Origin of the sequence: Thermogemmatispora aurantia (assembly GCF_008974285.1) — a bacterium.
In the GTDB taxonomy this organism is placed as follows: Bacteria; Chloroflexota; Ktedonobacteria; order Ktedonobacterales; family Ktedonobacteraceae; genus Thermogemmatispora; species Thermogemmatispora aurantia.
In genome coordinates this window covers 1,267,885-1,325,555 of sequence record NZ_BKZV01000001.1, presented here as the reverse complement: position 1 = coordinate 1,325,555, position 57,671 = coordinate 1,267,885, and the positions used below count along the sequence as shown (strand labels likewise).

General features: G+C 58.7%; 46 protein-coding genes, 2 tRNA genes and 1 pseudogene (1 of these 49 running past the window's edge). 33 read left to right on the top strand and 16 right to left on the bottom strand.

What is annotated here, in order from left to right; genetic code table 11:
- The 4 genes from KTAU_RS05160 to KTAU_RS05150 all read left to right on the top strand — a co-directional run.
- A protein-coding gene (locus tag KTAU_RS05160) for a tRNA uridine-5-carboxymethylaminomethyl modification enzyme MnmG/GidA (protein ID WP_151727329.1) crosses the window boundary here: on the top strand, window positions 1–106 show its 3' end. The gene continues 1,943 nt to the left of window position 1, outside the view; only the last 106 of its 2,049 coding nucleotides appear in the window; its start codon lies off the left edge, out of view; the stop codon is at window positions 104–106.
- A 152-nt stretch (window positions 107–258) separates the two neighbouring features.
- Window positions 259–399, top strand: coding sequence for a hypothetical protein (locus tag KTAU_RS21480; RefSeq protein ID WP_170293073.1), 141 nt, complete (start codon window positions 259–261; stop codon window positions 397–399).
- Window positions 400–427: 28 nt separating this feature from the next.
- Complete coding sequence (locus KTAU_RS05155; protein ID WP_170293072.1) at window positions 428–1,111, top strand: response regulator transcription factor; 684 nt, start codon at window positions 428–430, stop codon at window positions 1,109–1,111.
- Window positions 1,112–1,173: 62 nt separating this feature from the next.
- The gene (locus tag KTAU_RS05150) at window positions 1,174–2,436 is read left to right on the top strand and encodes an ATP-binding protein (protein WP_151727327.1); all 1,263 of its coding nucleotides are present in this window, start codon (window positions 1,174–1,176) and stop codon (window positions 2,434–2,436) included.
- A 78-nt stretch (window positions 2,437–2,514) separates the two neighbouring features.
- Here KTAU_RS05150 and nfi read toward each other — a convergent pair whose 3' ends face one another.
- The 5 genes from nfi to KTAU_RS05125 all read right to left on the bottom strand — a co-directional run bounded on the left by nfi (window position 2,515) and on the right by KTAU_RS05125 (window position 8,915).
- Complete coding sequence (gene nfi, locus KTAU_RS05145) at window positions 2,515–3,267, bottom strand: deoxyribonuclease V (protein WP_151727326.1); 753 nt, start codon at window positions 3,265–3,267, stop codon at window positions 2,515–2,517.
- 4 nt (window positions 3,268–3,271) lie between these two features.
- A complete protein-coding gene (locus tag KTAU_RS05140) occupies window positions 3,272–4,051 on the bottom strand; it encodes a class I SAM-dependent methyltransferase (RefSeq protein WP_151727325.1) in 780 nt (259 codons plus the stop codon).
- 209 nt (window positions 4,052–4,260) lie between these two features.
- On the bottom strand, window positions 4,261–4,956 hold the full coding sequence (locus KTAU_RS05135) for a hypothetical protein (RefSeq protein ID WP_151727324.1): 696 nt from the start codon (window positions 4,954–4,956) through the stop codon (window positions 4,261–4,263).
- Window positions 4,957–5,314: 358 nt separating this feature from the next.
- A complete protein-coding gene (ppdK, locus tag KTAU_RS05130; RefSeq protein ID WP_170293124.1) occupies window positions 5,315–8,062 on the bottom strand; it encodes a pyruvate, phosphate dikinase in 2,748 nt (915 codons plus the stop codon).
- A gap of 226 nt (window positions 8,063–8,288) precedes the next feature.
- Window positions 8,289–8,915: a HEPN domain-containing protein gene (locus KTAU_RS05125; RefSeq protein ID WP_151727323.1), complete on the bottom strand. Its 627-nt coding sequence runs from the start codon at window positions 8,913–8,915 to the stop codon at window positions 8,289–8,291.
- Window positions 8,916–9,493: 578 nt separating this feature from the next.
- Here KTAU_RS05125 and KTAU_RS05120 point away from each other — a divergent pair.
- The 12 genes from KTAU_RS05120 to KTAU_RS05065 all read left to right on the top strand — a co-directional run bounded on the left by KTAU_RS05120 (window position 9,494) and on the right by KTAU_RS05065 (window position 26,015).
- Window positions 9,494–10,120, top strand: coding sequence for an RNA polymerase sigma factor (locus KTAU_RS05120; protein WP_151727322.1), 627 nt, complete (start codon window positions 9,494–9,496; stop codon window positions 10,118–10,120).
- On the top strand, window positions 10,117–11,160 hold the full coding sequence (locus KTAU_RS05115; RefSeq protein WP_151727321.1) for a hypothetical protein: 1,044 nt from the start codon (window positions 10,117–10,119) through the stop codon (window positions 11,158–11,160). Before KTAU_RS05120 ends, KTAU_RS05115 begins: the two co-directional genes overlap by 4 nt.
- 145 nt (window positions 11,161–11,305) lie before the next feature.
- Window positions 11,306–12,493 carry an acetyl-CoA C-acetyltransferase gene (locus KTAU_RS05110; RefSeq protein WP_151727320.1) on the top strand — a complete coding sequence of 396 codons (1,188 nt, stop codon included), beginning with the start codon at window positions 11,306–11,308 and terminating at the stop codon, window positions 12,491–12,493.
- A gap of 121 nt (window positions 12,494–12,614) precedes the next feature.
- On the top strand, window positions 12,615–13,850 hold the full coding sequence (locus KTAU_RS05105; RefSeq protein ID WP_151727319.1) for a glycosyltransferase family 2 protein: 1,236 nt from the start codon (window positions 12,615–12,617) through the stop codon (window positions 13,848–13,850).
- Window positions 13,851–13,935: 85 nt separating this feature from the next.
- Window positions 13,936–15,231 carry a glycosyltransferase gene (locus KTAU_RS05100; RefSeq protein WP_151727318.1) on the top strand — a complete coding sequence of 432 codons (1,296 nt, stop codon included), beginning with the start codon at window positions 13,936–13,938 and terminating at the stop codon, window positions 15,229–15,231.
- The gene (locus tag KTAU_RS05095) at window positions 15,228–16,022 is read left to right on the top strand and encodes a class I SAM-dependent methyltransferase (protein WP_151727317.1); all 795 of its coding nucleotides are present in this window, start codon (window positions 15,228–15,230) and stop codon (window positions 16,020–16,022) included. The genes KTAU_RS05100 and KTAU_RS05095 overlap by 4 nt, the downstream gene beginning before the upstream one ends.
- A gap of 138 nt (window positions 16,023–16,160) precedes the next feature.
- Window positions 16,161–17,186: an NAD-dependent epimerase/dehydratase family protein gene (locus tag KTAU_RS05090; protein ID WP_151727316.1), complete on the top strand. Its 1,026-nt coding sequence runs from the start codon at window positions 16,161–16,163 to the stop codon at window positions 17,184–17,186.
- Window positions 17,176–18,414 (top strand): lysylphosphatidylglycerol synthase domain-containing protein, encoded by a 1,239-nt coding sequence (locus KTAU_RS05085; protein WP_151727315.1) that lies wholly within the window; start codon window positions 17,176–17,178, stop codon window positions 18,412–18,414. The genes KTAU_RS05090 and KTAU_RS05085 overlap by 11 nt, the downstream gene beginning before the upstream one ends.
- Before the next feature lie 324 nt (window positions 18,415–18,738).
- On the top strand, window positions 18,739–19,746 hold the full coding sequence (locus KTAU_RS05080) for an efflux RND transporter periplasmic adaptor subunit (protein WP_170293069.1): 1,008 nt from the start codon (window positions 18,739–18,741) through the stop codon (window positions 19,744–19,746).
- Between the two features lie 44 nt (window positions 19,747–19,790).
- Entirely contained in the window at window positions 19,791–21,209 is a 1,419-nt protein-coding gene (locus tag KTAU_RS05075) for a tetratricopeptide repeat protein (RefSeq protein ID WP_151727313.1), read from the top strand.
- Window positions 21,210–21,454: 245 nt separating this feature from the next.
- A complete protein-coding gene (locus KTAU_RS05070) occupies window positions 21,455–24,634 on the top strand; it encodes a glycosyltransferase family protein (RefSeq protein ID WP_170293068.1) in 3,180 nt (1,059 codons plus the stop codon).
- A 46-nt stretch (window positions 24,635–24,680) separates the two neighbouring features.
- Entirely contained in the window at window positions 24,681–26,015 is a 1,335-nt protein-coding gene (locus KTAU_RS05065) for an AGE family epimerase/isomerase (protein ID WP_151727311.1), read from the top strand.
- A gap of 75 nt (window positions 26,016–26,090) precedes the next feature.
- Here the strand turns inward: KTAU_RS05065 and KTAU_RS05060 are convergent, their stop codons facing one another.
- Complete coding sequence (locus tag KTAU_RS05060; protein WP_151727310.1) at window positions 26,091–27,404, bottom strand: MFS transporter; 1,314 nt, start codon at window positions 27,402–27,404, stop codon at window positions 26,091–26,093.
- Between the two features lie 195 nt (window positions 27,405–27,599).
- Between KTAU_RS05060 and KTAU_RS05055 the strand changes: the two genes are divergently transcribed.
- From KTAU_RS05055 to KTAU_RS04985, 15 genes are all read left to right on the top strand, one after another.
- The gene (locus KTAU_RS05055) at window positions 27,600–29,333 is read left to right on the top strand and encodes an acyl-CoA mutase large subunit family protein (RefSeq protein WP_151727309.1); all 1,734 of its coding nucleotides are present in this window, start codon (window positions 27,600–27,602) and stop codon (window positions 29,331–29,333) included.
- 290 nt (window positions 29,334–29,623) lie between these two features.
- Window positions 29,624–30,544 carry a 50S ribosomal protein L11 methyltransferase gene (gene prmA, locus KTAU_RS05050; RefSeq protein WP_151727308.1) on the top strand — a complete coding sequence of 307 codons (921 nt, stop codon included), beginning with the start codon at window positions 29,624–29,626 and terminating at the stop codon, window positions 30,542–30,544.
- Window positions 30,545–30,558: 14 nt separating this feature from the next.
- Complete coding sequence (locus tag KTAU_RS05045; protein WP_151727307.1) at window positions 30,559–31,365, top strand: 16S rRNA (uracil(1498)-N(3))-methyltransferase; 807 nt, start codon at window positions 30,559–30,561, stop codon at window positions 31,363–31,365.
- Window positions 31,366–31,632: 267 nt separating this feature from the next.
- Window positions 31,633–31,707, top strand: a tRNA-Gly gene (locus KTAU_RS05040).
- Between the two features lie 5 nt (window positions 31,708–31,712).
- Window positions 31,713–31,783, top strand: a tRNA-Cys gene (locus tag KTAU_RS05035).
- A 71-nt stretch (window positions 31,784–31,854) separates the two neighbouring features.
- Window positions 31,855–32,703 carry a DNA repair protein RecO gene (gene recO, locus KTAU_RS05030; RefSeq protein ID WP_151727306.1) on the top strand — a complete coding sequence of 283 codons (849 nt, stop codon included), beginning with the start codon at window positions 31,855–31,857 and terminating at the stop codon, window positions 32,701–32,703.
- Between the two features lie 76 nt (window positions 32,704–32,779).
- Entirely contained in the window at window positions 32,780–34,540 is a 1,761-nt protein-coding gene (locus tag KTAU_RS05025; protein ID WP_151727305.1) for an MFS transporter, read from the top strand.
- A gap of 88 nt (window positions 34,541–34,628) precedes the next feature.
- A complete protein-coding gene (hisD, locus tag KTAU_RS05020; protein ID WP_151727304.1) occupies window positions 34,629–35,960 on the top strand; it encodes a histidinol dehydrogenase in 1,332 nt (443 codons plus the stop codon).
- Window positions 35,961–36,366: 406 nt separating this feature from the next.
- Complete coding sequence (locus KTAU_RS05015) at window positions 36,367–38,166, top strand: serine/threonine-protein kinase (protein WP_151727303.1); 1,800 nt, start codon at window positions 36,367–36,369, stop codon at window positions 38,164–38,166.
- 59 nt (window positions 38,167–38,225) lie between these two features.
- Window positions 38,226–40,928, top strand: a complete 2,703-nt coding sequence (locus KTAU_RS05010) for a protein phosphatase 2C domain-containing protein (RefSeq protein ID WP_170293067.1) — start codon at window positions 38,226–38,228, stop codon at window positions 40,926–40,928.
- Between the two features lie 217 nt (window positions 40,929–41,145).
- The gene (locus KTAU_RS05005; RefSeq protein WP_228026318.1) at window positions 41,146–41,514 is read left to right on the top strand and encodes an NADH-quinone oxidoreductase subunit A; all 369 of its coding nucleotides are present in this window, start codon (window positions 41,146–41,148) and stop codon (window positions 41,512–41,514) included.
- Window positions 41,505–42,230 carry an NADH-quinone oxidoreductase subunit C gene (locus tag KTAU_RS05000; protein WP_151727301.1) on the top strand — a complete coding sequence of 242 codons (726 nt, stop codon included), beginning with the start codon at window positions 41,505–41,507 and terminating at the stop codon, window positions 42,228–42,230. Before KTAU_RS05005 ends, KTAU_RS05000 begins: the two co-directional genes overlap by 10 nt.
- Entirely contained in the window at window positions 42,230–42,553 is a 324-nt protein-coding gene (locus tag KTAU_RS04995) for a hypothetical protein (RefSeq protein ID WP_151727300.1), read from the top strand. Before KTAU_RS05000 ends, KTAU_RS04995 begins: the two co-directional genes overlap by 1 nt.
- 271 nt (window positions 42,554–42,824) lie before the next feature.
- Window positions 42,825–43,976 (top strand): NADH-quinone oxidoreductase subunit D, encoded by a 1,152-nt coding sequence (locus tag KTAU_RS04990; RefSeq protein WP_151727299.1) that lies wholly within the window; start codon window positions 42,825–42,827, stop codon window positions 43,974–43,976.
- A gap of 236 nt (window positions 43,977–44,212) precedes the next feature.
- On the top strand, window positions 44,213–45,610 hold the full coding sequence (locus KTAU_RS04985; protein WP_151727298.1) for a complex I subunit 1/NuoH family protein: 1,398 nt from the start codon (window positions 44,213–44,215) through the stop codon (window positions 45,608–45,610).
- Window positions 45,611–45,935: 325 nt separating this feature from the next.
- Here KTAU_RS04985 and KTAU_RS04980 read toward each other — a convergent pair whose 3' ends face one another.
- From KTAU_RS04980 to KTAU_RS22505, 4 genes and pseudogenes are all read right to left on the bottom strand, one after another.
- The gene (locus KTAU_RS04980; protein WP_151727297.1) at window positions 45,936–46,604 is read right to left on the bottom strand and encodes a phosphatase PAP2 family protein; all 669 of its coding nucleotides are present in this window, start codon (window positions 46,602–46,604) and stop codon (window positions 45,936–45,938) included.
- A 5-nt stretch (window positions 46,605–46,609) separates the two neighbouring features.
- Window positions 46,610–47,602: a glutamate racemase gene (gene murI, locus KTAU_RS04975; RefSeq protein ID WP_151727296.1), complete on the bottom strand. Its 993-nt coding sequence runs from the start codon at window positions 47,600–47,602 to the stop codon at window positions 46,610–46,612.
- Between the two features lie 4 nt (window positions 47,603–47,606).
- Window positions 47,607–47,867: a hypothetical protein gene (locus KTAU_RS04970; RefSeq protein ID WP_151727295.1), complete on the bottom strand. Its 261-nt coding sequence runs from the start codon at window positions 47,865–47,867 to the stop codon at window positions 47,607–47,609.
- Window positions 47,868–48,261: 394 nt separating this feature from the next.
- A pseudogene (locus tag KTAU_RS22505) lies at window positions 48,262–48,378 on the bottom strand (hypothetical protein); the annotation flags it as partial.
- Window positions 48,379–49,207: 829 nt separating this feature from the next.
- On the opposite strand from KTAU_RS22505, the gene groES reads away from it, so the two are divergent.
- Complete coding sequence (gene groES / locus KTAU_RS04960) at window positions 49,208–49,498, top strand: co-chaperone GroES (protein ID WP_052887780.1); 291 nt, start codon at window positions 49,208–49,210, stop codon at window positions 49,496–49,498.
- Window positions 49,499–49,613: 115 nt separating this feature from the next.
- Window positions 49,614–51,242 carry a chaperonin GroEL gene (gene groL / locus KTAU_RS04955; RefSeq protein ID WP_112429457.1) on the top strand — a complete coding sequence of 543 codons (1,629 nt, stop codon included), beginning with the start codon at window positions 49,614–49,616 and terminating at the stop codon, window positions 51,240–51,242.
- A 146-nt stretch (window positions 51,243–51,388) separates the two neighbouring features.
- Here groL and KTAU_RS04950 read toward each other — a convergent pair whose 3' ends face one another.
- From KTAU_RS04950 to KTAU_RS04925, 6 genes are all read right to left on the bottom strand, one after another.
- Complete coding sequence (locus KTAU_RS04950; RefSeq protein ID WP_151727294.1) at window positions 51,389–52,324, bottom strand: hypothetical protein; 936 nt, start codon at window positions 52,322–52,324, stop codon at window positions 51,389–51,391.
- Between the two features lie 320 nt (window positions 52,325–52,644).
- A complete protein-coding gene (locus KTAU_RS04945; protein ID WP_151727293.1) occupies window positions 52,645–52,932 on the bottom strand; it encodes a hypothetical protein in 288 nt (95 codons plus the stop codon).
- A 209-nt stretch (window positions 52,933–53,141) separates the two neighbouring features.
- Window positions 53,142–54,137 carry a 2-hydroxyacid dehydrogenase gene (locus KTAU_RS04940; protein ID WP_151727292.1) on the bottom strand — a complete coding sequence of 332 codons (996 nt, stop codon included), beginning with the start codon at window positions 54,135–54,137 and terminating at the stop codon, window positions 53,142–53,144.
- A 178-nt stretch (window positions 54,138–54,315) separates the two neighbouring features.
- Window positions 54,316–55,089 carry a glycosyltransferase family 2 protein gene (locus KTAU_RS04935; protein WP_151727291.1) on the bottom strand — a complete coding sequence of 258 codons (774 nt, stop codon included), beginning with the start codon at window positions 55,087–55,089 and terminating at the stop codon, window positions 54,316–54,318.
- Window positions 55,090–55,268: 179 nt separating this feature from the next.
- Window positions 55,269–56,696 carry a DnaJ domain-containing protein gene (locus KTAU_RS22255; protein WP_170293066.1) on the bottom strand — a complete coding sequence of 476 codons (1,428 nt, stop codon included), beginning with the start codon at window positions 56,694–56,696 and terminating at the stop codon, window positions 55,269–55,271.
- 38 nt (window positions 56,697–56,734) lie between these two features.
- Window positions 56,735–57,400 carry a DNA-3-methyladenine glycosylase family protein gene (locus KTAU_RS04925; protein ID WP_151727290.1) on the bottom strand — a complete coding sequence of 222 codons (666 nt, stop codon included), beginning with the start codon at window positions 57,398–57,400 and terminating at the stop codon, window positions 56,735–56,737.
- Window positions 57,401–57,671: the final 271 nt, after the last annotated feature.

Here is a 57,671-nt window from a genome sequence, read left to right as displayed (position 1 = left end):
TACGGTTGGACAGGCCTCACGCATTGAGGGAGTCACGCCGGCGGATATCGCTATTCTGATGGTCTATGTGGAGAAACTACGCGCGGCGGCGAAGGCCGTCTCGTAGTATTTTGCCCCCGGTCAGCCAAGCAGGGGGCAGAGGCACAGCACAGAGGGAGGAGAACGGTGATCAACCTCTGGCGCGTTGTTGATGGGCCGTGGTAAGTAGAGACGACCGTCGGTTGTCCTGGCCTGGAGAGGGATGCAAGGAGGCATGGCATGCGGCTAACGCTTAGGCTACTACGCTCCTTTGCTTCTATAGCGATGTGTCCGAACAGCATGCTCATCCTGCCGGGCCGTGAGGCAGAACGCAGCCCAAAGCTGGATGGACTGCGGACCTTCCCCATTCCCGGCGGCTGAGCACTACGTGCTGAAGAGGGGAAGAACTGTGTATATCCTTGTGGTTGATGATAGCCAGTTTACAACTGCGCTGGTGCAGTTTGCCTTGAAACAGGAAGGCTACGAAGTTGAAGTCACGGATAACCCTCGCGGGGCCATGCAGATGATCCAGAAGCGCGAGCCTGACCTGTTGATTCTCGACATTGCCATGCCCTATCAAAGCGGTTTCGAGTTTACAGCCAGGTTGCGAGCTGAGGGCTACGATATCCCTCTGATCTTCATGACCGCCCAGGATAGCATGGAGTCTAAGCTCAAAGGCTTTCATATTGGGGCTGACGACTATATTTGTAAGCCTTTCGATCACCAGGAGCTGGTCGCGCGCGTCCAGGCTGTGCTCCGCCGCATCAAGCGCAGCAAGCGCAGTGAGAGTCAAAGTATCCGCGTTGGCTCGATCGAGCTATTCCCGGCTGAGCTGCAGGTCGTCATCAATGAGCGCATCAAGGTACCCTTGACCCGCACCGAGATGCAGGTTCTGCGCATCCTGATGAGTTGCCCCGATCAAGTGGTCAGCCGCGATCAGCTTCTCTCTTCAGTCTGGAACGATAATGAGAATAATAGTAATATTGTTGATGTTTACATTGGCCGTCTGCGCAAAAAATTGGAGCCAGATGCTGCCCATCCACGGCATATTATTTCTGTGCGTCGTATCGGATATAAGTTCGTCAGTAAGTAAAAGGGGGGAATGTGGTGAAATCGGTCTCTCGCCGCTCTCGGGTGAAGGAGCGTGCTCCTGTCGTGGCTGAGGCTCTGCAGCTGAACGGTGCCGACAGCGTTGATCAGTCCTCATCTGAGGATCGAGGGCGCACGCAGGGAAGAGCGGAAGGCAGAAAGAAGGTAGTGCGTGAGCGGCATCCACCGGAGCGGGACGTCCGGGCCAATATGGAGCTGCTGGCAGATTGTGCCGGGAAGGCGCTGGCTGCCACTACTGATGTGGCCTTCCTGCTAGACAGCTGCTTTCGCCTCCGAGCCTTTAATCCCGCAGCGGCGGCTATCTTAAAGTGGGAGGCGGCTACTACCATTGGTCAGGGCTGTGCCCAGGTACTCAGGTGTCGCAACCTGGACCATATGCAGCTCTGTGGGACCTCCAGCTGTCCACTGGTGCGCGTTTTGCAGGGAGGGCAGGCATTGGCCAACGAGGAAATCATACTCGGTCCCGAGGCTATCCAGGGTTGGGAAGCCTCAGTTAGTGTCACCCCTGTCGATGCTGCCGAAGAACCCTATGTCTTCTTCCTTGCGCGTGATGTCTCTGCCCTCAAAATGGCCAATCGCATGCGAGAACACTTTGTATCGATGGTCTCGCATGAGCTACGCACGCCGCTCAACTCTGTACATGGCTTTATTGAGCTACTCTTGCGCGGTCAGATGGGGCCTTTGAACGATACCCAGCGTGAGTACCTGGGCTATGCCAGCGAGGCTTTGCAACAACTGCTCTCGCTCGCAGAGGATGTCCTCTTCATGGCGCGCTCCGATGCCGGACACTTTGAGATCCGGCTCCAGCAGGTGAACGTGGAAGTCCTGGCGCAGCAGGTGCTCGAGAGCTTGTTACCGCTGGCGCGCAAGGCTGAGATCGTCATGAGCAAGGAGATTGAGCTGCCCGCTCCGCTGCTGCACGCTGATCCGCAGCGGATTAAGCAGGTGCTTGCCAACCTAGTGGGGAGCGCCATTAAGTTTACCCCACCAGGTGGGACCGTAATCTTACGGGCCTGTCCCGATCCTGATGATCCTCAGATGGCGTTACTCTCCGTGAAAGACACCGGCTTTGGTATTGCGCCCGAGGATCAGCCTCATGTTTTTGAGCGCTTCTATCAGGCCACCCATAGCATGCAGTCGCGCATGGGGGGCTATGGACTGGGGCTGACCATTGCCCGTCTCATCATTGAACAGCATGGAGGTCGCATTTGGTTTGAGACGGTCCCTAATCGGGGCACAACCTTCTATTTCACCCTTCCTCTCTATCGCGAACCAGCGCTAGGAGAAGAGAGAGGCGAAGGCGGCTAGCCGGGCCTGGAGACCCACCGTACTGCTCGCTTCTCTAGATGAGGCGGGGAGAGGTGCAGGTGGCTGGCCAGAGCACGCTTACTGCCAGAGCGAATCCTGAACGGCTCCGTTCGCTGTATCCTGTCCCTCCTTGGGTCTGTTGGCTGGCTCTCGATAGGCGTTATTCTTTGAGAGCCGATCGGCCAGGCGCGTCGGCTCGGGCAGGCGATAACCGCGACAGCAGGAGAGAGCGTAGCGGATACTTGTCTCCAGGCTGATCCGGTGGCCGATGGATATGATCATTGGCTTGACGTGCTCGCGCGTACGCACGGCGGCCCCGATGATCTCTCCATGATCGAGCAGAGGAACCCAAGAACCGACTGTTTCGCCTAGCTCCTGCTCGTTGTAGTGGCCGCGCAGGACCGATTTGGCGCATCCAATTGTGGGGAGATCCAGCCAGAGGCCCAGGTGTGAAGCGATGCCCAGCCGACGCGGGTGAGCAATCCCCTGGCCGTCGACCATGATCAGGTCCGGCTCCTGCCGCAGCAGATTGAGCGCTCCCAGCACGCAAGGCAGCTCGCGAAATGAGAGCAGGCCCGGGATATACTCCATGCGTACTGGCTCTTCGTAGACATGTTGCTCCTCCAGCTGCAGGGAGGGATAGGAAAGAAGAACAGCGGCAGCGCGTGCCAGGCCATTATTTTCATTAATCGCCAGATCGACGCCAGCAATGTGCTGAACCTGGGGCGGCAGGCGATCCTCGCGAATCACTCGGCGGGCCAGCTCTTTCTGCAGAGCGACGGCCTGCTCGGGCTGCAGATTCCACTCATGCAGGGGGCGTACTGCTCTCATGGACTTATCGTGCCTCCGCAATGAAGATCATGCGCGGGCTTTGCAGCTCGTAGGGGGCCATCTCATAATTGCCGTAGACGTCCTTGACGACAAAACCCGCCTGCTCCAGCATCAATTCCAGCTCACTGCGCTCAAAGAGATAAAAAGTGGTGCGCGTCACCGTGCGTCGCACCGTTTCTCCCTGGCAGTACTGATCATAGAAGTGGACAAGCTCCAGTACGTGGCGGGTGTTCGAAGCGGCAGGAGAAACAAAATGGGTCAAAAGGCTGCCGTCGTCGCACGTCCAGGTCCCCTGGTGCAGAAGCTGCCCGCTCAGATTTTCCATCGCGCGAGCATCGGCGTTGCTGAGATCGAGGATGAGCGTGGCGCCGGTCACCAGGTGAGCACGTAACAGGGCCAGTGCTTGCTGCTGGTCTTTACGCGTGGTCAAATGGGCGAAGGAGCCGAGCGCGATAAATGCCAGCCGAAAGCGCTGCTCCAGATGTAAAGCCCGCATATCCTGCTGTACCAGCGTCACTCGTGACAGAAGGCCCTCCTGAGTCAGCCGCTGGCGTGCGCGTTCCAGCATATTCGCCGAGATATCGACCCCGGTCAGCTCATAGCCTTCGCGGGCCAGTGGTAGCAGAAGACGACCACTGCCACAGGCCACCTCCAGCAAAGGACCGTAAGGGCCGCATAGCTCGGCGAAGTCCCGATAGAGGTCCAGGTCTTCCAGGAAGTGTGCGTGTTCGATGTCGTAAAAGGCTGCTATGGTATCGTAATCGTTTACTCTCTCTCGTTGCATAGAAAGATCCGCTCCGCGTGGCTCGGCGATGGGCGCTTTCCTATGGAATACTCTCCCGATGATAGCACGGTGGCAAAAGAGCCGCAAGAGGGGAAAAAGAGGAGGGGAAACAAGCTCCGGCAGGGGCGAGCTGGCTGAAGCAGCCTGAAGAAGTCATGACCTCCTCCCTCGCTTACTGGTAAGACCAGCCGACTGCTGAGGTAGAGAGGCTAAATCCCATCCACCGAACTGATACCATCGGAGGTAAGCAAGGTCTGCGTGGCGAAGGTCAGGTTGACCTCGTAGATCGCCTGATCGCGCCAGACTGTGACAGTGAAGTGGTAAGGGTCCTGCTCTATGATGGAGAAGTCAGAGACCTTGCCGAAGCGCTGATCTTGCGTGTGCGCGAGCCGAAGATAGCCATTCAGGTCCAGATGTTGGCCTTTCACGGTAGCATCGCTTGCCAGATCGGCATAGGCTAGCTGATACTCCTGCTGCTGGATAGCGGTGTAGTAATTCTGCACCAGTGTGCGGTGGGCCGTTTCAAGCGTGGCTGGAGAGACGCTCTGGCTGAGGCCCTGACTGAGGCTCTGGCTGGCCTGCTGGAAAGCCAGAAAGGCAGTAAGGCCGCAACTGGCCAGACTGGCTACTATGAAGAAGGTGATGGCCAGCGGCAGCCACCACGGTTGCTGAAGTGTCGGGTGCGGCGCGGGAGAAGCTGGTAGCGGAGCAGGACCGCTGTAAGGTGGAAACGGCCCCATACCCATGCCAGAAGGAAAAGCCGTTGATGGTGGCGCAGGGAACCATGTTGGAGGTACCATGTTCGGTGCAGCGGGCCAAGGCTGCAGGCCTGGTGCTGCAGGAGGCCACGGTGAAACAAGTGGCGGCTGCTCAGGTTGATTCTGTTGCTGAGGATCTGATTGCATCAAGCCTTATCCTTCTGCTCCAGATGAGCCAGCGAGCTGGTAGCAAAACTTCGATCAAACTCCTCCTTGTAGAGCAAGATAAGTATAATAAACCAGAGCACGTTTGGCAAGGCTGTAACAGCCCATGTGTGAGCCACGAGAGCTGGCCCTGGCCTACAAGAGCACCTGCTTCATCTTGAGGGAAAGGTCAGCTTTCCCAGCAGCCAGCGCCGCCCTGGCAGATCAAGAAAAGCGGGCAAATCCTCCTACTACCCTGTTACTGGGGGAGGATTTGCCCGCAGTCTGAAGCTTCGCGCGCTCAAAAGCAGCCAGCGGGCCAGCGTAACAGTGCTCATTGACTGACCCGCGTCTGCTGTATTTACTTATCCTTCTCGGACTTGCTCAAAGCGGCCTGGGCGGCGGCCAGGCGAGCCACTGGTACGCGGAAAGGCGAGCAGCTCACGTAATCGAGCCCAACCTCGTGGAAGAACTCGATGCTGCTCGGATCGCCTCCGTGCTCGCCGCAGATCCCCAGCTCGATCTGTGGATTCGCAGCGCGTCCCTTCTCAGCCGCCATGCGTACCAGCTGACCCACGCCGTCGCGGTCGATCGTCTGGAAGGGGTTCACTGGCAGAATCTTCACCTTTTCGGGCAGGCCCGGGGCATCCAGACCGTCGACGTACTTCATCAGGAACTTGCCTTCAGCATCGTCGCGGCTGAAGCCAAAGGTTGTCTGCGTCAGATCGTTGGTACCGAAGCTGAAGAAGTCGGCCACTGTTGCAATCTGATCAGCGGTCAGTGCAGCGCGTGGCAGCTCGATCATCGTGCCAAACTTATACTCGACCGCAGAACCGGCCTCTGCCGTGATCTCCTTGGCCACAGCCTCAAGCTGGCGGCGTACCTCGCGCAGCTCGTTCACGTGTCCGACCAGCGGGATCATGATCTTCACCTGTGGCTTCTTCCCTGTCTTTTGCGCCACCTCCAGCGCGGCCTCCAGGATCGCCCGTGTCTGCATAATGGTAATCTCCGGGAAGAGCAAGCCCAGGCGGCAGCCACGCAGGCCGAGCATCGGGTTCATCTCGCGCATCGCGGCCACAGCATCGAGTAGGGCCTTCTTCTCCTTGAGCGCCTCTGGATCGGTGCCAGTGGCCTCCAGGCGAGTCACCTCGACCAGCAGCTCCTCGTAGTTCGGCAGGAACTCATGGAGCGGTGGATCGATCAGGCGGATCACCACCGGATAACACTCCCCGGTGCGCGGATTGACCATTGTCTCAAAGATCCCGATGAAGTCGCTGCGCTGGAAAGGCAGCAGTTGGTCGAGAGCGGCCTGGCGCTCCTCGGCGGTCTTCGCCAGGATCATCTTCTGCACGATGGGCAGACGCTCCTGCTCCATGAACATATGCTCGGTGCGGCAGAGGCCGATGCCCTCGGCGCCGAACGTGACTGCGCGCTGAGCATCGCGCGGGTAGTCTGCGTTGGCCCATACACCCAGCTTGCGGATGCGATCTGCCCAACTCAGCAGCTTCTGCAGCTCTGTCTCCTTCTCGAAGTCTGGTTCCACCGTTGGGATCACGCCTGCAAAGACCTCGCCGGTGTCCCCATCGATAGAGATCTCGTCACCCTCGCGGATCACCACATCGCTGCCGACCACGCGGAAAAGCTTCTCTTCCTCGTAGACGCGAATGCCCTCGCAGCCGGCCACGCACGGGAGGCCAAGGCCGCGGGCCACCACCGCGGCGTGGCTGGTAGCGCCGCCGCGGGCCGTCAAGATACCCTTAGAAACGAGCATCCCGTGGACATCATCGGGGCTGGTTTCTGGGCGGACCAGGACCACGGGCACGCCGGCCTTCCCCAGCTCCTCAGCGCGATCCGCATCGAAGACCGCCTTACCCGCGGCGGCACCGGGCGAAGCATTCAAGCCGCGGGCCAGGAAACGCCCCTCCTTATGAGCGCGCGCCTTCGCCTCCTCATCAAAGCGTGGCAGCAACAGCTGATAGATCTGTGTTGGATCGGAGCGGCGGATGGCCTCCTCCTCGCTGATCAGCCCCTCCTCGACCATGTCGACAGCGATCTTGACGGCGGCCCTGGCCGAGCGCTTGCCCGAGCGCGTCTGCAGCATATAGAGCCGGCCACGCTCCACCGTAAACTCCATATCCTGCATATCGCGATAGTGTCGCTCCAGACGGCGGGCGATCTCCTGGAACTGCTCGTAGACCTGGGGCAGCTCCTCCTTCAGGCGGCTGATCTTCGAGGGAGTGCGGATGCCAGCCACCACATCCTCACCCTGTGCGTTGAGCAGATACTCACCGTACAGCTCCTTCTCGCCGGTGCTGGGGTTGCGCGTAAAGGCCACGCCAGTCCCGCTGTCATTGCCCATATTGCCAAAGACCATGCTCTGCACGTTGACAGCGGTACCCAGATTGTGAGGGATCTTGTTAAAGTTGCGGTAGTCGATGGCGCGCTTGTTATTCCAGGAGGCGAAGACCGCCTCGATAGCGCGTTTGAGCTGCTCGTAGACGTCGGTAGGGAAGGGTTGACCGGACTGGCGCTCAGCGATCTGCTTAAACTCGGCTACCAGCTCCTTGAGAGCCGAAGCCGGTAGCTCAGCGTCGCTGCTGGCTCCGGTACGCTCCTTGTACTCATCAAGCTTCTGCTCAAACTCGCGGGGATCAGCGTCGAGCACAATCTTACTGAACATCTGGATGAAGCGCCGATAGGCATCGTAGGCGAAGCGCTCATCGCCGGTCTGCTCTACCAGCCCCTGGACCGTCTCATCGTTGAGGCCCAGGTTCAGCACCGTGTCCATCATGCCCGGCATGGAGAACTTCGCGCCCGAGCGCACAGAGACGAGCAAGGGATTGTGGCGATCGCCAAAAGTCTTCCCGGTCTGCTGCTCGACGATGCGCAGAGCGGCCAGAGCCTGCTCCCACATACCCGGCGGGAACTGCTTGCCTGCCTCGTAGTAGGCATTACAGGCTTCAGTCGTGATGGTAAAGCCTGGAGGAACCGGCAAGCCAGCCTTCGTCATCTCGGCGACGCCTGCCCCCTTGCCGCCGAGCAAATCGCGCATGCTGGCGCTGCCTTCGGTGAACAAATAGACCCACTTGCGCGGCGATTGCTTGACCACCTCTTCAAAGGGCGTTCCCTGGGGCTGCCCTCCTGTGATTGCTTGCGTCACGAAATACTCCTCCCAGTTGATAGAATACTCAGGATCTATAGAAGCCGATTCACGACGCCAGGGGAATCCTCCTCATAGAGGATGGGTAGGACGTAGCGCTGCAAGCAACCGGGTCGGCGCTGACCCGCGCCGCTGGATTGCGCTGGAGAAGGTGCGTGCTCAGTCGGTCGATCAATCAGACGCTGGTAAAGATCCTTCCCCTGGCCCAGCGCAAGACACGGCGGGCACGCTGTACATGGTCGTTGGCCTCGGAGGCGCTAATGACCTCATCGGCCTCCTCGGGGGGCGTATCAGCGTAAAAGATTTCGGGATGGAAAGGAGTGAGAGCCTCCATATCGTGCAAGATCTCAGCCGGTGCGCCGACACGCTCGCCCAAGGCTCGCAGATCATGGTTATAGGGGGAACGACGTCCGAAAAGGAGCAGGCTCACCGCCTGGGCGGCCTTCTCGGCCACCTGATTACAGTAATCGACGCAGGCGAAATGCCGACCGAGGTTCAGCTCCAAGCCTGCCGTGGCCATGTCCTGGGCGGCCTCGGCAAACAGGGCCAGCGCCCCCTGCAAGTCACCTTCTCCAGGCTGAGTGGTCTCTGTCTCCTCCTCGTCCTCTGCCTCCGCTCCATCTCTTTCGCTCGTACGCCCCGTTTCTCCGCCAGCTGGCGTTGAGCTGCCCTCTTCCCTGGGGGAGGAGGGAGGAGCCTGCTCCGGCTGCTGCGAGCTGACGCCTTCCAGCAGCAGCCGCTCCAGATCCTCCTCGGACTCATGTGGTTGAGGGGCGTCACCCGCTGTGTGGCGCTCTGACATCTGAGTAAGCTCTCCCCAGTGCCCGCCCAAGGGCCAGCTACAGCTACAGCCAGCTAGCTAGTGCCCTGGGCGGCTATTCTCTTGGCTCAAACGACCTGTCCCCTGCCCGTAACGTACCAGGCTTTCCGCTTATTGATACCTCTGTGTGTTTCTCCTCTATATTAGTCCTGTCAGCGCGTGGTGTCAATGCAGGTTCTCCGATCATTGACAGAGGGCAGCGAGGGTGACCTCTGCTGACCTCTGCAGGGCCACCACCGCTGGATGGATGGGTAGATCTGAGGAAACTGCCTGAAAAAGCTGACCTGTTGGCTCGTGAGAGGGAGAGGGAGGGAGCAAGGCAGTGGCCTCCTGGAGAGCGCTGAGGCAAGGGTATTGGCCTTGTGAGCGGAGAGCATCTCCTCAGTACCCACTGGCATGTTCTATTCACCGGGCGTTCCTGCTATACTAGGTATGCATATGCATGCTTTTAGCAAGGTCGGTGAAGATGGCGAGGGTGCAGGTAACTGCTGGCTGGTAACGCCAGTAACGCTGGTGCCGCCGCTGTCGCAGAGGCCCGGAGAGAAAGAGTACATGTCAGCATGACAGAGAGAACGCCTGCGCATTCGCAGAGAGCCGGCTCTGAATCTTTTGCTGATTCCGAGAGTGCCCTGGCCTTAAGCAGGCTCTATGAGCGGTTCAGTCGGCCAATTCACTCCTATATTTATCATCTGCTGGGGAACCGTGAGGACGCCGATGATATGACGCAGGAGGTCTTTATCCGTGCCTGCCTGGCCTGGGATCATCTGCGTGACCGAGAGAATCTCGGCGCCTGGCTCTATCGTATTGCAACCAATCTCTGCGTAGATCTCTTGCGCAGGCGGAAGCGTATTGCCTGGTGGCCTCTCTCCCTGAGTAGTCATCAGGGCGAACACGATGAAGGCTCGATCTCTGAGGAGTTTGCTCTGTTGCTGGCTGATAGCGGAGGCATTCCCGAAATCGTGGAGCGTGAACATATCCGTGCCGCGCTGGCGGCGATGCCCCTGGATTACGCTATCGTGCTCCTGCTAAGCGCCGTTCAGGGCCTGCCCTATCAGGAGATTGCTACCATCATCGGAATCTCCCCCAACGCTGCCGCAACACGCATATCTCGGGCGAAGAAGATGTTTATCGAACGTTATATACGAATCGAGCGAGAACATCTGAAGGGGGAGGAGCGCCGGCGATGAGTGAGGCGATGCATGAACCTGGTTTGCCGCCACTGCCATCGGCTCGTGAGCGCGGGCTGCAGGTCTGCGAAACCATCCAGCTCTACCTGGCCATTCTCGATGACTTGAGCTTTGAGCAGGCGCAGACGGTGCTGGAGCATGTCTACGATTGTCCTTCCTGTCTGCGGACCTATCGTCTCTTGAGCCAGGTTACTCAGCTGCTGCATAAGCTCGAGCAGACAGGTCCCTCGGCACGTGTGGACCGGGCTGTCTATCAGGCCATCGCGGCCCGCTGGGGGCCACCGGTCACTACCACTCGGGAGGTGAAGGCAGGAGAGTTCCGCGAGCAGGCCGACGTGTCTCGCTCCCAGCCGCGCTTGACGGCTCTACCTTCTCCAGTCCGCCGCTCTGGCGTTCGCCGTCGCTTCTTTCTCTTGCCAGCGGTGGCGGCCCTGGTTCTGCTTGTCCTCGGGGCCTCCGTAGGGCTGAGCACTGTCTGGCATCCCTCGCAGGCGTTCGCCTTGCCAGCTGGACTCTCCTGGAGTGGCTATGTGCTCTACCATCGTCAGACCAGGATAAGTGATGAAGGGCTGCCTTATCGCGTCGAAACCTATCACAACCTGGGAACCGGCGAGCTGCATGTGGAGGCCACTATGCCAGGTCACCTGGATGTGGTGCTGATCAGCGATGGGAAAACAGTGCTTGGACTGGACATGATGCATCACGTGATGCAGTGGAATCCTGCCCAGTGGAATGTCCAGGACACAGCCTTTGATCTTGGGCTGTTGCGTCGCGATCTTCAGCAGGGTAGTGCCCACTATCTTGGGCGAAGCCGCTTTCAAGGGCAAACAGTCTACCGGATCTGGTTGCCCAGCAACTACATTTTACTGCTGGATCAGCGCTACCGTCCGGTTAATCTCCTGTATGCTGATGGTGCTCAACAGGGTCAGCCGGTGTACGACAGTCTGCGTCTGCTGGCGGAAGACCAGGTCTCTGAACGCCTCTGGGACATGCGCCCACCCGCGGACTTTCTGCCGGGCCGGCTTCCCGCCGAGCCGTAGCAGCGCGCTGATTCGCGCTTGCTTGCATTGGTTTGGAAGTGGAGGCTACAATGGGAGGACGAAGGAGCAGCAGGGCCTGGCGAAGGGCAGCTGTTCCGGCAATGAAGCAATCTGAGAGGCTGCACTGGCAGCAGGAGCACCCATCATGACAACAGAACCAGTGCCTGTGATTGTTGGCGCGGCGCGCACCCCGACGGGGAAATTCTTAGGGACGCTTGCGAGCTTTACGGCCCCGCAGCTGGGGGCTATTGCGATCAAGGAGGCGGTGCGCCGTTCTGGCATTGCCATCGAAACCATCGATGAAGTGATTATGGGTAATGTAGTCTCGGCGGGCCTGGGGCAGGCTCCAGCGCGTCAGGCGGCGATCGGGGCAGGCTTGCCCGTCGAGATTCCTGCCTTCACCGTCAACAAAGTTTGTGGGTCGGGCCTCAAGGCGGTGATGCTAGCAGCTCAGGCCATTCGGGCGGGCGACGGGCATGCCTTTGTCGCCGGCGGCATGGAGAGCATGTCGAATGCCCCTTATCTCTTACCGAAGGCGCGCACTGGCTACCGCATGGGCCACGCTGAGCTGGTGGACGGAGTGATTCATGATGGCCTCTGGTGTGCCTTCGAGCATGTGCATATGGGGAACGAGGCAGAAATTATTGCCGAAGCCTTTGGGATCTCTCGCGAGGAGCAGGATCGGTTCTCTCTCGCCAGCCACCAGAAGGCCGCAGCGGCGACAGCCGCTGGCCGCTTTAAGGAAGAGATCGTCCCGATCGAGGTCAAGCAGAAGGGGGCCAGTGTCTTCGTTGAAAGTGATGAACCGATTCGCCCTGATACTTCGCTGGAGGCCCTGGCCAAGCTCAAGCCGGCTTTCCAGGAGCAGGGAACGGTCACGGCAGGTAATGCTCCTGGACTCAGTGATGGGGCCTCGGCGACGGTGGTCGTGGAGCAAACACTTGCTCGTGAGCAGGGGTTGCCGGTGCTCGCCCGTATTATCGGCTATGCCTCGGCTGCCATTACACCCCGCTATATCTTCGCGGCCCCAACACGTGCTGTCAAGCGGCTGCTGGAGCTGACTGGCTTGCAGCTGAGCGACTTCGATTTGATCGAGGTGAACGAGGCTTTTGCCGCTCAGACGCTGGCTAACGGGAAAGAGCTGGGTTGGGACTGGAGCCGGGTCAATGTGAACGGAGGCGCGATTGCCCTCGGCCATCCTATTGGCTCCAGCGGTTCGCGTATCTTGATTACCCTCATCTATGAGCTACGACGCCGTGGTGGCGGGCGGGGCTTAGCGACGCTCTGTTTGGGCGGCGGCGGTGCCGTGGCCCTGGCCGTTGAGGTCTCGTGAACAGCAAGAGCCTGCATTGACTTGCTCTCCGCTCCTCGTCTGTCCTGTCCGCTGCTGAGACCAGGACCGGTGAGGAGCGGGAGTAGCCGGCATCCTTAATTCTGCTTCCGCTCTTCGCTGGATGCGGCAGTCTCTGCCGATCTGTGAGGACTCCCCTTTTTGCTCTCCCCTTTTCATCACCATAATGCTTAATTTCTTATTACACTTTTCCCTTCCCTTTGGAATTTCATTTTCTGATAATTGCGTTGGCTATTCATTTAAAATGATCAATTTAAATAAATCTCAGAGAAGGAGTTACCTCTGTCAAAATGAATCGTTGAAACATATGCACGGGGAAATCAAAAAAGCTGGAAGGTTGTATGATATAAACATGGTTAAACAAGCTACCTCTTTATCAGTGGTTATTCCTGTCTACAATGAGCTAGGTAACCTGTCGCTTTTACATCAAAGATTAAGCGATGTCATGTCCAGTATGAATGTTGAGTATGAGGTCGTTTATGTTGATGATGGTAGTACTGACGGTAGTTTCCCCTTGCTAGAGCAATTGGCGGCGACGGATCTCCATGTGAAGGTGGTGGGGTTAAGCCGCAATTTTGGGCAGACGGCTGCTCTGGCAGCTGGAGTGGCTCACAGCAGTGGCGAGGTGCTGATCCTGCTCGATGCCGATCTGCAGAACGATCCGGCGGATATTCCGCGGTTGCTAGCCAGGCTAGAGGAGGGATATGATCTGGTCAGTGGCTGGCGGAGAAGGCGGTGGGGAGACGGCTGGCTACGTTGTCTGCTCTCGCGTCTGGCTAATCTCCTCGTCTCCAGAATCGCTGGTATTGCCATCCATGATCTCGGTTGCACGCTGAAGGTCTATCGACGTGCGGTCTTTGCCCATGTCCCCCTTTATGGAGAGATGCATCGCTTGCTAGCGGCCTATGCAGCGCTGGCTGGTGCGCGCATTGCTGAGGTCGAGGTGACTCACCATCCGCGTTATGCTGGGCGCTCGCACTATGGCCTGAGTCGGACACTGAAAGTACTTCTCGATCTCTTGATCTTGAAGTTCTATAGGAGCTTTGCTACTCGTCCTCAGCAGCTATTGGGCCTGCCTGGGCTGCTGGCGCTCGCTCTTGGCGTGGCCTTTCTGCCGTTTGCCCTGGTTCTTTCCTTGCTGGCTCGCAGGCCGCGAGTAGGCTCCTGGTCTGGACCCGTGCTCTTGGGTGGGGCTGGCTGTTGCTGCTTCAGTCTCCTCTCGCTCCAGCTCAGTGTGTTGGCGGAGATGCTGATGCGCACCTACCACGAGTCTCAAAACAAACGACCTTATATTGTGCGCTGTTTCGTCTCGGGCGCAGAACGCTGTGAGTGTTGGTAGAATCTAGAATGTCTTGATCACTGAGAATCTCCTCCATCTAATGCTTGTGGAAACGTTGCTTGAGGGAAGAAGTAGGTAGCACGAGATGAAAATATTGGTAATTGCTCCTCAACCCTTTTTTGCCCCCCGTGGAGTGCCGTTCAGTGTTTATGCCCAGCTACGCGCTCTGAGTGAGTTGGGCTATCAAACGGACCTGGTGACCTATCCCCTTGGAGAGCCAGTAGCATTGGCTGGGGTGCGCATCTGGCGCATTCCTGGCCTGCCCTTCATCCGCGAGGTGCCTGTTGGCCCCTCTCCCGCCAAACTACTCTTTGATCTACTGCTCTTTCTTTGGGCCTGCTGGCGGCTGTGTTGTCAGCGCTATGACTGCCTCTGTACGCATGAAGAGGCCGGGGCCTTTGGCGTCGTGCTCGCGGCCCTCTTCCGCTGTCAGCATGTCTATTATATGCATTCTCATCTTGCTCAGCAGGCGGCTTGTCTGGGCCATGAGCATCAGCGCTGGTTGCTCTGGGGGTTGCATCGCCTGCAAGTCTGGATACTCCGCCATGCCAAGGCGGTGGTGGCGATTTGCCCGGCTCTAGAGCGGGAGGCCTGGCAGATGGGTGCTCGCAAGACCTATGTCATAGAGAGCGTGGCCTTGCCAGAGGGGCTGCTGCCAGCCTCCGAAGATGGCGGGGAAGGAGTTGGCCAGCAGCCGGTTGCTGCAGCTGCAACAGCGACTGAGTCGAGTGATCCGGCTGCTCTCACTCTGGTGCAGAGGAGGGCCAGGATTGCCATAGATCGACCTGACCTCGGGTCTGCCTCTCAGGGGGTGGGACCCGTACTACTCTACACTGGCACCCTGGAGCGCTACCAGGGGCTCGAGCTGCTGCTAGAGAGCGCTGTCATGGTACGACAACGCTGCCCTGCCGTCCGTTACCAGATCATTGGTGGACGACCGGATCAGATCGCCGCTTTGCGGGCGCTCTGTTGTCGCCTTGGGGTCGAGGAGTGCGTGGAGTTCCTTGGTCAGCGTCCGCCCTCTGAGATGGCCGCATATATGAAGCAAGCTACCATCCTGGTCAGCCCACGTTGTGCAGGGACAAATATGCCGCTGAAGCTGGCGAGCTACTTGCACTCTGGCAAACCCGTGCTGGCAACCTCGATTGCAGCCCACACTCAAGTCCTTAATCCCGAGGTGGCCCTGCTGGTACCGCCAACGTCACAGGGCCTGGCCGCCGGCACGCTCCTCCTCCTGGAGAATTCGACATATGCACATGCTCTGGCCTGCGCTGCTAAGCGTTTCGCGGCCCGACGCTGGAGCTGGTCCGCCTTTGTAAGGCAGCAACAGCGCCTCTATGCTGACGTAGTCGCTGCAGAGATGAGGAGGTTCCCCAGATGAAGCGCTATTTGCGCGATCTTTTCGCGGAGGCGGCGAAGGAGGAGTTACGGCTACCTCGTTGGTTGCTGCATCTCTACCTGACTCTACTGGAGCCGCCGCTGGGGAAAACGATCCGCCTCGATCTGCTGCGCTCGGTGCTGCGTGGCTATAGCGTGCGAGGAGAGCGCTGGCTGGATGTCGGTTGTGGCATCGGCGATCTGACGCTGCGCTTGGCTGCCTGCGGCGCCAAGGTGGTGGGAATCGAGCGTGATGTAAGGCGCGTAGAACGCGCTGCAGCCGTGGCGACTCGTGCTGGTTTGCATCAGGCGCGCTTTCTGGCGGCTGATGTCTGCCGGCTGACGGAGCTAGAGCTTGGCTCATTCGATGGAGTCTGTTGCCTGGCAGTGCTGGAGCATATTGTTGATGACCTCGCTTTGCTCCGGCAGATCGCCGCTGTGCTGCGCCCTGGGGGCCTCCTAGTGTTACAGGTCCCTTCTGCACGTCGAAGGGTGCTTCCGGCTGCTGAACAGGAGGATGGTCATGTCCGGCCTGGCTATGCTCTCTCTGAAATCTATGCGCTCCTCGAAGCCAGTGGCTTCCGTGTAGTGAGGAACGACTCGCGCGATCCCCTCAATCTGATGTACTGCTGGTCTCTCTGCGCCTGGCTGCTAGCAGGGTTATGCGCCAGCTGTCGGTTGCGCGGTCCCTGCTTCGCTCTGTTAGGCCCGCTCTTTCTTCCCTTGATTCGTCTCTCTTCTCGCTGCAGTCGGCGGATTGGAAGCGAGTTGGCTTTCCTGGCGGTGAGATGCTGACAGTGAGGCGATAAAACATTAAACGATTAATACATGTTCAGTGTGATTGCAAGTAATTTGTCAACTAGATTAAATGTTGTTTTGTCAATTGTTTGCTGCTCATTCTCTAGAGCAAAACTATGTGGTGGAGGTGAACCGATGCGCTGCCTTATAACAGGTGCGGCTGGCTTTATTGGGTCCCATCTAGCTGAACGCCTGCTGGCTGAAGGACATGAGGTCTGTGGTATCGATGCTTTTACCGATTGCTATCCGCGTCAAATCAAGGAGCGGAATATCGAAGGGATCTCAGCCTCCAATCGTTTTGACTTTATCGAGGGCGACCTGCTCCGGCTGCCCCTGGTCGCGCTCCTTGATGGTGTGGACTGGGTGTTTCATCTCGCTGCTCAGGCTGGTGTGCGCCAGGGGTGGGGTAATGAATTTGTACGTTATATTGACGCCAATGTGCTGGCTACCCAGCGCTTGCTGGAGGCTGCCGTCCGCGCAGGGAATGTGCGACGTTTCATCTGTGCATCTTCTTCATCGGTCTACGGCGAGGCAGCCTGCTTGCCAGTGAACGAAGCAGCGCCGTTGCGACCCGTCTCGCCTTATGGGGTGACCAAGGTTGCCACCGAGCAGTTGTGTATGCTCTATCACCGTAACTGTGGCCTGCCGGTGGTCATTCTCCGCTACTTTACTGTCTATGGTCCTCGCCAGCGGCCCGACATGGCCTTCTACCGCTTCTGCTCTGCGCTGATCAACCAGCAGCCAGCTCTTGTTTACGGCGATGGTCTACAGACACGAGATGTGACCTATGTGGATGATGTGGTAGAGGCAAATGTGCTGGCGGCGACTGTCCCGGCGGCGGTGGGCTTGGCCTTTAATATTGCGGGGGGCGCTCAGGTCAGCATTCGTGAGGCCCTTGGTCTACTGGAAGAAATGAGCGGGATGCCGCTGCCAGTGAAGTTCCTCGATGAGCAGCGGGGCGAGGCTCGTAATACCCTCGCTGACATTTCACAAGCCAACCATGTCTTGGGCTTCTCTCCACGAGTAGGGCTACGTGAGGGATTGCAGCGTGAGCTAGACTATGTGATCTCTTACGCTCGCAGCTTGACTTCTCGCCCTTACCTTGGTTGGCCTTATGGCTCGATAAGCCAACTGCTTGGGGAGAGAGGCGATGATAGATAAACCATCTCCTGCCCTAGCCTCGCGTAAAGAGGTGGGGGCTGTGGCGCCTATGTCGCCACCGTCCTCACCTGTGAGGAGGTTGGTGCCTATCAGGCTATGCCCCCTGGAGAAGGGGTCTCTCCTGTCTTCTCCCGCTGAGCACGCTGGCGCTGCCGATTATTCCTCAGCCGCCGCTCCGTCTGCAGGACAGCTCTCCCAGGGCGAGATGGCTGGAAAGAGCGCTTGCTTTGCTGGGGCTGCCCTATGGAGGGGATCTGTTTGGCGGATATTGGGAGTGCAGGTCTTGGGCGTTCTCTCTCTGGCTTCTGCCTGTTTGCTAGCTTGGAGAACTTTCGCAGCCCCTATGGGGTGGGTGGGCCTGGCACGCGGTCAGGTGAGCTGTGCCTGTCTACTTCTGGGAGGGTCGAGTGGGCTGCTCTGCGTGGTCGTCAGCGCGTACCAGTGGCGTGCCTTATTACTTGCTCAGGGTAGGCGCCTCGATCTGGCGGAGCTGATCCGGCTCTATTTGATAGGTCTCGCTTTCAGTCACTGCCTACCGCTGGGGATAGGGAGCGATGCTATCAAGACGCTCTACTCAGGTCGAGTGCTTGGCTCCTATCCACTGGCAGCAGCCACTCTGGCCCTGGCCCGTTTGCTGGGTTTGCTGGCTTTGAGTCTGCTGCTGGGAGGAGTGCTCTGTGTCTGGAGGCAGCTCCTACCTGCCCCTTTGGGGACTGTGGCTGCTACCGCCAGCCTGATGGTCACGCTCGCTCTGGCTTGTCTGTTGGTAATCACCAGGCTGACCAGCAGGCGGCAATGGCCTGCCTGGCTCGCTAAAACGGGCGGTTTGTCTTGCTCTCCATATGGTAAGGGAGTGGCTGCTATGCAAGCTGCTCTGGCAACGCTGGCGGCCAGGCCGTCCTCCTTCTTGTCTTCGCTGGGCTTCAGCCTCTGTTTCTGGATCGTGGCCGCGCTGAACTACTATAGCTACGGTCTGGCTCTCGATATCCATCTGCCGTTGCCTTGTTATCTTGTCGCCATTCCGCTGGTGGCGCTTGCTGCAGCGCTTCCATTGTCTTTATTCAATGGTCTTGGGATACGTGAAGGAACTCTGGTAGCTATCCTGGCTCTTTATCACGTACCCGTGAGCAAAGCTCTGTTCCTGGCGGCCTGCGTAGATGCTCAAGGGGTGCTTCTGGCCTTGGGCGGCTGGCTGGCCTATGTCTTGCAAAGAAGGGAGGGAAAATGAGCAATGGCTCAGCAGCCTGCCAAGCGGCGCCAGTTTAAGCCCGGCGTTGGAGTGCCTTCGTCTCAGGTGCGTTTTTGCTTCGACGATGAGGATGCTACTCTTGTTCTGCCTCTCCTTCCGAGATCAACAGCGGAGGCAGCAAATGACGAGCATGCTAGAGCTGAGCTGAACGCAGCTCTGGCACCACGGCGGGCTTTCGTTCCGCAATCTTTACCGACCTTGGATGCTAGTGAGTCGTCGAAGACACCGCTCTGGCTAGTCCCGACCCTACGCTTGCGGGTTCTTCCAGGCGCCTGGCGGCGTCGAGCTGGTCGCCGCTTGCGATTGGTTCTCATAAGCGTCAGCCTGCTTGTCTTACTCTTGCTGGGCCTGTTGTTCTCCCTACGCTCGTCTGTACCAGCAGTGGTGCTTTATCAGGCTCAGAGTCAGGATTACGATCAGAGCCTGGGAGGGGAGGGACTGGTCTATCCCCAAAGGCAGCTTGTGCTCTCTCTGCCCTTTGCGGGCAAAGTTGATACTGTACTGGTCAAAGTGGGCGACGCTGTCCGCGCTGGTCAGGCCGTGTTGCGCCTTGATCCGCTTGAGCTGTCTCTGCAGCTGAAGCTGGCCTGGGACGAGCTGACAGCAGCAGAGAGTTACTTGCAAGCAGTGATGACCAGCGGCAATTCGACTGCCGTGGCTCAAGCGCGTCAGCGCTATGCGCTGGCCAGAAGCAAATATGAAACCCTGCAGGCTCGTTCCTCTTCCTTCCTCTCAGGGAATTGTCTTTTGGCTCCGCTGAGTGGCGTGGTGGCAGCGGTCAATATCGTGGCTGGCCAGTCCTTCTCGGCCAATGCCTCCCTGCTCACGATCAGTGATCAATCCAGAGTAGTAGTTCATGCCAAACTGCCATTGAAGGCTCTTGGACTGATCCATACAGGACAGCCCGCGGAGGTCTTTGCCCTGGCAGGGCCAGCCCCGATCCTCAGAGGCGTGGTGCTAACCATTGTGCCGCGTGCTGATCCGCAGACAGATACCTTCGAGGTATGGGTGGTGCTGGATAACCGGAGTGGAGCTCTTTTGCCAGGCATGAGTGTCTTTGTACGCATTGCTGTAAAGGGGAGCATGCTGGGATTGCCACGCCTGGCGGTGCTCGATCTAGATCTGGTTCCCGCCGTCTTTGTTGTGCAGCGGCAGCGAGCTTATCTGCGCTCAGTGCATGTGATTGCTCGCTCATCTGCCAGGGTCTTTATTGACGTTGGCCTGCACAGCGGAGAGCTGGTCGTTCTGGTGGGTCTCGCTGATCTCGACAATGGACAAGAGGTACGCGTAGTGAGAATTGAGAAAGATTGATGACTCAATGTATATTTAGTGTGATAATGGATGAATACGGTAAAATGATACAAAAGATCGCTGCTTTGCTGAAGCTGTTGAGGCAATGGCTCTGGCGGGAGTGGGAGGATACTCGTGGTAGATTGCTGCTGGCCTGTGTTTTGATGCTAGGAGCGAGTGGCTTGCCGTGGTTGGCGGACCCTTTGCGAGGTGGCTGTTCTCCCTGGCAAACGCCGCTGGCGCCGGCCTGGTCGTTGGCGGCTCCCGGCACAGTTGGGGCTGCGCTGACAAGTGTTGGGGCAGGCTCTTGCATGGCGGCTTTGCTCTGTCTCGGCTGCACCTTGAGACCGTTCGTCGATCGGTGCCTATGGCGCTATCGTCTGGCTGGTGCCAGCTGTTTACTGCCACTCTGCCTATTCTTGCTGCACTTTACTGCGGTCGATACTCAGCAGAGCGATCTGCTGGCTTATCATAAGCTGGAAGCCCAGCTTATCCTGCGTCACTTGGGCTACAATCTCCCCCGAGACTGGCTCCCTGTGACAGCTCCTTTTGCTTTGGATATGACAGCACTCCATTGGCGCGTCGTCTTGCTGGTAGACCAGCTTCGTCCTGGGGCTGCCCTGCCTTTGATTGGCCTGAGCCTGTGGTTCCGACAACCAGGTCGCAGCCAACCGAACGCCAGGATAAGACCCTGGTCGCTTGTGCCGGCGCTCTCCTGGCGTCCGCTCTCTTTGTCGGTGCTGCTAGGAGCAAGCCTGCTGCCTGCTCTTATCGCTCCGCTCTGGTCTCTGCTGGCTACATGGCAAACAGACCTGGCTATCGCTGCCGGCGAGTATCAGCAGGCTCTCGGATGGCTGGAGACTACCCCCTGGCTGGTCCCTGCCGTTGTCGGCTCTGCGACCTACGAGGAGCAGCTCGGCCAGACTCTCTTTGGGCTAGAGGCTCACTCACAAGCGGAGGTGGTGAGCTTTGCGGCGGCTCACTCTTTGCTACAGCAACGGGCCTACCTGCGTGCCTATCAACTGCTTTTCCCGCACTGGTTGGCGCATACGCAGCAGAAAGACCTTCCTGAGCCGTGGCTGACCACAGCTCTCAGCGAGGCGCTGGAAGGGCTGGTAGAGGCTGCCTGGCCCTCCAGCACGCTCTCAGGGGATGCCCTAGAGCGGAACCACAGGTTGATCATGGCTCAGGCCTGGCTGAGGCGACTCGCGCAGGTCAATCCGGATAGTCTCTATGCTCACTACCTGCTTGGGAGAGCCGATTACGAGCTGCGTAACTATCAGGGCTGCCTGGCTGAGATGGGGATAGGGCTGAGGCTCTCCTCCGATAATGACCTTCGCTCCTCCGCCTATACCTATCTGGGCCTGGCTGAGATTGCTTTAGGACGCTCCGCTGAGGGGAGAGAGGCTTTGCAGATAGCGCTCGCGCTTGATCCTGAATATCACAATAACACGGCTCGTGAGGCCCTCTCTGGTTTGCACTAGAGGGTATTGAGTGGTGAGAAAGTATAAATGAGTATTATCGTGCATTAGTAAATGAGCAAATCAAAAGGAAGGGATGGTCGTAGGGTTTTATGTTCGATCGTTGCTACTTGGGGCGTGTACTGGTCAGACGGATAGCGTCATCGCCTACTGAGCCGCTGGCCAGACCAAGACCTCTCCGTTTCTCTGGTTGGTCTCGTCGCCAGCTCCTTCCCAGCCTTGATACTCTCTGCTTACTACTGCTGACCATGTTAGGGGCAGTTTGGTTTACCTGGCAAGTTGCTCTGGTCCCCCAGCCCGGAGACTTTGATCCTGGTTGGGGAGATGCCCGGTGGATTGCAGCGGCTGATAGTAGCGCCCCGGTTGCCTACTTTCGTTACACTCTACAGCTCAATAGCTGGCCAGAAGGAGCGATTCTGACGATAGCGGCGCGGCAAACTTTTGCTCTGGCTGTCAATGGCGTGCCACTGGGCAACACTAACGGCCAGTTCGCCTCGCGCGCCTTGCTCTATGATATACGCCGCGCCCTGCGCATCGGCGTGAATACCATCGCGGTGCGCGTGGTCAATGCTGACCTGCAGCTGCCGGCTCTGAAAGCTTTGCTGGAGATCAGGAATGGGATAAGGACCTACCGCTATAGTTCGGGAGAGGGCTGGCGTGCCACCGCTCAGAGCAGTCTGGCCCATCGCCGGAATGCAGTTACGGTCAATGCCTGGAGCCTACCCGACTTCGACGCGACCGACTGGCAGCAGGCAAGAGTTCTGCCAGAAGAAGCTGGCTCTTCGCTTTCTCTCGCATTTGATCCCCGTCCCTATCAGCAGCCCCTGCCTCACCTCTGGCTTAGAGCTGATAGCTCGGACGTATGCTTTACCAGGCTTCTCGATATACCAGAGGAAGCGACCAGAACCTGGTTACGTCTAGGAAGCCCTGTCCAGACGAGTATCTATCTCAATGGAAGGCTGCTGACAACCCTCGCTGGGGGGGTTCAGTCTCTGCCTTTCAAACAGTTCCCTCATTCAGGGGGCTATCAGGCCGGGCTTGCGGTCACGCTGTATGACATCTCGTCATGGCTGCATACCGGGCGCAATACGCTCTCTATCCATGCAGTTCTTCAAGTACCGCCAGCCGAAGGGCAGATGGAGCAGCTCTTCAGGAAGGTGGCAGTGCTGACCGATGTCGTCATTGAGAAAAGCGGGGGTCAGCTACTGTGGCTGAAGCCATCAGAGGCCTGGCGTCTGGCCAATCATCAGGCTTGTGAACGGCTGGACGTCGGACAGGCGCCGCATCGCTGGCCCTCAGCCTCTCTCGAAATTCCTTCAGCTCCCTCGTTCCTCCCATACCTGACCACCATCGCTGTCGTCTCGCCTTCTCTACTCTCGGTGCCTGCCAAAGGCTGGATGGTCCTCTGTGGGGCGGTAGCCAGCATTTGGCTGCCCTGGGTTGGGCTAGGGCTGTGGCTCGCGGTCGGGTGCTCTGCCGCTCCTCAAGTGCTCTGGCGGCGATTAAGCCTGGCCGTACTCCCACCGCTGACGCTGGCGGGGCTATTGACGGCGCTGACCTACACTCCAGCGCTTCCCCACCCCTGGCCGTATACCTGGCCCTGGCTCTGGTTTCTGGGCACACTCCTCCTCCTGGACTACGCTGTGCTTGCCTGGGTAATCTGGTGGGACAGCCGTAGATCTCAGACTCGCCTCCAGACAGGTGCCTGGCAGACGAGAGAGAGCAGTGTCAGTGAGTCCAGCGAGGAGGTGAGTATTGATGTAGGTTCAGAAAGGAAGAGCCGCCCGCGAAGATGGGGTCAACGCTTGTCGCTGTGTTGGCGGTCGATCTCTCGCTCCTCCTGGCGATCCTGGCGCTTCTGGGTAACCATCCTCCCACTCATGGTCATGGCTGTGCCCCTATCAAGCTACCAGCTCTCTTACGAGCCTTACTGGCAGGATGAGCTTTCTAGCTACTATGCCGCACATGGTATCTTGGCCACCGGCTGGCCACTCTTCCCTTCGAGTTTTCTCTACACCAAAGCTGAACTCTATTCTTATCTGCTGGCCGCCTGGAGTCTGCTCTTCGGCGATCACCCAGAGATAACGCGCGCAATCAGCGTTGGCGAGTATCTTCTCTGCCTGCCCTTGCTCTATCTGGCAGGCTCTTACTTCTTCTCCCGCCGCGTGGCCTGGCTCGCCACGGCCATGCTGGTCTGCTCACCGCTGGCCTGGGTCTGGTCACGTCAGATGCGTATGTACCAGCAAGCGCAACTCCTTACTCTTTTAACCTTGTTACTTTTTCATATCTGTCTACAGCGCCAGGCTCGCTCACGCCTCATCTACGGAGCGGCACTCAGCCTGTTGGCAACCTATCTGAGCCATGAGGAAACCTTCATCACACTACCAGCGCTGCTGCTTTGCACTCTCTGCTGCAGAGACCGGACCCAGCTCAGCCTGGCAGCCCTTTGTCGCTCGCCTTCCTGGCAGCGAGCAGGTCTGCTCTGTGGAGTCGGTATCGGCTTCCAGCTCCTGCTCGCTCATTGTAGCCATCCGCCTGTTCTTGGAACAGATGCTTCGCAGCGTCCCCTCGTCCATTTCACGTTGGACAACGTCATCTTCTATGCAGAAATACTGTTTTCGCCTGTCACCAGTGGGCGGACGCCCTGGCTCCTCCTCAGTTCCGTGAGCATGGTGCTAGGCTGCCTGCAGGCCGTTCGTAGAAAAGAACCACGTGCTTGCTACTGCCTCTTGTTCTTGCTGGCCTCCTGGCTCATGTTGATCTATGGCTTCACGCTTCAGGCTGATCGCTACCTCTATCCATTGCTGCCTTGCTATTACCTGCTGAGCGCCTACGGAGCAAGCGAGCTAATGCTGGCTCTTGGAAGGCTAACAATGACCTTGGTAAAGACAAGCGCTGGGCCGTCTGACCGGAGCTGGAAGCGCGCCACAGAAGTGCAGCGCCTGTTCCTGCTAGGAAGCTCGGGCCTGCTATGTGCCCTCCTCTTGATTGCGCCGTTGATAGCCATGAACACAAACAATCTGTTCCTGAGCCGGCTGCTGGGCCTGCCCTATCACCGCCACTATGCCGACTACGATATCGCAGGGGCTTATCTAAGGCAGCACCTACGCCGAGGGGACGTGGTAATTGCGGTAGCTCCTGCCAACTGTGTACGCTACTATGTAGGGCAGGTTGATTACTTTTTCTCCATTGATCGTGCCCTCTATCTCATGGAACAGCGGGGGCATATTATCGAAACCGCCTCTGCGGCGGAGGCGCTTCTCAACCAGGAGGATTTCACAGCGGTGCTGGCTGAGCACCCGCGGGTCTGGATTGTCTCAGATGGCGGGCCATATGAGTCTGCTGTCAGAAAGCGCTTTATCTTTCCGCCCGATGTACACCTGGTCTTTGAGGGGTATGCATCGGCTCTTTATCTGCGCGGCGGTTAGCTATTTCGGAGGGTCTCATTCTATGCGAAAGAAGCTGTACAGGTTATTGCGAACTATTGTATGGATTGTGATTGTGCTCTGGGTAATCATGACCGCGGCTGGCTATATTGTGAGCTGCGCCCCGCTCTGGGAGCAATTCCCCCATCCACCCCTGCTCTTAGGAGCCAGCCCCACCCCCAGCCCGGGTCGGGGTCTCGTCACAGCTGCGACCTCCCTAGCTTTGCTGCCTGGATGGCGCGAGCAGGCTAGGGCAGTGATCGAACAGGTGCTGGAAAGTATGCATGAACATGCCTGGAATCCGCTGGCCAAGACGCATGGCCGGCGCACTGGTGGCCTTTTCATCAACTGGCAGATGATCGATCCAGAGCGTGTCAATGCCATTCGCCCCGGTCCGCAAGGGGAGACGCTGGAAAAGCATGATCCCCAGGTCGATCTGCTCTATCTGAATGCTTTGAGCGCCTATCAGCATCTCAACCCTGGCAGAGCGAGCTATCAGGCCGACCTGCAGCGAATACTGGCCGTGGTCAGACTCGATTTTCAGGATTATAATCTGCCCAAGGGCTGGATCTACTTCTCTCTCCTCTCAGTGGCACGCTCCTTGTCTGATGCCTCTCTGTTGGATGAAGCGCGGGCCTTGGTCGAGCGTTTCTATCGCTTCTGGTTTGATCCGCTCATCGGGACCATCTATGATCGGCGCCATCAACCGTTTGGCTATAACACTGTCCATGCGCTAGAGTGCGGCGCCGCTCTCGTTGATGCAGGAAAACGCTGGCAAGTGCCAGCCTGGAGAGAAGCCGGTGAGCGGACGCTGGAACACGTCATCAGCGTGGCCTTTGATCCCCAGAGGCACTTGCTCTATGAGAACATGGTGGTCGGCCCCGCAGGCTCTGATCGACCCCAAGGTGATGAAGTCAGAGCAGCTTCCACTGGAGAGGCAGTCTCAGCGCTGGCCCTGGCCTATCAGCTCACCGGTCAACACCGGTACCTTTCTCTCGCAAGCACATTGCTCCAGAGCCTCTTCGTCACCAGCGGTCTCTGGGACCGACAGCACGGCGGCTTGTACTTCGCTCTCCACCTGGGAGACGGGAGCGTGATCCGCGATTATAAAGAAACACGTGCTCAGTGTCTAACACTGAGCGGCCTTCAACTCTATAATGCCCAGGTCACGCTCCCATTCCTCAGCGAGGAACATGCTCTTATTGCCTTGCTGCTAGGGCCGTTTTACGAGCACACCTATCATGGCTACTTCTATCGTCTGACAGCTGATTTTCAGGTCTACGTGAGCAAACCCGGGGCCGGCATTGGCAAAGAAGACTATTTCACCTCGGAGGCGATGGGATGTGCGCTGAATGCTCTGCTGGCGGTAATCCAATCTACATAACGACTCTGCGCTTCCCCTAACAGGGAGCCTCCCAGCTCCGCTTTGGATACAAAGGAAGGCGAGCAGCAGCACTGTTCAGCGCTCGCTTGTTGTTGGCTGCTGACGGATCAAAGTCAGCAGGCTCCCGGCCAGGAGGTAGGAGATTGCCATCACGATAAAGGCAAGCTGGAAGCCAAACTGATCAATGAGCCAGCCGATGATGCCTCCCCAAGCAGAGCCAACGCCAAAGGCGAGGGCAAAATACAGGCTGAAGGCATTGTCGCGTAGATCGCGGCTGGCCGAATCGGCCAGGTATGCCTGGAGCAGAGGAGCCTCGGCATAGACAGCCAGGCCCATCAGCAACAAAGCCGGTGGGATGAGCCAGAAAGGCATATCTGGGCGAGCAAGCTCAATAAAGAGGAATGTCGTGACAGCTGAGGCACCGTAGAATAGATAGAGCATAGGACGGCGCCCCAGGCGATCCGAGAGCCGTCCACCTAACAGTGGCCCGATCACACTGCCGAGGAGCAGCAAGGTCAAGAGAACGCCTTGAAGACGACTGTCGATATGGCGAACATTCTGCAAATAAAGGGGGACATAGGTTGTAACATTGCCCAGGCCACGACCGCCAGCGGCGATAATAGAAACAGCCATGATGATGAGCAACGTACGATCACGCAGCGGAAGCAGCAGGCTTTTGCCCGTCTGGATCAGAGCGCGCCCGCGCAGGGCAAGGCGGCGAGCTGGCTGCTGCCGGAGACGACTACGCCGGTCGAGTGGTCCGCCCTCTTCAAGTAGAATCAGGATGGCGACGCCAATCAGGATGCCCGGCAAAGCGGCCACATAGAGCAAAGGGCGCCAACCCCAAAGTCCCAAGAGAGGACCGGCGATAAAGGGGACAGCCAGCGTGCCTATATTACCGCCGGCAATATGCCAGGCCAAAGCATAGCCATGCCGGCGCTGGCCATAGCGATCGGTCAGATAGGAGCTACCGACGGGATGTTGAGGAGCAGTAGCCAGACGAAAAGCTGTGCTCCAGGCCATCAAAGGCCAGAAACCATTGATTGTGCCCGTCAGAAAGGTGCTCAAGCCACCAAGGATAGCGCCGACTCCAAGCAGTACCTTGCGCAGGATGTAGCGACTCACCACGCCGAAGACCACCTGGAGAAGGCCTCCAAGGGCATTGGGAAGAGCGACTACCAGGCCAATTTGGGTATAGCTGAGATGATACTCCTCCTGGATAAGGGGATAAATAAGAGGCATCAATACTGTAATGGCGTGAATAAAAGCGTGAGCTGTGCTGACTAGGAAGAGATCACGGCCTGCTGCAGGCAAAGCAGCAATCTGCTCTTCCGGTAACATGGCTGCCTGGCTTGGACCAGCGGTCGATTTCTGCTCTGCTTGTTTCATAAGATCCCTCCAAACTAAGTGTAGCACGGGAGGAAGAGAGAGAGATAGGGAGGAGAAGGGCGCTGGCCGGGGAGAAAAGGGGCGTTGAGAGACCGCGCCTATGGTACAATACAACTGTGAAAATCGTCCCAGGGGACGGCGATGTCAATGGCTCAGGCCGTCTCGCAGGGTTCTCGACGAAGAGGAGTGAGCGGCATGCTAGACCAGGAATCTGTGGATATTGGTAAGGAACCCCGTCTAGTGCAGGGGACTCTCTTTGATAAGGCTGAGCTGGACCGGCTGGCAGCCGAGCAACGGCGCTGGGAAGAGACCACGCTCAAACAGTCGCTTGAGCGCATGCCCGAGCGAGAGCACCTTATGACCACCTCCAGCGTGCCTGTCAAACGCGTCTACACCCCGCTGGATATTTCTCACCTGGATTACATGCGTGATATCGGCCTGCCGGGCGAGTATCCTTTTACTCGTGGCGTCCAGCCGACGATGTATCGCGCCAAGCCCTGGACCATGCGCATGTTTGCCGGCTTCGGCACGGCTGAAGATACAAACGCGCGCTTCAAATATCTCCTGCAGCAAGGGCAGACAGGCCTATCGACAGCCTTTGACATGCCCACGCTCTACGGCTACGATACCGATCATCCGATGGCTGCCGGAGAGTTCGGCAAATGTGGCGTAGCGGTCTCCTCGCTGGCCGACATGGAAATCCTCTTTAAGGATCTGCCGCTTGATCGCATCACCACCTCCATGACCATCAACAGCCCGGCGGCGGTCATCTGGGCCATGTATATCGTCAACGCCGAGAAGCAGGGCTACCCGCGTGAGAAGCTGGGAGGCACCCTGCAGAACGATATCCTCAAAGAATACATAGCTCAGAAAGAGTTTCTCTTTCCGCCCGAGCCTTCCCTCCGCCTCGTTGTCGACACCATCGAGTTTGGAGCGCGCCACATGCCGCGCTGGAACACGGTCAGCATCAGTGGCTACCATATCCGCGAAGCAGGTGCAACTGCTGTCCAGGAGCTGGCTTTCACCATTGCCAACGGCATGACCTATGTAGAAGCAGCGCTCCAGCGCGGCCTCAAGATCGATGAATTCGCGCCACGACTCTCGTTCTTCTTCGATGTCCATAATGACTTCTTCGAGGAGATCGCTAAATTCCGCGCGGCACGTCGCATCTGGGCAAAACTCATGCGCGAGCGCTACGGGGCCAAAAATCCGCGTTCCTGGCTGTTGCGCTGTCACGCTCAGACGGCGGGCGTTTCCCTCACAGCCCAGCAGCCTGAGAATAATATCGTACGTACCACCATCCAGGCGTTAGCCGCAGTCCTTGGCGGCACACAATCGCTCCACACCAATGCCCTCGATGAGGCGCTGGCGCTTCCTACTGAAAAGGCTGCCCTGATCGCCCTGCGCACTCAACAGATTATTGCCTACGAGAGCGGAGTCGCCAACACTGTTGATCCGCTGGGAGGCTCCTACTTCGTAGAGAAGCTGACCGATGAGACTGAGCAGGCGGCGTGGGACTATATCAGGCGGATCGAAGAGCTAGGGGGAGTGCTGGCATGTATCCAGAATGGCTTCTTCCAGCGAGAGATTGCTGAATCGGCCTACCGCTACCAGCAAGAGATCGAGCAACGCAAACGTATCATTGTGGGCGTGAATGAATACGTAATGGAAGAAGACATGAAGGTGCCCACGCTTTACATCGATCGTGAGGGGGAGCGTGTGCACCTGGAGCGCCTGAACCGTGTGCGCCGAGAGCGAGATCAGGCAGCAGTAAGGAAAGCCCTCGACAATCTGAGTCGCGTGGCCGAGGGGACGGAGAATACGATGCCCGCCATTATTGAAGCTGTAAAAGCCTATGCTACCCTGGGCGAGATCATGGATGTCTTCCGGGCGGTCTTTGGTGAGTATACAGAGCCGGCGGTCTTTTAGCCAGGAGAGCGCGTTGGCAACGCGCCCGGCGCTGCCTGCTGGCTGATGCTCTCAGCTAGCAGGGGCAAGGGAGAGGGAGGCTCTCTGTAGGCCGGCTGATCCCTTGGAGGCCAGGCCCCAGGGATAGGTGGTCAGGCCGGGCTGCAACGGCCCTCACAGACCTCCTGATCTGCCCCGGCTGGGGAAGCGCGTTGCGTGCGCGCTCTCCTGATGGCATAATAGAATATCGCGCGACCCTTGGGATAAGAGTGAAAGGGCATTACCTGATTTAAGGTGAGGATCGAGATGCGATGCAGTGGATAGAATTAACGGTGCAGGCGCACCCCGAGGCGGTTGAATCCGTCAGTGAACTCCTCATGCGCTATACGCATGGTGGTGTGGCCATCGAAGAGCCGATCGAATTGCTCGATGACGGACAGGAGTATCGCATTCTCCCTGGCCATCCTGTCAAGATTCATGCCTATCTGGCGGTCGATGGCAAAGAGGAGGAGGCCCAACAGCGCATTGCTGAGGGACTGTGGCATCTTGCCAGTATCGGAGCTGGCCTTGTTGGAGAGCTAGAGACGCGCCTGATCCGTGAAGAGGACTGGGCCTCGGCCTGGAAGGAATCCTATCATGTGACGCACATTGGCCGCCGTCTGGTCATCTGTCCTTCGTGGCGCGAGTACACGCCAGCCGAGGGCGAAGTTGTGATGACGCTCGATCCGGGCATGGCCTTTGGCACGGGTCTGCATCCGACCACGAGAATGTGTCTGGAGGAGCTGGAGAGGCGCGTCCAGCCTGGTATGCGCGTCCTCGACCTGGGGACTGGCTCGGGTATCCTGGCCCTGGCCGCCGCCCTCTTGGGGGCAGACGAGGTCGATGCCTACGATATTAGCGATGTTGCTGTGGCTAGTGCCCGCGAAAATGCAGAGCGCAATCATCTCAGCGAGCGTATTCGAGTGATTCACGGAACCCTCGATGAAGAGCGCAGCCTGGCTCTGACCGGTCGCTATCATTTGCTCGTAGTGAACATCCTGGCTGGCGTGATTTGCTCTCTGGCCCCCTTTATGGCTACCGTCCTGGCTCCTGGCGGACTGCTGCTTGCCAGCGGTGTGCTGCAGGAACATCGAGATAAGGTCGAGCAGGCTCTCAAAGCAGCCGGGCTTTGTCCAATGGCTACTGTGCAAACCGATGACTGGCTGCTCTTCGTCATGCGCAAACCAGCCTAGCCTGATGAGCGACCATGCACCGCTTCTTTATCTCGCCTGAGTTATTAGCCCAGACCAGTCGGCCCTCGTTGCACAGGGTGATGCTGCCCGCAGCAGTAGCGCATCAGGTTCGTGATGTCTTGCGACTCACCCCCGGTGAGCATGTGGTCTTGCTTGATAACAGCGGCGACGAAATCGAAGCGAGGATTGTTCAGACTGGGCGCTCCGGCGTCGAAGTGGAAATCGTCGAGCGGCGTAAGGGCCGCAGCGAGGGCTGCCTCCGGTTGGTGCTCTATCAGGGACTGCTGAAGTCAGCCCGCTTCGAGTGGATTCTGGAGAAAGGGACAGAGCTGGGTATCAGCGCTTTTGTACCATTGCGCTGCCAGCGATCGCAGATTGGGCTGGAGGAGCTAGGAGCGACGAAGGTCCAGCGCTGGCAACGTATTCTACAGGAGGCGGCAGAACAATGTGGCAGGACCCGTCTCCCCGCATTGCTCCCCGTGCGCAGTCTCTCCCAGGCTTTGGCCGAGCTGCCTGCTGACGCTTTGATTGTAATGCCATGGGAGCAGGAGAGAAGGCTCAGTCTGCGCGCTGCCCTGCGCGCTTGTCGGCGACAGGTGCACGAGGCTCTAGCAATGGGTGGGCCGTTAACTGTGGCCCTCTTTATCGGACCCGAAGGCGGACTGGCCCCCGAGGAAGTAGCGCTGGCTCGTGAGTGTGGCGCCCTCATTGTCTCACTTGGCCCCCGCATTCTCCGCGCAGAAACAGCGGCTCTGGTGGCTGCTGCCAGTATACTGTACGAGTACGAGGATGAAGAGGAACAGACCGGCGAGACTGGCTAAAACTAGCTCACGCCGGTGGACAGGCCTATTCCTCTCTTCTTCTCAACCCCTCGCCAGAGCTTATACGCTAGCGTCGCTCGATCTCTACTGACCCGCGCGTTGCAGCCGCCTCGCGCACGGCTCTGGCTTGGCTCCAGAGATAAATTAGCCTCCCTCTCCGGCGACGGCTGAGAAATTTCTGGAATCTGGGCCAAAACCCGTTGACAAATCGCCAGAGATGTGCTATCTTAATGGCACAAGGTTAGAGAACTTCCTCTAACCCGAGATGCGGGAGTGGCTCAGTGGTAGAGCGCTTCCTTGCCAAGGAAGATGTCGCGGGTTCGAATCCCGTCTCCCGCTCCAGGTGCGGCGACGTGGCCAAGTGGTAAGGCAGGGCTCTGCAAAAGCCCGATCAGCGGTTCGAATCCGCTCGTCGCCTCCTCCTCTTCTCTCATGGAAAGGCGTGATGCTAGATGATCACGTCTTTTTTATTGCTAAGGACTCCAGCGCATGCGGCAGCAGCGTAGCTACTCCACAAGAGCGATTGTCCTCAAGCGGATCAACCTCGGTGAGGCAGACCGCATTGTGACTCTCCTTACTCCAACTCATGGTAAAATCCAGGTAGTGGCCAAGGGAGTGCGTCGCCCGACTAGTAAGCTTGCTGGCCATCTAGAACTCCTCTGCCATAGTCAGTTGCAACTAGCTCTCGGGCGTGATCTGGATATTGTGACTCAGGCAGAGGGCCGCGAAAGCTTCCTCGATCTGCGCATGAGCCAGTGGCACATGACCTGCGGTTTCTACCTGGCTGAGCTTGTAGATCGTTTTCTTGAAGAGCAGACGCAGCATAGTGGGGTCTACTTTCTCATGCTAGAGATGCTGCGTGCGCTCGACGCCGATGCGGCTCGCTCTCCACAGGAGGAGTCGATTGACCAGGCGAATGATCCTTTGCATACGCTTTCGCAGTTGCTGTTGCGCTATTTCGAGATCCATCTCTTAAGCCAGGTGGGCTACGAACCTGCCTTTCGCGCCTGCGCCCATTGCGCTGCTGAGTTGCGTCCCGAGCCAAATGGCTTCTCTCCTTCGCTGGGTGGCGCCCTTTGTCCTCGCTGTTCACGTTTCTGGAGTCGTCCCCTCTCCGTTAAAGCGCTGCACGTGCTGCGCGTCTTGCAGCGCAGCGAGTGGCAGGCCGTTCCTCATTGGCGTCTCAGTGCTTCGCTGCTGTTGGAGATCGAGCGGGTGATGCATGATCTCCTCCGCTTTCATCTGGAGCGCGACTTGAAAACCTGGAGTTTTCTTGAGATGCTGCGCCTGGAGCGAAATCTTGATAGTCCCGCCCTTCCCTCCGCCCAGAATCTGTGATAGAGTGGTGCTCAGGTCAGCCCCTTTGCGGTTATCGTTCGGCTTCTCTGCCTATCTCCCTGCGAGGAGGTTTTCCATGAAACCATTTGCTCCCTCAGTCAGTGCCGACCTGGGAGCCTCCAGACGGCGTACCTCGGGCTATGCGGCCTATGCCTTCGCGATCATGTTCTCCATTAATTTTCTCAATTATATGGATCGTTATGTCTTCACAGGAGCCTCCCCTATCATTGGCCAGGAGTTGGGACTAGGCCTTGACCAGCTTGGCTACATTGCCTCGGCCTTTCTTATCGTCTACTCACTAGGGACACTGCCTTTCGGTATCTGGGCTGATCGCACGCGGCGTAAGAATGTGGTGGCGCTCTGCGTGGCTATTTGGAGCCTGGCCACGGCCTTTACTGCTCTGGCCAGTAACTTTATCGCCCTCTTCCTGTCTCGCATGGTCCTGGGCGTCGGTGAGGCCGGCTACTATCCAGCGGGCACAGCTTTGCTGAGCGACTACTATAGTCGTAAGAAGCGAGCACGGATCATGAGTCGCTGGGGGGCGGGCACGCTGATTGGGCTGATGGTAGGTTTCATCCTCGGTGGCTTCATTGCCGGATTGGGGAAAGGGAGCTGGCGGTTGGCTTTTCTTATTTCGGGGGTTCCAGGCCTCGTGCTGGCCTTGCTGGCCTGGCGCCTGCGCGAGCCGCGCCGCAACGAGGCTGATGAGCAGGAAGAGATGGAGGAGGAGCAAGTCGGCGAGCAACAAGAGCTGAAGGAAGGAAGAGCAAGCTCTGATCCTGTGCGGGCGCATCTGAAGTCGGTGATCAGCGTGCTGGTCTATCTGTTGGGAGGCTTCATCGTAGGGGGAACAGTCTGCAGCCTGGTACTGAAGAACTGGGAGGTGATCCTGGTCTTTAGCGCCATCGGGCTTGTGCTGGTGGGGGCGATTGCCTTGCTGGCCATTGGCGGTCTCTTGCTGGTAAGGCGCTGGCAGGCCAGGATTATCCAAGCCCAGGAGACCGACGCTGAAGTCGGAGAGCCAGAAATCAAGCCTCTTGCAGGGGCGGCGCTCACTACTTCCTCATCTCCTGCTGATGACGGGCAGCGACCATCTTTTTCCTGGCGGCGGCTCGGGCAGGACTTCTCTTCCCTGCTGCGTATTCGCAGTCTGGTCGTGCTGACGCTTGTCCAGACCTTTGCTTTCTACGCCCAGGGAGCAAGCGTCACCTTTTTGCCGGTCTATCTGCATCAGAAGGATGCCCTGGGGCTAACAGTAGGGCAGGCGGCGACGCTCTCGGGCGTAGTGGTGGTCATCGCCGGAATTGCGGGGATGATCATCGGTGGCTATCTGGCAGATATTCTGAATACCTTCCATCCGGGGGCGCGTATTCTTGTCTGCGGGATTGGCTTTTTGCTCTGTGCTCCGAGCTTCGCCCTGGCAGTGACGGTTCATAGTACTACCGCCTTTATGATCTTTTTCTTTATCACGGCTATGCTCATCTTGCTTTATAATGGACCCTGCACGGCGGCCATTCAGGACACGGTGCCCTCGGCGCTGCGCGCTTCAGCGGTTGCCCTGGCGTTGCTTCTGGCTCACTTGCTAGGCGACGCCTTTGCACCCTCGCTGATTGGAGTTCTGGCTCAGCATTTCGACCCGACACATGGCGGCCATTTTGCCCACGATCTGGCCGGTCAGGACCTGCGCCTGGCGTTGTTGGTGACTTGTGTGCCAATGTTGGTGCTGGCTGGGCTGGTTGGGATCGTCGGCGCCCGCTGGATGAAGAGCGATGTTGCTGCCGCGCAGCGCGCCGACGCTCTTGCTCAGGTGCAAAGGTCGGGGGCTGCAATGGCTTGAACCGACGAGAGCTTTGCAAGGGACGAATGTCGTGAGGAGATCGACAGCGAACAGAAAACAGAATCTTTTCGTTGGAGTCTGGTAGGTAATGGTGCATTTTTATGAGCTGGCGACAATGGATGCAGCCCAGCGCCGGCGTCTACTGCGCCGTGCCGAGCTGCGCATAGAAGAAGTGACGGAACGCGTGCGCCCTATCGTAGAGGACGTGCGTACGCGTGGCGATGCCGCTCTCCTGGAGTATACAGCGCGCTTTGACGGTGTCGAGCTGAGCGCGGAGCGCCTGCGTGTAAGCGCCGAGGAGATTGAGCGTGCTCATCATCAACTCGATAGCCGTATGCGCGCGGCACTTGAACAGGCCATTCGCAATGTCAAGGCCTTTCATCAGCGGCAATTGCCCCATGAGCAATGGTATACCCAGGTGATGCCGGGGGTCATGGCCGGGGAGCTGGTGACGCCGATCAGCAGCGTGGGCCTCTATGTGCCGCGCGGCAAAGGGGCTTTCCCCTCCGTTATGTACATGCTGGCCGCCCCTGCCAGCATTGCCGGTGTCGCGCGGATCGTTGTCTGTACGCCGCCTGGCCCGAGTGGTGAGATTGATGCTGCCTCTCTGGTGGCCGCCGATCTCTGCGGTGTGCACGAGATTTATCGCGTTGGTGGAGCCCAGGCCATTGCAGCACTGGCTTATGGTACCGAGACCATCCCGCGGGTGCATAAGATTACAGGGCCTGGCAGCGGCTATGTCGCAGCCGCTAAGCGGCTGCTCTACGGTGTCGTTGACGTTGGGCTACCTGCTGGACCAAGTGAAGCCATTCTCCTGGCTGACGACAGCGCCGATCCAGAGCTGGTCGCCCGCGACCTTTTGATCGAGGCTGAGCATGGCCCCGATTCCTCCAGCCTGCTGGTCACACCCGCTCGGCCCCTGGCAGAGGCAGTCAGGCAGCTCCTGCCGGCCAAAATCGCTGCTCTGCCTGAGTGGCGGCGGGCCTTTTGCCGCGCTGTCCTGGAGGAAGAGAAAGGAACAGGGGGGATCATCCTGACGCGCGATATGGAAGAGGCTGTGGCCTTTGTCAACGAGTATGCTCCCGAGCATCTGGAGGTTCAGGTACGTGAGCCATTCGCCCTGCTAACACAGCTGCGTAATGCCGGCGAGATTCTCTTAGGACCTGCTACTCCTATCTGTCTTGGCAACTATTGCATAGGAACCAACGCCATTCTGCCAACCGGCGGTTTCGCTCACACCTTCTCGGCGACCTCGGTTCACGATTTTCTAAAGCGCACCGGCGTGGCCTATGTGACAGCAACGGGGTATCGCGCGTTAGAAGAGACAACACGGATGCTGGCGGAGTTTGAGGGATTTCCTGCTCATGCGGCTGCTGTCAGCGAGCGCCCGCTGGCGACGTGGCCAGAAGCGAGGGAGTAAGGTGCAGTCTCAAGAGCTGCGGATAGCTCAGCCTGCCTCGTGCGGGGTGGGCCTGGGTGGGCCTGCCGTGCCACGGGGAGGCTGAGTTAGGCTGGGTTCACTTCGAGATAGTACGATAGCTCACTTCCTGTTCAATGAAAATGTGCTATAATGCGCCCAGCACCATGAGCAACGAGCGAGCGTTTTTCCTGGAAAACCAGGAAGCCAGAGCTGGCAGGCTAAGGAGGGAGAAGCGGGTCCAGGGAGGGGGCAAGCCCGGAAGATGAGATGGCGAGCATCACAAAGGTGGGAGAACAGTGCGGTAAGTGGAAGAGCGGGTATGAGGACGTCGCTGTAAAAGAGACAGGGCCAGGGACGAGCCTCTTAGGAGAATTCAGGGCTGCATCAAGAAGCGGTGTAAGGAAAGATGGCTAGCAATCACTCCGATCCCAGAGAAGTCGTGTCTGCCGGGAATGCCGCAACACCTTCAAGTTGGCAAGGCGAGAGCGGACCCCGGTTGCCTCCGCCGCCGGAAGCTCCAGCGGCGGTTGGCGCGGGTAGTGTGACGCCGGCGAGTGTTGGATCACAGGCAGCGGGGGCTGGGGTCATACGCCTCAGCCCTGGGGTCTTGCTGTCGAATGGACGCTATAAAATTGAGCACCTGGTGGCGGCGGGCGGTATGGGAGCTGTGTATCGCGCGATCGATCTGCGCTTTGAGCGTCCCTGTGCGGTCAAAGAAATGCTGGACGATTTTCAGAGCGAGGTGGAGCGGAACCAGGCAGTCGAGTGGTTCAAACGAGAGGCAACCCTGTTGCTTGATTTGAATCATCCCTGTATCCCGCGCGTACGCGACTTCTTTGTGGAAGAGGGGCGCCATTATCTGGTGATGGACTTCATTAAAGGGCGCACGTTGGCCAAAGTGCTGGAGGAGGAGGGGAATGTCGTGGGAGTCAACGGGGCGCGGGGGGTACCCGAGGCGCGTGCCAGGAGCTGGGCGCAGCAGATCTGCAATGTTTTGAGCTACCTGCATCGCCAAAATCCGCCGATTATCTTCCGTGATCTGAAGCCTTCGAACGTCATGGTCACGGACCGCGATGAGATCAAGCTGATAGACTTTGGAATTGCGCGTACCTTCCAGTCGCAGCGCCAGGCCACGATCATCATGACCATTGGCTATGCGCCGCCGGAGCAGCTGCATGGGATGCCGGAACCACGCAGCGACATTTATGCGTTGGGGGCAACGTTGCATCGTCTCCTGACGCATCACGATGCGGCCAACAATAGGCCGACGATCTTCTCGTTCCCACCGCTAAGAAGCTTGCGCCCTGATGTCTCGCCCGAGTTCGAGCAAGTCATCATGAAGGCGCTTTCGCCTAATGTAGAGCAGCGCTGGTCGAGTGCTGCGGAGATGGAACGGGCGATTTTGAGCCTGCCGCCGATCAAGGTTGTGCCTCCGTTGACGAGCAGCGTGCCGCCAACAGTAGCAGCCTCGCCTGCAACGCCGCGGCAGGTAGCCCTGCCAGTCGGTGGTACCACTGGCCCAGCTGGGCAATTCATTCTCACGGCGCAAGCCCAGCTGCAGGCCGGGCGCATCGAGGCAGCTTATGCTGCTGTCCAGCAGGCTTATGCTCTGGAGCCAAACAATGCCCTGGTCCATAAGATCTTTGGGCAGGTTTTCGCGCGTCGCCAGCCGCCTGATCCCCAGCGGGCGATTCAAGCCTACAACCGTTCAGTCCAGCTCAATCCCAATGATGCTGAGACGCATAAGCTGGTTGGCGATGTCTACCATTTTATTCTCATGCGCCCTGGCGATGCCATTACGGCCTACACTCAGTCTCTGCGTCTGAATCCCAACGATTTCGAAGCCCATCAGCGCCTTGCGCAGTGCTACGAGCGGCTGAATCAGCTGGAGCCCGCCCTACGAGAGTTCCAAGAGGCTCTGCGACTGACTCCCAAAGTTCCGACTCTGCTCGCCGCTTTGCACTATGAGATTGGCCAACTAGCCTGGCGACTCAATCAGCTGTCGCTAGCGGAGCGGAGCTTTGTGCAGGTCCTGATTATTAATCCCGCTGATCATCAGACGCGCTTTCTCCTGAGCCAGGTCTATGAGCGGGAGAACAAGCTCGGTGATGCCCTGCGTGAGTGCCGCTATGTTGTTGGGGCTATGCCCACCAATCAGGCGGCTCAGGCCATGTTACAGCGCCTGCAAGCCAGGTTAGGACGATGAGAAACTATTTGCTCCTTCGGCGCATTTCGTCAGCTTTGGATGTAAGGGAGAAAGTGCCGATGAGTACGTATCAGCTCTGTTCCGCGGAAAGGAAAAACATCGGCCTGCTGTCAACCGTGCTTGGCCCCTTGCTTGGCGCGCTTCTCATCGCCTTACAGCTCCTGTGGCCTGTTGCTGCAGTCGCTGCTCCTGGAGGCGGGGGTGTCGACGTCGGGAAAAGTCAGGTGCTGGACCTTGTAGGGGCAGCAGTGGTACGTTTGCTAGTGACCTATAGTCCCGGCCACGCGAGCAGCGGTCAGCTGCCCCTCATGTCTACCTCGGAGGGAAGTGTGTCCGATGAGCCGGTGCCGCTGAGTCTACCGGGCACTCAGTGTACAGGCTTAGGAGTACTTGTCAGAAGCTGGCAGCCGCGGGGAGCAGATGACCTGAACGCGTGGGTCTTAACCGACGGAGACCTGGTGAGCAGGCAGCGCCTCTGTGGCAATAGCGGCAGCACCGGCAACCTCCCAGATCAATTGACCTCGATTGATATCTATAGTAGCTCGACCGGTCTGGGGACCCTGTTAACCCACATTACCTGCGCTGGCTCTCCGCTGAGCTGTTCGAATCGTGGCCAGTTGCTCCCAAACGGTGGCAGTAGCTGCCCGATAGCACTGAGCAATTGCGCCCATGCTCTAGTGCTTGTTCCTTTCCATAGCGCCTATGTGCTACCTTATGCAGACCTGGCATCGCTATCCTCGGTGGGGCAGGCGACGACCTTTGGACTGGAGCTGACTGATGCCAGCGGTGCCCCGCCGACTCAAGCCAGCCAAGCGCCGAACTTTCTCATCCCCGAGCTGGTTGGGGGGCAGGAGCGACCTGTAAACACTGCCACCTCGACTCCTGGTGAGCTACAGGAGGCGGGTATGCCAATCGTCAACCAGGCTGGTCAGGTAGTCGGCTTGCAACTTCTCAGCGGCGAGGCCAGTGACGCCAGTCAAGTCGATGTTCTGCTACGTGGCTTCAACCTGCTAGCGGCGCCGACTAATCTGCTCCTCCCTCACTGGCGGAGCGGCGTTGAGGACTATTATCGTAGCCAGTATCAGCAGGCCAAAGCAGAGTTTCAGCAAGCCCTCACCCTCAGCCAGAACCAGCTCCGTGGAGCCCAGCAATTCCTGCAGCTGATTAATCAGCGTCTGCAGACTCAGGCCACTGGTCAGGCGCAGCCCCAAGAAGCAGGCAGCGAGGGCAGCTTCGCAGGTCTCCCGCTCCTTGTCTGGGGGGGCTTAGTTGGTTTACTGCTTCTGGTACTGATTCTGCTCTTCATCACCCTCACCGTGGGGCGCGTCAGGAGGCGCAAGGAGCTGGAGCGCTTCCGCAAAGAAGAGGAGGAAGCCAAGCGCCAGGCGGATCTAGAAGCGGAGCGTCAGCGTCAACGAGTCAGGACCCTCCAGGCGCAGCCGCCAGTGGCGGCCCCTGCTGCGAGGCTACAGCAGAGCCCGGTGGAGAGGGATGAAAGAGCGGCGGCAGCGATGACAACAGCTGGACCGGGGACTGTGCTGCACTGTCCGCGCTGTAAGCAACAGGTCAGTCGAGGAGTTGAGTATTGTCCCTCATGTGGGGTTTTGCTGTCACCTTCGACCTCGGGCCTGCGTCTTCGCGCGCTTGTGCCGCCGGAGGCAGCAGCTCCTCAGTCGGCGCCACCGATGCCAGGACCAGATATGCCTGCGGCGAACGAGATGCAAGCGGCAGCTTTCTCTGCGCCTCCAGCGTCTGCTCAATCCGCCCCATCGCCCTCGCTCAGTGATCAGCCCACATTTGTCTTGCCGCCGCTCAGCGAGCAACCGACGCAAGCGATCATTGCCCCCGCCGCAGACAGATCGGAGGGCAAAACCCAGGTCATAAGAGGGAGACAGCGGATGAAGAGCCTTCAGCTGGTGGTTGGTCATCGCACTGATCCAGGTATCAAGCGACGTCATAAGCCGAATGAGGACAATTTGCTTGCCATTCTAGGAGGGAGGCAACTCGGGGGACAGCTGCTGCCCTGGGGTCTCTTTGTCGTGGCCGATGGTATGGGAGGCCATGCCAATGGGCAGGATGCCAGCCGCCTGGCCATTCAAACCATTGTCGACTATGTGTTGCCTTCGCTGCTACGCGAGCACGAGCTGGGCAACAACGATTACCAGCGTCTCCTGGTAGAGGGAGTGCAGTCGGCTAATCAGACTCTCCATGAGCAGAACCTGCGTGAGCATGCTGATATGGGAACCACTATGACCACAGCTTTGATTGTCGGCTCCGTGGCCTATGTTGCCAATGTGGGTGATAGTCGCACCTATCTCTATCGCGAGGGCAGGGGCCTCAAGAAGGTGACGCAGGATCATTCGGTCGTTGCCAGCCTGGTAGAAGCGGGCATTATCAAGCCCGAGGATATCTATACCCATCCGAAGCGTAACCAGATCTATCGGAGCCTGGGAGAGAAGCCAATCGTCGAGGTTGACCCTTTCCGGGAAGAATTGCAGCCCGGCGATAAACTCTTGCTCTGCTCCGATGGTCTCTGGGATATGACTCGTGATCCTCACATCGAGGCCGTGCTGCGCAAACCTGCTGATCCTCAGCAGCTCGTTGATGATCTGGTGCAGCTCGCGCTCGATGGAGGTGGCGAGGATAACATTTCCGTCATCGTGGTACAGCTCGTCGAAGGGACGCGGGCAAAGAGCGTGTCCAGCCTGCAGGTTCTTGCTCAACCTGATCAGTTTGCTCTCCCTACCTTGCCACAGAGCTGACAGCATAGTAGCAGAGGCGATCGATTGCAGCAGAGGCGCGCCAGGAGAGAGAAGCATGCTCCTGGCGCTTACTTTCTGCTGTTGGCCCTCCTGGGTCAGAGAGGGTGAAGTCAGTCAGCCTGTTTGTCGCCTGTTCAACCCTGTGCTATAATCTTTGCAGCATCTTCTGACCCTCTTTTCCTTCGTAAAGAAGGGTCCGACAGCTGGAGGAAGGCGTGTGTCACTAACTACCAGTACTGGGTATCTTTATGCTGCGATTCTGCTGGCCGCTGGTTTCACTTTTGTCTTGATCACGATGACGGTCGCGAATCTGCTGGCTCCCAGACGCAGGACCCCTGAGAAGCTGCAGACCTATGAGTCAGGCGAGGTGCCGATCGGTTCGGCCTGGGTCCAGTATCCGCTGGGATTCTATATCTTTGCCTTGCTCTTCGTTGCCTTCGATGTCGATATTGTCTTTATTATCACCTGGGCTGTTCTTTTCAAAAGCCTGAGTATCTTTGGCTTTTTTGAGATACTCTTCTTTATTATTGTGCTCGCGCTCGGTCTGGTCTATGCCTGGCGCAAGGGAGTGATCCGATGGATATAGTACCGCGAGTTTCGCCGATTCCGAGCGCCGCCGACTACAGTGACGAGCTAGCCGAGCTTACGCGTGACCTGGCGCCGCTGGCGCAGATCACCGGCCAGCCGGTGGTGCCGCGGGTGATGAAAGGCAATTATCTGGGCATCGAGGTTGATCGTGCCCATCTGGTTGCCGTCTGTCGCTTTCTCCGCGATCAGCTAGGCTTTGACCTGCTCAGCTGCATCTCCGGGGTCGACATGCTTGACCACCTGGAAACGGTCTATCATGTGCGTTCGACCACACGCGGCTCGCTCTTGCAAGTCAAAGTGCGCCTGGATGCCGAGAACCCGGAGGTGGAAAGCGTCGTTTCGGTCTGGCCAACGGCCAACTGGCTGGAGCGAGAGACCTATGATCTGTTCGGTATCCGTTTTACGGGACATCCCGATCTGCGACGCATGCTGCTCGATGACGACTTTGAGGGGTACCCACTGCGCAAGAGCTTCCATCAGGTGCCTCTGACAGTCAAGCCGCCGGCGACAACCCAGGTTGATCCCAATATGGCGGTCGCTGGCCAGTATCAGCAGCGTGGGGTCGAGCATGTGGTGCAGAAGAAGTTTGGTCAGGGCAAGCTAGAGCGGCTCCATCCAGGGACGCCGACCTTTGGCCATGCTTCCCATGCTCACGAGCACGAAGAGGAAGAAGGAGAGGCGCGTTCAGGTTCGATGGAGGGCCAGGCTCGCTGATGGCCAGCAACAGGGGGAGCAGCAAAGGAACCAGAACCAGAGCCTCAGCGAAGGCCGGCAGGCGCACTGAGCACGCCGAGCTACCACAAGGGCGGGGGCCAGAACAAAAGGTGCGACCACTTGCTGCCCGCTCAGCATTCGAGTTACGTAGCTTGCTCTGGTCTCTCTTTCTGGCGCTGGCCTTCTGGTGCCTGGCAATCATCTTTTATGTGAGCTTGCAGCGAGATCCGAACCGCATACTCTACGCTGCAATGGCGGCGTTTCTGGCGCTGCTCTGGACTGTCAACTTCAGTTTCCGTCTCTCCGGGAAGCGACGGCGCTGAGATGCTTGCCCAGTGGCTGCCTGTACCAGGATTCGCCTCGCCTGCCATTCTGGTCAGGTTGCTGCCCTACCTGTCAATCGGTCAGCCAGCTAGCCAGCTAGCAGCGAGAAGACAAGACTGAAGTTTACCCTGCCTCAGCGGCTGGAGAGCCGTGCCGAGGTATAGGTGCAGCACAGTCAGTGGTGCGTCACGCATGCTTGCCCGCTGCGGACACTGAACACTGACTACCTCTACTACCTGCTGAGCGAGACCAAAGAGCTGCGAGGAAGCTATGGCGACCAATCAAGGTGTAAATAGACCTCCCCTCGAAGGGGTAGCGCCCGGTGAGCTGCGCTCCGAGGAGATGATCCTCAACATGGGGCCGCAGCATCCAAGTACTCACGGGGTTCTCCGCCTCGTTCTCACCCTGGAGGGTGAGACAGTGGTGGATTGTACGCCGGTTATTGGCTACCTTCATCGTGGCATTGAAAAGATTCTGGAGAATCGCACGGTGATGGCCGGCATTCGCTATATGGACAATGCCGACTATCTCTCACCGATGCTCAACGAGACCGCCTATGTGGGGGCAGTCGAGCAGTTAATGGGCATTGAGCCGCCGCGTCGTGCCCAGTATATTCGCCTGATCACCAATGAGCTGCAGCGCATCGCCAGCCATCTGGTGGCCATCGGCACCTATCTGCTCGACCTGGGCGCCTTTACTCCAATTCTATGGACCTTCCGCGATCGCGAGGGAATTCTCTCGCTCTTTGAAGCCCTGGGAGGGAGCCGCTTTAATGTCAACTATATGCGCGTGGGCGGCGTCCTGCATGATTTTCCCAAGGGCTGGCTCCAGCAATGTGAAGCCTGGTGCAATCAGTTCGAGAAGAATCTGCAAGAGCTAGAGACCCTGATCACGGGAAACGAGATTTTCGAAGCGCGCACGCAGGGCGTCGGTTATGTTGATCCCCAGCAAGCCATTGCCTATGGACTGACCGGTCCGATGCTGCGCGCCAGTGGCGTGAATTGGGACCTGCGAGTCAATCGTCCCTATATGGCCTATCGGGAAATCAAGGTCAATCCCCAGGTGCGCCAAGAGGGCGACTGCTATGCGCGCTATCGGGTGCGGATGCAGGAGATGGCTGAGAGCCTGCGCCTGGTGCGGGTGGCAATGGATCAGCTTCCGGGTGGCCCGATCTCAACGCGGACGCCGATTGCGCTCCGTCCGCCGCGCGGAGAGACCTACTTTGCCATTGAGAGCAGTAAGGGCGAGTTGGGCATCTACTTTATCAGCGATGGCAGTGAATACCCGTGGCGGGCCAAGATCCGAGGGCCTTCCTTTGTGAACCTGCAGATCCTGCCCGAATTGCTGCGTGGCCATAAGATGAGCGATGTCGTGGCCATTCTGGGAAGCCTGGATATTGTGCTGGGAGAGGTCGATCGTTAACGCTCTCAGGCAAGGCAACAAGCTGCGCCTCCCGCCAGAAGAGGGCCGCTAGCTCTGTGAATAGTTGCAGGCCAGGCTCTGGGCCGGGCAGCCGCTCCTTTCTATTAGCGGTGACCGCGGCTGGCAGCCTGCTCTGAAGGAGCAAAAGAGTAGACAGAGATGTCGAGCAGAGAGGCGGGCGCGCATGACTTGCCCGTGGGCGCTCTGATGCAAGGTAAGAGAGTGGAGTGTATCCTATGTCCGGTGGAGTTGTATTAGCCGAAGTCTGGTGGGAGCAGCTCCTCCACGGCATCCTTTCCTGGGAGTTTCTCGAGTTCGTGGTGGTGTTTGTTTCCATCTTTGGCTTCGTGATGACAAGTGCCGTGATTCTGATCCTGGCCGAGCGCAAAGTCATGGCCTGGATGCAGGATCGCTATGGCCCGCTGCACACGGGGCCGTGGGGCCTGTTGCAAACGGTGGCTGACGTGGGCAAATTGCTGCTCAAAGAAGATATTCATGCTGGTAAAATCGATAAGGCTGTTTTTATCCTGGCCCCTTCGGTTTTCCTCGCCCCGGTGATTGCCTCGTTTGCCGTGCTGCCGTTCTCGCCCTATATCAGCCTGCCAGGGGCGCCGTTGGCGACAGGCATTGTCTACTTGATCGCTATGAGTTCGCTGGATGTAGTGGGCGTGATCATGGCGGGCTGGGGCTCCAACAATAAGTATGCCCTCATCGGGGGCCTGCGCTCCGCGGCTCAGATGATCTCTTACGAGTTGCCGCTCGTTCTCTCGTTGGTCAGCATTGTGATGCTGACCAGCATCCTGCGCGACAACGGCCTCGGCACCATTGCTATCAAGGATATTATGAATTTCCAGATGGCGCAGAGCTGGCCGGGCAAGGGCAACCCAGTCTGGGACTTCATCTTCGAGGGCTTCACTCCCTGGGCCTGGTTTATTCTGGTGCAGCCGTTGCTCGTTTTGATCTACTATACCTGTGGACTTGCCGAGACGAACCGCTCACCTTTTGATCTGCCAGAGGCTGAGTCAGAGCTGGTGGCCGGCTACCTCACTGAGTACAGTGGCATGCGCTGGGCGCTCTTCTTCCTGGGTGAGTATGGCAATATGACGATCGTCTCGGCGATCACAGCTATGCTCTTCCTCGGTGGCTGGTCAGGTCCGGGGGTGGCCTTCCTGACGGCGCCTGGTATGGCCATTGGCTGGCAAGTCCTGGGCAACCTGCTGGCGCTCTTCTACTTTATCCTCAAGATCTACCTGCTTTGCGGAGTGTTCATTTGGGTGCGGACCACCCTGCCGCGCCTGCGTGCCGATCAGCTAATGCAGTTTGCCTGGCTGATCCTGATCCCCACGACCCTGGTAAACATTGTCCTTACAGGAGCGCTCTATCTGCTCCTGAATGCCCTCGGGGTCTCGAACGTGGTCTTCCTGGTGGTCCTGGGGGTCGTCAACTGGCTGATGCTCTTTGGCTTCTTCTGGGTGGTCAGCCGGGCGACGACAGCCTCGACGCGACGTGCGGTGGCCCCGGCTATTCGGACCCGCCAGCGCTTGGCGGCCCTGGCGCCGTCTCCCGCTGCCCCACGTCTACCTGAGCCAGAGCGAGCTGGTGTAACTGGTGCCGGCGCCAGCAGCGGCAGGTAAAGGCGACAGGGAGTGGGATACCGGCTAGATGGAGGAGGCGGGAGCCAGCGGGTAGAGCGATGGCTAATCAATGGTGGCCATCGCTCTGCTCTATCGCTGTCGCCGCTGTAGGCTGGTTATCTCCTTCCAGGCGAGCATACTGGTCAAGAGGGGGCAGGAAGCTGTCAGAGCCAGCAGCGGCTGGACAGATTTCCTGCCTCGCTCATTGCAGTCCCTGTCCTTGCTGATCTCTTCCGTTCCTGTAGCTTCTTTCCCTCCCGCTCCATGCTTCTGAAGAAAGAGCCGCTCAGCACGGGCCGAGCGGCTGCCTGCGAGCGGCTGGTGTCTAGAGTCCCCGCAGCTTGAGAATGACAGTGGTTAGCAGAATACTTAGGAGAGCTCCGAACGTTACCTGGGCCACCGTATGCCGGCGCAGGACTACTCTTGACCAGCTTACCAGGATGAGGAGCAGGAAGAGCGGCAGCATCACTGAGCCATACATGGCGGTCAGCAGAGTTGCGGCACTGGCCATTGAAGAGGCGTGGACGCTGATTTTCCACCAGAGCGTGATGAAGAGCATTACGATACCGCTGGCGATCGTGATGATCAGCAGCGTCATCAAATTATAAGGTCCGTGGAGGGTCTGCAAGACAAAGAGACCGACGGTGGCCGAAGAGATAGAGAACAGATAAGGACCCATGCGCTCAGAGCGGCGCGTGATTTCCAGATCGGAGAGCCGACCGGTGTGGACGCCGATGGCGATATAGAGCAGGGGACCCAGACTCAAGAAAAAGAGAGTGATAAAGGCGCAGGCCAGAGCATAGCGCGGATCTGCGCTATGGTAAAGCGCTACCAGTGTTACCAGCGGCAAAGAGATTGAAAAAGGAGCAAGAACGTTGGAAACGTGTCTTGCAATCCGTAGGCGTAAAGACTCACTATCAGTCATAGCAAATTCACCAAGTTGAAGGCCGGCGGCATCTTCTTTGGGCATCTGAGTCAGACGGCGGCTGTTCATCGCGATCACTCTTTCTCTTCCTCGTGGGCGGCGCTAGTAGTTGGCTGGGCGAGCTGGCTGGCCTGGTGTACCACGACAGGATAGCCCAGAATTCTAGAAGCGATCTGGCGGAAGGAGGCGGGTTCACCGCTGCACCATACTTCCAGTCTGCCGCTGGGGTCCTGGCCTCCTTGATTGCTCGAAGGCTTCAGCAGCGCGGCGGCTTCCAGCACGGAGCGTGTCCGGCGAGCAATAGCCGCTCCGCTGTCGATGACCTGGACGTTGCTGCCGGCCACGCGCTCGATCACCGGGCGTAAAGCCGGGAAATGGGTGCATCCCAGCACCAGCACATCGATATCCTTGCTGAGTACGGGTCTCAGAGCCTGGCGCACGACCTCCTCCGCCGTCGGCGTATCCAGCTCGCCGCGCTCGACGAGGGTCACCAGCTCAGAGCAGCCGTGGCTATAGGTCTCAATCTCGCGAGCAAAGTCGGCAATTAATTGTTGCAGGTAGGGCGAGCGTGCTGCTTGATTCGTAGCGATGATACCAATGCGCCCCTTGCGTGTCAGGCGTGCTGCTGGCTTCACGGCAGGCACTACCCCGACGAACGGTACGGGAAAGGTGGCGCGCAAGGTGGCAAGGGCCGCTTGTGAGGCGGCGTTGCAGGCGACAACGATCAGTTTCACCCCACGTTCTACCAGGAAGCGACTGATCTCCAGCACCAGCTGGGTGATCTCCGCCTCACTGCGCAGGCCATAAGGGCAGTGAGCGGTATCGCCGACGTAAATGTAGTCCTCGCCGGGTAGCTCTTGCCGCAGGGCACTGAGAATGGTCAAGCCACCAGCTCCCGAGTCAAAGACCCCAATGGGGGCACTGGCCTGGCCAGCTCCAGGGGCCTGCAGGGTCGGCAGGGTCGGTAGCTGTGATAGCTGGGACTCGACCGCCTGCTGGAGATGGGCGCTTTGGAGCATGCTACTCGATGAAGTATCATATAATTGTTTCGAATCACTATTATGCATAACACTACTGCAGAACCATCAGCATAGTGATAATAATATAGAAAAGCACGTGCCCTGATGACGATCGCCTGGCATAATCCTGGAGGCGAGCGGAGTGCTTGCTGACGAGCAGGCGCTGGCAGGCAGGGTGCTGACCAGAAGAGCCAAGCTCCTCAACCGTAATAAGGTCAGGCGAGCGGCCCAGATAGAGGCGGGCAAAGAGGCACCAGGGCCTTTTCGTTAGAATACTCCACTGTCCCAGGAGATGCAACCCATCCATCGGCATTGCTGCCGCGCAGCTTCGGAGCGGCTGAACGCTGCCCTCGCCTACTCCTTGCCTTGCTCTCACTCAGCCAGGCTCAGACCGTTCTGGCGAGCCGCATTGACTCAGCCAGGCTGGCCTAGCCAACGATCCGAGTATCTCTGACGGGGATGAGCCTAAAAGCCAGGAGTAGCTTGTCCATCTTTCTGATTGCCCATTCCCTGTCCTTCGCTCTTCTCCAAGAGTCAGCTAGGCTCACCAAAAGACGACCTTCGCTTCTGCAGAGTAGGCCTGCGTAATGGCGTCAGCGCCCAAGCGGAGGTGCCTTGCTCGCGATGAGCGGAGCGCAGGGTTGCCACTGCCGCCGGCAGGATGCACGTTGCATCCTGCCACCAGCCCGGTCGGTACGGTACTGGTCTCAGGCGATCCCAGCAGAGGCTGCAGATCCCGTCGTATCAGTCAGGTACTCTATATAGAACGATCCAGCCAAGAGATCAACCACACTGGCCCCACCTGTCCCACTCCTGAAAAAAGTCTGATGGCTAAAGGCTCAGCGACAGCAGGGGAAGAGAAGGCGGGCCCAAGCATGCCCGGGGATGCTTGCCAGGCAGGCCGGATTCTAACGCTTCTCTAACACTCTTCCTACGCTTCTCTAATGCTTTTCCTACACAGCTCTAATGAGGGGTGTGGCATACTCAAAGCAGGCTCAGGTGTTGCTTGGACAGCAAGGAGAGGCGAGGACCCATGTACGCAGCGAGCAATCGGTCACAAGGGAACGCTGGTCAGAGTGCTCAGCGGGCGCCGCAACCGCAGCCGCTGCGCTGTGCGAACTGCGACATCGAGATTCGCTGGTCTCCAACGATCGTGCAGGGCAAAGCTTATTGCTGTAGCGGGTGTGCCGCGGGGGGCCCTTGCAACTGTGACTACTCACAGTATCGCTCAGTCAATATCTCTGGCGTAATCCACTACATGCCTGAGCACGAGGAGGATTCTGCCCAGCCGCACGGGATGGAAACAAGCCCGTCCTGAGCTGCTAGAAGGGTGCTCGTGAGAGGCTCGTCGACTCTGGTGGCCCCCGGTTCTGCTGTCTCCCCATCATGCAGCTGCCGATCGAACGCGCAGATAGTGGGACTGGAGTATTCATCACGCCAGGCCCAATCTGAGGTCATGGGCAGCGATGAGTGGAAAGCGGCCTGGCCTGTGACGAGGCGAGGTGGCAGGCGAGGAGAAGCGAGGCTCTCCTATTAGAGTGAAAGCCCGCCTGATAGCCCCTTTGTTCGCTTGTGTACGTGCGCGAGATACGCGAGGGTCCTGCATAGAGAGAAGCGGTAAAAAAACTAGCGGAAGAAAGGGAGAAGACGTTCGTGGCGAAGATCCGTCCTGTTGGCGACCGCGTGGTGGTGAAGCCCGCGGCCAAAGAAGAAGTCACTAAGAGTGGTATCGTTATTCCTGATACAGCCAAGGAGAAGCCCCAGGAAGGGACCGTCGTCGCCGTAGGGAGCGGTCGGCTGCTGGATAATGGTGAGCGGGCGGCGTTGGAGGTGCGCGAGGGCGATCGTGTGCTCTTTGCCAAGTACAGTGGCACCGAGTTCAAGCTCGATGGAGAGGAGTACCTGGTCCTGAAAGAGAGCGATATTCTCGCCGTTCTGAGCTGATCCCCGCCGTGAGGCCTCCCATATGTTGGGAGCTCCCATCTCTCGATGAGAGGAGAGCGTGGTAATCGACCAACCGATCGCTTAGCCAAGATAGAGAGGAAGGAACAATCGATACATGGCGAAACAGCTAGTATTTGACAGTGAGGCGCGTCGTTCTCTGAAGCGAGGGATCGACATTCTCGCGGCTGCGGTCAAGGTGACCCTCGGTCCCAAAGGGAGGAACGTCGCCCTCGATAAGAAGTTCGGCGCTCCTTCCATTACGCACGACGGCGTCACGGTGGCCAAGGAGATCGAACTGGAAGACCCCTTTGAGAATATGGGGGCCCAGCTCCTGAAAGAAGCGGCCACCAAGACCAACGACGTCGCCGGTGATGGCACGACGACTGCCACCGTCCTGGCGCAGGCCATCGTCACGGAAGGCTTGAAGAATCTGGCCGCTGGTGCCAATCCAATGCAGCTCAAATATGGTATCGATCGCGCCACCGAGGCTGTCGTCGACTACATTCGTTCGGTTGCTGTCCCGGTGCAGACGCGTGAGGACATCGCTCATATTGCGACGAACTCCGCGGCAGATGAGACGATTGGCAGGCTGATCGCCGATGTGATGGACAAGGTCGGCAAGGATGGCGTGATCACCGTTGAGGCCTCGCGCGGTACCAGCTTCGAGACGGAGTTTGTCGAGGGTATGCAGCTTGATAAGGGCTTCGTCTCGGCTTACTTCGTGACCAATAGCGAGAAGCAGGAAGCCGCCATTGAGAATCCCTATCTCCTGATTACCGATCGCAAAATCAGCGCCGTGGCCGACATTCTACCGGTGCTGGAGAAGATCACACAGCAGGGTCGACGCGAGCTGGTGATCATCGCCGAGGATGTTGATGGGGATGCCCTGGCGACGCTGGTGGTGAATAAGGTGCGTGGGGTGCTGAATGTGCTGGCCGTGAAGGCCCCAGGCTTCGGCGATCGTCGTAAGGAGATGCTGCGCGATATCGCAGCGCTGACTGGCGGCCAGGTGATCAGTGAGGAGATGGGCCGCCGCCTCGATTCGGTGACGCTGGCCGATCTAGGCCAGGCCCGCCGTGTGGTGGCGACCAGAGATACGACGACCATCGTCGAGGGCCGTGGCAATCCCGCTGATATCCAGGCCCGCATCCGTCAGATCAAGGCCCAGATCGAGGAGACGACCAGCGACTACGATCGTGAGAAGCTGCAGGAGCGCCTGGCGAAGCTGGCCGGCGGCGTGGCCCTGATCAAGGTTGGGGCCGGCTCAGAGGTGGAGCAGAAGTATCGCCAGACGCGCGTGGAGGACGCCCTGTCGGCGGCCCGGGCCGCCGTTGAGGAAGGTATCGTTCCCGGCGGTGGTGTGGCCCTGCTCAATGCGATCGAGGCTTTGGACAAGCTGGAACTGACTGGTGACGCCGCGACCGGGGTGAAGATCCTGCGCCGCGCCCTGGAGGAGCCGGTGCGCCAGCTCGCCATCAACGGTGGCAAGGATGGCTCGGTCGTGGTCGAGGGCATTCTGCGTGCCCAGCGCGAGCATAACAATCGCAACTATGGCTACAATGTCCTGCTCGATCGCTATGAGGACATGATTGCCGCCGGCATTACTGATCCGGCCAAGGTGACCCGCTCAGCCCTGCAGAATGCGGCCAGCATCGCCGCCATGATCCTGACGACAGAGGCCCTCATCACCGACGTGCCTGAGAAAGAGAAAGCGGCTGCTGCTCCTTCTATGCCTGAGTACTAGCGCTCGGCGAACCGCTTCACCCTGGTTCTCTGGGACGGGAACAGGGTGTTAGACTGTACGAGGCCCTCTTCCCCCCTGTCTTTGGGAAAGGATGAGGGCCTCGTTGGCTGTTAGTGAGCTGGCTGCCTCTCCCGCCCGGCCCTTGCTCAGGCGGTAAAGTGCAGCGAGTCGAGCATCGGGTTATAGTACTTTTGCATCGCCTCGTCAAAGACGTCATTGCTGGCATAAAACTGAAGGCTGTAGTAATGTTGCTTGTACATGACGCTCAAGGTGACGAGGTGCAAGCTTTGGTTGTTGTTCAGAGGGAAGCTCACGTCATCCTCGCTCCAGTCCTGGCCCCCGACGGTGCGTGTCTGTGGGGTATTGGTCAGGGCTTGCGGGTTGCTCAGGCTGGTGGCCTGAGCGAAGTTCTGAATCAGAAACTGGTCAAGATCGTGCGCGCTGGGAAACGCCTGGTTGGCATCGCTAGGAAATTGGACAATCAGCAGGCTCAAAGGAACTGAGAGACTCTGAGGGGGATCGAGCGTGAGCGTTTTCACTCCGCTAGTGGACGTATTGAGCTGGCCCTCGACCCAGTCCTGGGGCAGGCTCAAGGTCAGGCCCAGAGACTGACTACTGGCATTGCTCAAAGGCTTGAAGGAGGATGGCGTGGGCAGAACGTTCGTGGTCGAGTTCTGGGTGCCTGCTGTGGCGGTGGCGGTCGCCGCCGGCGCCTGGCTGGGAATCCGAACGCTGCGCACGGGAGCCTTGGGGGCAAAATAGCCGTGGACCCAGAGTAGTCCCACCGTAAAACCGGCGCCGAGCAGACAGCTCAGGAGTAGGACGGCGATCGCTGTGAGCCAGCGGTTGGGACGCGCCCCTGGTCGAGCCTGGGCGGGTAAAGCAGCGGCTGCAGTCTGCACAGCAGCGTTGTTGACCAGCAGCGAGGGACCTGAGGCTTCGCGCGGGTCGCGCGGCCAGGCAGGTGTATCGGCGGGAAGATACGAGTAATATGTTGATGTCCCTGATGAGACCGCTGCGCCGCACTGAGGACAGACCACGGCATAGACTGGTAGTTCTAACTTGCATTGCGTGCAGGTCATGGCTGCACCTCTCTCATGTTCGTTCCGACAACAGCTGCTGTCGTCGGAGAATGCAGTCTGTGCAAGAGATGGATGGATAGAATGGCTGCAACCGGGACGAGGTCTGACATCCTGCTGTGCTCCGGCGCCTCTCCCTCACGCTCGACCGGTTGCTGATTGACTAGCCAGCGAGAGCTATCTCGGCTTGTAAACCGGCTCCTTCCCCGGTGGATAGTGCATCCTTGCCTGATCCGTGCGGCTCGGCTCACTCCAAACGGGTTGGTTAGGGCTGCTGACCAGTGGGGTGTCACTCACCCGGCTGCCCAGGGCCATGAGCTGAGCTATCGGACCCAACGGCAGTCAAAGCGGACCTGTCCACTGCGACGATCGGTGATAGCCCTGATGACCTCCAGGGTGATCAACTCGCCAATGGCTACTGGCAGATCCTGCTCATCAAGCACGCGGCAATCGAAATGACGTTTCGGGTCGTTGAGGTCGGCAATGACACAACGCACATAAGGATGCTCCTCACCGCCAATAGAGGCCCGTAGGCCGGATTCCTTAGCGAGCAATCTTCCCGTGCGCTTCACCGTCCGCTGGTCCCCCTCTCTGGGAATCCTCTCACTCACTTTCCTCCTGTCCAGATAGGATGACAGACCGCTAAAGACATAGTAGAAGAGTCTGCAGCAAAAGTCAACTGTGCTGCGGCAAATGAGATTCCCTTTTCATCTACCCCGCCGCCGCTTCTGTAGGCAGAAGCGGGAGCCGGGTAGCTTGAGCCTCCTTCCCCTCCTGGTTGTCCTGGGTGCTGGCCGATCAGGTCTACTTGAGGCTTAGCTTAGCCCAGTACCTCGGGGTTAACCAGGTTCGGGGGCCGACGTCCCTCGTGGTAGGCGACGATGTTATTACTGGCCATCAGCGCCATCTGGTTACGCGTCGCGTAGGAGGCACTGGCAATATGTGGCAGCAATACCACATTGTCCATTGTCAGAAGCTCTGGTTCGATGGCTGGCTCGTGCTCATAGACATCCAGGCCGGCGCCGGCGATCTGCTTCGCCTGCAAGGCGCGCACCAGGGCCTTCTCATCGACGACAGGCCCGCGAGAAGTATTAATCAGGTAGGCCGTGGGCTTCATCAATGACAGCTCTCGTTCGCCGATCAGGTGATGGGTCGAAGGCAGGTAGGGTGTATGAATACTGACGAAGTCGGACTCACGCAGCAGCTCGTCCAGCGGGGCATAAGTGAGATGATAGGTGGCCTCCTCCTCGGGTGGCAAGCGGTAGACATCATAGTAGAGGACGCGCATTTCGAAGCCGCTGGCGCGCTTGGCGACGATTTTCCCGATGCGTCCGGCGCCGATCAGGCCCAGAGTTGCGTGATGAACATCGACGCCACAGAAGAGCAGGGGACCCCAGCCTTTGAACTTACCGGCGCGCACAAAGCGCTCAGCCTCGGGGATACGACGAGCCACGGCGATCAGCAGGCCGAAGGCCAGGTCGGCGGTAGTATCGGAGAGGACGCCCGGGGTGTTGCTGACGGCTATACCGAGGCGGGTGGCTGCTTCGACATCGATATTGTTGTAACCAACGGCCATGTTGGCCACCATCTTCAGGCGTGGTGTGGCCGAGGCGCAAGCCTCCAGAAAGCGGGCGTCGATCTGGTCGGTGAGCAGACAAAAAATATAGTCATGACCGGGGCCGCGGCGGAGCAGCTCTTCGTAGGGCCAGATCAGGCCCTCCTCCATGTTGGCTTCTACCTCGCCGATGGCCTCCAGAGGCGGATAGGCAACATCAGGTACACGCTGGGTCACAAGGATTTTGGGACGTTCTGCCATAGCACTCTCCTGCCGATCTTACTTGCTTTGTTGCTGCTGCTGCTGACTTGCTGGGGCAGTGGTCTGCCTGAACGAGTTGAAGCTGGGAGGCCTTGCCTATGTATGGGGCGCCCCACTTTACAGATGAGCTGATGCAGTCTGATTGTGACCGCTAGCCATGCCGGATAGAACTTTCTTTTTATTGTATAACCTCTGACAAGCCTCTCGTCTGATCCGTCTGATCGTCCGTGCTAGCGGTCTGCTGACAGGTCAGGGCAGCCGGGAGGTGGAACGGTTTCGCCAGACGGCGGCGCAGGAGCATAAGGAGGGCGGGCCATCCGTCTCGCCAGGGAGAGAGTTTTTTGGCCTGGCGAGGAGTATAGCGAATGGGGACCTCCAGGATGGTAAGGCCGGCCTGCACCAGGTAGATGGTGATCTCTGGCTCAATCTCGAAACGGCGTCCCTGGAGAGGGAGGGCCTGCACCACAGCGCGTGGCATGAGCTTGTAGCAAGTTTCCATGTCGGAGAGGCGGCAGCCGTAGAGCAGATTAGTGATCACAGTCAAAAAGCGATTGCCCCAGCGTGTCAGCCAGGGCTGTTGAGAGAGATTACGGCAGCCGTAAACGGCTGCGAGCGGCTGACCCGCCGTGGTCCAGCGCTCCACGAGCCGAGGGATATCCTGTGGATCATACTCCAGATCGGCATCCTGGATAAGGACCAGGTCGCCCGTGACATAGCTGAAGCCTGTGCGCAGGGCTGTGCCTTTCCCCTGATTGGTGCTGTGGCGTACGTAGCGGTAGCGATCAAAGGGTGGCTGCTGGCGCAGTGTCTGCAAGATGTCCCAGGTATGGTCGAAGGAGGCATCGTCAACTATGATCACTTCCAGATCGAGGGGAAGTCTGGCCAGGGCCTCCAGAAGTCTGGCCACTGTGGCTTCCTCGTTGTAGACAGGCACAACCACCGAAACGCGCATGCTTGCAGTAACCTCACTTCCCGACGCTGCAGAGTGGAGAGTATGGGAGGCGCATGCTGCCGTTCATGCTCCTCTCCTTATCCAGGATGACCATCCGCTGGATAGTAGTGCGCAAGGAGTAGAGCTTTTTCTCCTGACCCGGCCTCAGACCTGATGAATAGTGGGCCTGGTCTCTCTGCTCATTCCCACAGCTGAATCGTGCTATCGGTCAAAGCAACGAGCAGACGACGACCGGCAAAATGCAGGGCGCTGATCTGCCACGGATGGTAGAGCTTCTGGACGAGCTGCCCGGTTGTCAGCGACCAAAGCTCTACCACGCCCTCGTTGATCTCACTATCCTCACGGGCCACAGCCAGCCAGCTGGCGTCGTCGGAAAGCGCCAGACGTGAGGTGCCTCCCAGAGGGCCGACGGCGAGATCGTAGTAGGTGGCGGCCCGCAGGTCCTGTACTCGCACGCGATTACGCTCCTGTCGCGCTGCGAAAACCACTGTCTGTAGATCAGGCGTGACGGCATAGGGTGGGGCACAATCGCTACACGCTCCGGCCAGCACAGAGGTGACAATGCGCGGACGTGGGCGGTTCCCGAAGCGTGTGCGGGCCATAAGGTCCCAGCGCCGGACGACGATTACCTCCTCCTGACTGCCCGGGCTATGCCCACAGGAGAGCGTCAGTAAGGAGCGCGTATCGCGCGAGAGGGCGCGCAGGCGAATTGCCCAAAACTGCCGCTTCTCGATTTCCTCTTCGATGCAGACCAGGTTCTCCTGGGGGGTGGTGCTCTGCCCGGGCTGGTAAAGCAGGACATCGGTAGCGCGCACTCCCACTTTACGCGGGGTGCGCGGGTCCTCAGCCTGATAGGGAAGGGCGAGGCGCAGGCTCAGATAGGAAGAATCCGTTGTCGATTCCGCCGGCGGCTTAGGAGCGCTTCCTTCCTCCACGAAAGCCAGATCGAGCGTGTAATGGTCGAAGACAGTGCGCTGCTGCAAGGGATAGCTCCAGACCAGCGAGCCGCTCTGTGTATTCCAGACGTGCAGGCCAAGGCGCCCCCAGCCGGCCAGCAACTCTCCGTGCGGCGAAAAGCGCAGTTCACGCAGCGATTCGACTGTCAGAGCGGGATCAGTGCGAAACTGAGAGAGCTGAGTGCCGTGGGCCAGGCTCCAAATGGCTCCCTGGCCATCCAGAGTGCCGGCGGCTATGTAGAGATCGTTATCCCTCGTTTGGACGCTGCCCAAGGCCGAGATCACTCCCAGGGACGTCTGCAGGCGGGCACCAGCGCGCAAGGGGCCGCGCGTGCTGAAGATGCTCAGGCTGGCAAACTCCAGCTCCTCCTGTGGATCGACGCGCTGTGGGCGCCGGCGAGGTCGCAGCTGGCCGTTGCGCACATCCAGCATTCCCCCCAAGGCTACATCGTATTGCTGCCGCTTCTGCGGGTCGCTCAAGACTGCATAGGCCCGGTTGATACGCTTCATCTGGGTTGCCCCCTCGGGGCCGGCCAGATCAGGATGGTAGCGCCGTGCCAGTTGTCGATAGGCGCGCTTGATCGTCTCCTGATCAGCATCCGCTGGTACGCCCAGAATGGCGTAGTAGTTTTCCAGTTCGTCCCTTTCCATGACCGACTCTGTTGCCTGCTGAAAGTAAGCGGGTGGTACTAGAGCGATACAATACGTGTTTTGGCGCGGTTGCTTTGCATCGACAGGCGCCGTGTGCGCCAAATATACCAGGTTGCGACGGTGCGATAGGGCCGCCAGCGCTCGCCAAAGGCCAGCAATTCCTTGCGCGTTGGGCGCCGTTCCAGCGCGTAGAGGAGGCGGAGACCCTCAGCCAGACCCAGATCGTCAACGGGCCAGACATCAAGGCGCCCCAAGGAAAAGATCAAGATCATTTCTGCTGTCCAGCGTCCGATGCCCCTGACAGCGGTCAGCGCACGGATAACGGCCTCATCGTCAAGCGCCGGGATCTGCTGCAGATCAAGCTCACCGCTCAGGACACGTGCACAGAGATCGCGTATGTAGCTGATCTTCTGCGAAGAGAGGCCTGCGGCCTGCAGCTGCCGCTCAGCGAGGGCCACCAGAGGTTGGGCCTGAAGGGGGCCGGGAGGAAGCAGAGCACGCAAGCGTGCCATGATCGCGTCGGCGGCCTGGATAGAAATCTGCTGTGAAATGATGGCATCGACCAGCGCCTCGAAAAGGTTGGGGTCCGGTACCAGGGTGCATGGCCCCACGCGCTCAATCGCGCTGGCCAGGACAGGATCACCAGCTTTCAGCGCCAGGGTAGCTGCAGCGACAACATCAGTCCAAGTTTGCTGGATAGTCATTCGTCCGTCTTTCTGCTCGCTCAACGCTCTAGTTTCGGTCGCTTGCTTCATGCCTGCCCAAAGGCTGACCGCTGAGGCGAACGGCACAGCCGATAGAGGCGAAGCGCCGGATGGAGAGCGCATCGAGGTGTCTCAGCTCGGCTCTCCGCAGATATTGTAGCACATGCCGGCTTTCTGCCGCTGGCGCCTCCCGTCTGGCGTAGGGCGAGAGAGGAGGGCTGCGTCAGGAGTAGAGGCGCGCGGTTCAGGTAGCGGACGAGAGGCGGAGGAG

Coding starts and splice junctions, on each gene's coding strand:
- KTAU_RS21480 (WP_170293073.1), top strand. CDS start 259: ATGCGGCTAACGCTTAGGCTACTACGCTCCTTTGCTTCTATAGCGATG.
- nfi (WP_151727326.1), bottom strand. CDS start 3,267: ATGAGAGCAGTACGCCCCCTGCATGAGTGGAATCTGCAGCCCGAGCAG.
- KTAU_RS05140 (WP_151727325.1), bottom strand. CDS start 4,051: ATGCAACGAGAGAGAGTAAACGATTACGATACCATAGCAGCCTTTTAC.
- KTAU_RS05135 (WP_151727324.1), bottom strand. CDS start 4,956: ATGCAATCAGATCCTCAGCAACAGAATCAACCTGAGCAGCCGCCACTT.
- KTAU_RS05125 (WP_151727323.1), bottom strand. CDS start 8,915: ATGTCAGAGCGCCACACAGCGGGTGACGCCCCTCAACCACATGAGTCC.
- KTAU_RS05120 (WP_151727322.1), top strand. CDS start 9,494: ATGACAGAGAGAACGCCTGCGCATTCGCAGAGAGCCGGCTCTGAATCT.
- KTAU_RS05115 (WP_151727321.1), top strand. CDS start 10,117: ATGAGTGAGGCGATGCATGAACCTGGTTTGCCGCCACTGCCATCGGCT.
- KTAU_RS05110 (WP_151727320.1), top strand. CDS start 11,306: ATGACAACAGAACCAGTGCCTGTGATTGTTGGCGCGGCGCGCACCCCG.
- KTAU_RS05105 (WP_151727319.1), top strand. CDS start 12,615: ATGCGGCAGTCTCTGCCGATCTGTGAGGACTCCCCTTTTTGCTCTCCC.
- KTAU_RS05100 (WP_151727318.1), top strand. CDS start 13,936: ATGAAAATATTGGTAATTGCTCCTCAACCCTTTTTTGCCCCCCGTGGA.
- KTAU_RS05095 (WP_151727317.1), top strand. CDS start 15,228: ATGAAGCGCTATTTGCGCGATCTTTTCGCGGAGGCGGCGAAGGAGGAG.
- KTAU_RS05090 (WP_151727316.1), top strand. CDS start 16,161: ATGCGCTGCCTTATAACAGGTGCGGCTGGCTTTATTGGGTCCCATCTA.
- KTAU_RS05085 (WP_151727315.1), top strand. CDS start 17,176: ATGATAGATAAACCATCTCCTGCCCTAGCCTCGCGTAAAGAGGTGGGG.
- KTAU_RS05075 (WP_151727313.1), top strand. CDS start 19,791: ATGATACAAAAGATCGCTGCTTTGCTGAAGCTGTTGAGGCAATGGCTC.
- KTAU_RS05070 (WP_170293068.1), top strand. CDS start 21,455: ATGTTAGGGGCAGTTTGGTTTACCTGGCAAGTTGCTCTGGTCCCCCAG.
- KTAU_RS05060 (WP_151727310.1), bottom strand. CDS start 27,404: ATGAAACAAGCAGAGCAGAAATCGACCGCTGGTCCAAGCCAGGCAGCC.
- KTAU_RS05055 (WP_151727309.1), top strand. CDS start 27,600: ATGCTAGACCAGGAATCTGTGGATATTGGTAAGGAACCCCGTCTAGTG.
- prmA (WP_151727308.1), top strand. CDS start 29,624: ATGCAGTGGATAGAATTAACGGTGCAGGCGCACCCCGAGGCGGTTGAA.
- KTAU_RS05045 (WP_151727307.1), top strand. CDS start 30,559: ATGCACCGCTTCTTTATCTCGCCTGAGTTATTAGCCCAGACCAGTCGG.
- recO (WP_151727306.1), top strand. CDS start 31,855: ATGCGGCAGCAGCGTAGCTACTCCACAAGAGCGATTGTCCTCAAGCGG.
- KTAU_RS05025 (WP_151727305.1), top strand. CDS start 32,780: ATGAAACCATTTGCTCCCTCAGTCAGTGCCGACCTGGGAGCCTCCAGA.
- hisD (WP_151727304.1), top strand. CDS start 34,629: ATGGTGCATTTTTATGAGCTGGCGACAATGGATGCAGCCCAGCGCCGG.
- KTAU_RS05015 (WP_151727303.1), top strand. CDS start 36,367: ATGGCTAGCAATCACTCCGATCCCAGAGAAGTCGTGTCTGCCGGGAAT.
- KTAU_RS05010 (WP_170293067.1), top strand. CDS start 38,226: ATGAGTACGTATCAGCTCTGTTCCGCGGAAAGGAAAAACATCGGCCTG.
- KTAU_RS05000 (WP_151727301.1), top strand. CDS start 41,505: ATGGATATAGTACCGCGAGTTTCGCCGATTCCGAGCGCCGCCGACTAC.
- KTAU_RS04995 (WP_151727300.1), top strand. CDS start 42,230: ATGGCCAGCAACAGGGGGAGCAGCAAAGGAACCAGAACCAGAGCCTCA.
- KTAU_RS04990 (WP_151727299.1), top strand. CDS start 42,825: ATGGCGACCAATCAAGGTGTAAATAGACCTCCCCTCGAAGGGGTAGCG.
- KTAU_RS04985 (WP_151727298.1), top strand. CDS start 44,213: ATGTCCGGTGGAGTTGTATTAGCCGAAGTCTGGTGGGAGCAGCTCCTC.
- KTAU_RS04980 (WP_151727297.1), bottom strand. CDS start 46,604: ATGAACAGCCGCCGTCTGACTCAGATGCCCAAAGAAGATGCCGCCGGC.
- murI (WP_151727296.1), bottom strand. CDS start 47,602: ATGCATAATAGTGATTCGAAACAATTATATGATACTTCATCGAGTAGC.
- KTAU_RS04970 (WP_151727295.1), bottom strand. CDS start 47,867: ATGCCGATGGATGGGTTGCATCTCCTGGGACAGTGGAGTATTCTAACG.
- groL (WP_112429457.1), top strand. CDS start 49,614: ATGGCGAAACAGCTAGTATTTGACAGTGAGGCGCGTCGTTCTCTGAAG.
- KTAU_RS04950 (WP_151727294.1), bottom strand. CDS start 52,324: ATGACCTGCACGCAATGCAAGTTAGAACTACCAGTCTATGCCGTGGTC.
- KTAU_RS04940 (WP_151727292.1), bottom strand. CDS start 54,137: ATGGCAGAACGTCCCAAAATCCTTGTGACCCAGCGTGTACCTGATGTT.
- KTAU_RS04935 (WP_151727291.1), bottom strand. CDS start 55,089: ATGCGCGTTTCGGTGGTTGTGCCTGTCTACAACGAGGAAGCCACAGTG.
- KTAU_RS22255 (WP_170293066.1), bottom strand. CDS start 56,696: ATGGAAAGGGACGAACTGGAAAACTACTACGCCATTCTGGGCGTACCA.
- KTAU_RS04925 (WP_151727290.1), bottom strand. CDS start 57,400: ATGACTATCCAGCAAACTTGGACTGATGTTGTCGCTGCAGCTACCCTG.